At 40.5% G+C, this 48,234-nt stretch carries 48 protein-coding genes; 4 read left to right on the forward strand and 44 right to left on the reverse strand.

Features of this window, described 5'->3' with window-relative positions; genetic code table 11:
* From HUK49_RS06955 to HUK49_RS07085, 27 genes are all read right to left on the reverse strand, one after another.
* On the reverse strand, positions 1 to 367 hold a 367-nt coding region (locus tag HUK49_RS06955; RefSeq protein WP_191913168.1), incomplete at its 3' end, for a fibronectin type III domain-containing protein.
* Between the two features lie 6 nt (positions 368 to 373).
* Complete coding sequence (locus HUK49_RS06960; protein WP_191913169.1) at positions 374 to 883, reverse strand: Ig-like domain-containing protein; 510 nt, start codon at positions 881 to 883, stop codon at positions 374 to 376.
* 3 nt (positions 884 to 886) lie between these two features.
* Positions 887 to 2,371 (reverse strand): DUF2479 domain-containing protein, encoded by a 1,485-nt coding sequence (locus HUK49_RS06965; protein WP_206705642.1) that lies wholly within the window; start codon positions 2,369 to 2,371, stop codon positions 887 to 889.
* A gap of 17 nt (positions 2,372 to 2,388) precedes the next feature.
* The gene (locus tag HUK49_RS06970) at positions 2,389 to 2,652 is read right to left on the reverse strand and encodes a hypothetical protein (protein ID WP_191913170.1); all 264 of its coding nucleotides are present in this window, start codon (positions 2,650 to 2,652) and stop codon (positions 2,389 to 2,391) included.
* A 4-nt stretch (positions 2,653 to 2,656) separates the two neighbouring features.
* The gene (locus HUK49_RS06975; protein ID WP_191913171.1) at positions 2,657 to 2,959 is read right to left on the reverse strand and encodes a hypothetical protein; all 303 of its coding nucleotides are present in this window, start codon (positions 2,957 to 2,959) and stop codon (positions 2,657 to 2,659) included.
* A gap of 10 nt (positions 2,960 to 2,969) precedes the next feature.
* Positions 2,970 to 3,749 carry a phage tail protein gene (locus HUK49_RS06980; RefSeq protein WP_191913172.1) on the reverse strand — a complete coding sequence of 260 codons (780 nt, stop codon included), beginning with the start codon at positions 3,747 to 3,749 and terminating at the stop codon, positions 2,970 to 2,972.
* Positions 3,724 to 5,100 (reverse strand): phage tail protein, encoded by a 1,377-nt coding sequence (locus HUK49_RS06985; RefSeq protein WP_191913173.1) that lies wholly within the window; start codon positions 5,098 to 5,100, stop codon positions 3,724 to 3,726. The genes HUK49_RS06980 and HUK49_RS06985 overlap by 26 nt, the downstream gene beginning before the upstream one ends.
* Positions 5,097 to 6,062, reverse strand: a complete 966-nt coding sequence (locus HUK49_RS06990) for a phage tail domain-containing protein (RefSeq protein ID WP_191913174.1) — start codon at positions 6,060 to 6,062, stop codon at positions 5,097 to 5,099. Before HUK49_RS06990 ends, HUK49_RS06985 begins: the two co-directional genes overlap by 4 nt.
* Complete coding sequence (locus HUK49_RS06995) at positions 6,063 to 8,720, reverse strand: hypothetical protein (RefSeq protein ID WP_191913175.1); 2,658 nt, start codon at positions 8,718 to 8,720, stop codon at positions 6,063 to 6,065.
* 126 nt (positions 8,721 to 8,846) lie between these two features.
* A complete protein-coding gene (locus tag HUK49_RS07000) occupies positions 8,847 to 10,496 on the reverse strand; it encodes a tape measure protein (protein ID WP_191913176.1) in 1,650 nt (549 codons plus the stop codon).
* On the reverse strand, positions 10,496 to 10,717 hold the full coding sequence (locus tag HUK49_RS07005) for a hypothetical protein (RefSeq protein WP_206705643.1): 222 nt from the start codon (positions 10,715 to 10,717) through the stop codon (positions 10,496 to 10,498). The genes HUK49_RS07000 and HUK49_RS07005 overlap by 1 nt, the downstream gene beginning before the upstream one ends.
* Before the next feature lie 125 nt (positions 10,718 to 10,842).
* Positions 10,843 to 11,379, reverse strand: coding sequence for a tail assembly chaperone (locus HUK49_RS07010; RefSeq protein WP_191913178.1), 537 nt, complete (start codon positions 11,377 to 11,379; stop codon positions 10,843 to 10,845).
* Positions 11,380 to 11,398: 19 nt separating this feature from the next.
* A complete protein-coding gene (locus tag HUK49_RS07015; RefSeq protein WP_191913179.1) occupies positions 11,399 to 11,998 on the reverse strand; it encodes a hypothetical protein in 600 nt (199 codons plus the stop codon).
* 12 nt (positions 11,999 to 12,010) lie between these two features.
* Positions 12,011 to 12,400, reverse strand: a complete 390-nt coding sequence (locus HUK49_RS07020) for a hypothetical protein (RefSeq protein ID WP_191913180.1) — start codon at positions 12,398 to 12,400, stop codon at positions 12,011 to 12,013.
* 29 nt (positions 12,401 to 12,429) lie between these two features.
* Positions 12,430 to 12,960, reverse strand: coding sequence for an HK97-gp10 family putative phage morphogenesis protein (locus tag HUK49_RS07025; protein ID WP_191913181.1), 531 nt, complete (start codon positions 12,958 to 12,960; stop codon positions 12,430 to 12,432).
* Between the two features lie 4 nt (positions 12,961 to 12,964).
* Complete coding sequence (locus tag HUK49_RS07030) at positions 12,965 to 13,315, reverse strand: hypothetical protein (RefSeq protein ID WP_191913182.1); 351 nt, start codon at positions 13,313 to 13,315, stop codon at positions 12,965 to 12,967.
* Complete coding sequence (locus HUK49_RS07035; protein WP_191913183.1) at positions 13,308 to 13,667, reverse strand: phage head-tail connector protein; 360 nt, start codon at positions 13,665 to 13,667, stop codon at positions 13,308 to 13,310. Before HUK49_RS07035 ends, HUK49_RS07030 begins: the two co-directional genes overlap by 8 nt.
* Positions 13,668 to 13,811: 144 nt before the next feature.
* Positions 13,812 to 14,855, reverse strand: coding sequence for a replication protein (locus HUK49_RS07040; protein ID WP_191913184.1), 1,044 nt, complete (start codon positions 14,853 to 14,855; stop codon positions 13,812 to 13,814).
* Between the two features lie 42 nt (positions 14,856 to 14,897).
* Positions 14,898 to 15,518, reverse strand: a complete 621-nt coding sequence (locus HUK49_RS07045) for a DUF4355 domain-containing protein (RefSeq protein WP_191913185.1) — start codon at positions 15,516 to 15,518, stop codon at positions 14,898 to 14,900.
* A 130-nt stretch (positions 15,519 to 15,648) separates the two neighbouring features.
* Entirely contained in the window at positions 15,649 to 16,128 is a 480-nt protein-coding gene (locus HUK49_RS11270; protein WP_191913186.1) for a minor capsid protein, read from the reverse strand.
* A gap of 132 nt (positions 16,129 to 16,260) precedes the next feature.
* On the reverse strand, positions 16,261 to 17,505 hold the full coding sequence (locus HUK49_RS07055; RefSeq protein ID WP_191913187.1) for a tyrosine-type recombinase/integrase: 1,245 nt from the start codon (positions 17,503 to 17,505) through the stop codon (positions 16,261 to 16,263).
* A complete protein-coding gene (locus HUK49_RS07060; RefSeq protein WP_315409344.1) occupies positions 17,498 to 17,731 on the reverse strand; it encodes a DUF3173 family protein in 234 nt (77 codons plus the stop codon). The genes HUK49_RS07055 and HUK49_RS07060 overlap by 8 nt, the downstream gene beginning before the upstream one ends.
* Complete coding sequence (locus HUK49_RS07065) at positions 17,628 to 18,536, reverse strand: rolling circle replication-associated protein (protein ID WP_191913188.1); 909 nt, start codon at positions 18,534 to 18,536, stop codon at positions 17,628 to 17,630. The genes HUK49_RS07060 and HUK49_RS07065 overlap by 104 nt, the downstream gene beginning before the upstream one ends.
* Before the next feature lie 76 nt (positions 18,537 to 18,612).
* Entirely contained in the window at positions 18,613 to 20,061 is a 1,449-nt protein-coding gene (locus HUK49_RS07070; protein WP_191913189.1) for a hypothetical protein, read from the reverse strand.
* Entirely contained in the window at positions 20,061 to 20,459 is a 399-nt protein-coding gene (locus tag HUK49_RS07075; protein WP_191913190.1) for a hypothetical protein, read from the reverse strand. The genes HUK49_RS07070 and HUK49_RS07075 overlap by 1 nt, the downstream gene beginning before the upstream one ends.
* A 487-nt stretch (positions 20,460 to 20,946) precedes the next feature.
* Positions 20,947 to 24,063: a type I restriction endonuclease subunit R gene (locus HUK49_RS07080; protein ID WP_191913191.1), complete on the reverse strand. Its 3,117-nt coding sequence runs from the start codon at positions 24,061 to 24,063 to the stop codon at positions 20,947 to 20,949.
* Positions 24,064 to 24,115: 52 nt separating this feature from the next.
* Positions 24,116 to 24,733: a restriction endonuclease subunit S gene (locus tag HUK49_RS07085; RefSeq protein WP_191913209.1), complete on the reverse strand. Its 618-nt coding sequence runs from the start codon at positions 24,731 to 24,733 to the stop codon at positions 24,116 to 24,118.
* 45 nt (positions 24,734 to 24,778) lie between these two features.
* Here HUK49_RS07085 and HUK49_RS07090 point away from each other — a divergent pair, with 45 nt between their 5' ends.
* The 4 genes from HUK49_RS07090 (at position 24,779) to HUK49_RS07105 (ending at position 27,682) form a co-directional block, all read left to right on the forward strand.
* Entirely contained in the window at positions 24,779 to 25,198 is a 420-nt protein-coding gene (locus HUK49_RS07090) for a hypothetical protein (RefSeq protein WP_191913192.1), read from the forward strand.
* 84 nt (positions 25,199 to 25,282) lie between these two features.
* Positions 25,283 to 25,975 (forward strand): type II toxin-antitoxin system PemK/MazF family toxin, encoded by a 693-nt coding sequence (locus HUK49_RS07095; RefSeq protein ID WP_191913193.1) that lies wholly within the window; start codon positions 25,283 to 25,285, stop codon positions 25,973 to 25,975.
* A gap of 256 nt (positions 25,976 to 26,231) precedes the next feature.
* On the forward strand, positions 26,232 to 26,549 hold the full coding sequence (locus HUK49_RS07100; RefSeq protein ID WP_191913194.1) for a hypothetical protein: 318 nt from the start codon (positions 26,232 to 26,234) through the stop codon (positions 26,547 to 26,549).
* A gap of 2 nt (positions 26,550 to 26,551) precedes the next feature.
* Complete coding sequence (locus tag HUK49_RS07105) at positions 26,552 to 27,682, forward strand: tyrosine-type recombinase/integrase (RefSeq protein ID WP_191913195.1); 1,131 nt, start codon at positions 26,552 to 26,554, stop codon at positions 27,680 to 27,682.
* Between the two features lie 117 nt (positions 27,683 to 27,799).
* Here the strand turns inward: HUK49_RS07105 and rplS are convergent, their stop codons facing one another.
* The 17 genes from rplS to HUK49_RS07190 all read right to left on the reverse strand — a co-directional run bounded on the left by rplS (position 27,800) and on the right by HUK49_RS07190 (position 47,986).
* Positions 27,800 to 28,159, reverse strand: coding sequence for a 50S ribosomal protein L19 (rplS, locus tag HUK49_RS07110; protein WP_056974551.1), 360 nt, complete (start codon positions 28,157 to 28,159; stop codon positions 27,800 to 27,802).
* A 114-nt stretch (positions 28,160 to 28,273) separates the two neighbouring features.
* Positions 28,274 to 29,710 (reverse strand): APC family permease, encoded by a 1,437-nt coding sequence (locus HUK49_RS07115; protein WP_191913196.1) that lies wholly within the window; start codon positions 29,708 to 29,710, stop codon positions 28,274 to 28,276.
* 12 nt (positions 29,711 to 29,722) lie between these two features.
* Positions 29,723 to 30,481 carry a tRNA (guanosine(37)-N1)-methyltransferase TrmD gene (trmD, locus tag HUK49_RS07120; RefSeq protein WP_191913197.1) on the reverse strand — a complete coding sequence of 253 codons (759 nt, stop codon included), beginning with the start codon at positions 30,479 to 30,481 and terminating at the stop codon, positions 29,723 to 29,725.
* On the reverse strand, positions 30,481 to 30,990 hold the full coding sequence (gene rimM, locus HUK49_RS07125) for a ribosome maturation factor RimM (RefSeq protein ID WP_102169444.1): 510 nt from the start codon (positions 30,988 to 30,990) through the stop codon (positions 30,481 to 30,483). Before rimM ends, trmD begins: the two co-directional genes overlap by 1 nt.
* Before the next feature lie 56 nt (positions 30,991 to 31,046).
* On the reverse strand, positions 31,047 to 31,307 hold the full coding sequence (locus tag HUK49_RS07130) for a KH domain-containing protein (RefSeq protein ID WP_191913198.1): 261 nt from the start codon (positions 31,305 to 31,307) through the stop codon (positions 31,047 to 31,049).
* 12 nt (positions 31,308 to 31,319) lie between these two features.
* Positions 31,320 to 31,595 (reverse strand): 30S ribosomal protein S16, encoded by a 276-nt coding sequence (rpsP, locus tag HUK49_RS07135; protein ID WP_003717360.1) that lies wholly within the window; start codon positions 31,593 to 31,595, stop codon positions 31,320 to 31,322.
* A gap of 83 nt (positions 31,596 to 31,678) precedes the next feature.
* Positions 31,679 to 34,549 carry a mucin-binding protein gene (locus HUK49_RS07140; RefSeq protein WP_191913199.1) on the reverse strand — a complete coding sequence of 957 codons (2,871 nt, stop codon included), beginning with the start codon at positions 34,547 to 34,549 and terminating at the stop codon, positions 31,679 to 31,681.
* Between the two features lie 325 nt (positions 34,550 to 34,874).
* The gene (gene ffh / locus HUK49_RS07145) at positions 34,875 to 36,329 is read right to left on the reverse strand and encodes a signal recognition particle protein (protein WP_191913200.1); all 1,455 of its coding nucleotides are present in this window, start codon (positions 36,327 to 36,329) and stop codon (positions 34,875 to 34,877) included.
* 3 nt (positions 36,330 to 36,332) lie between these two features.
* On the reverse strand, positions 36,333 to 36,674 hold the full coding sequence (locus tag HUK49_RS07150) for a putative DNA-binding protein (RefSeq protein WP_102169439.1): 342 nt from the start codon (positions 36,672 to 36,674) through the stop codon (positions 36,333 to 36,335).
* A 14-nt stretch (positions 36,675 to 36,688) separates the two neighbouring features.
* Entirely contained in the window at positions 36,689 to 38,086 is a 1,398-nt protein-coding gene (ftsY, locus tag HUK49_RS07155; protein WP_191913201.1) for a signal recognition particle-docking protein FtsY, read from the reverse strand.
* A gap of 16 nt (positions 38,087 to 38,102) precedes the next feature.
* Positions 38,103 to 41,666, reverse strand: coding sequence for a chromosome segregation protein SMC (gene smc / locus HUK49_RS07160; RefSeq protein WP_191913202.1), 3,564 nt, complete (start codon positions 41,664 to 41,666; stop codon positions 38,103 to 38,105).
* Between the two features lie 5 nt (positions 41,667 to 41,671).
* Positions 41,672 to 42,394 (reverse strand): ribonuclease III, encoded by a 723-nt coding sequence (gene rnc, locus HUK49_RS07165; RefSeq protein WP_191913203.1) that lies wholly within the window; start codon positions 42,392 to 42,394, stop codon positions 41,672 to 41,674.
* A gap of 60 nt (positions 42,395 to 42,454) precedes the next feature.
* Positions 42,455 to 42,709, reverse strand: coding sequence for an acyl carrier protein (acpP, locus tag HUK49_RS07170; protein WP_003717350.1), 255 nt, complete (start codon positions 42,707 to 42,709; stop codon positions 42,455 to 42,457).
* A 58-nt stretch (positions 42,710 to 42,767) separates the two neighbouring features.
* The gene (gene plsX / locus HUK49_RS07175; protein WP_191913204.1) at positions 42,768 to 43,775 is read right to left on the reverse strand and encodes a phosphate acyltransferase PlsX; all 1,008 of its coding nucleotides are present in this window, start codon (positions 43,773 to 43,775) and stop codon (positions 42,768 to 42,770) included.
* 13 nt (positions 43,776 to 43,788) lie between these two features.
* Positions 43,789 to 45,813 carry an ATP-dependent DNA helicase RecG gene (gene recG, locus HUK49_RS07180; protein WP_191913205.1) on the reverse strand — a complete coding sequence of 675 codons (2,025 nt, stop codon included), beginning with the start codon at positions 45,811 to 45,813 and terminating at the stop codon, positions 43,789 to 43,791.
* 78 nt (positions 45,814 to 45,891) lie between these two features.
* Positions 45,892 to 47,598: a DAK2 domain-containing protein gene (locus HUK49_RS07185; RefSeq protein WP_191913206.1), complete on the reverse strand. Its 1,707-nt coding sequence runs from the start codon at positions 47,596 to 47,598 to the stop codon at positions 45,892 to 45,894.
* A 25-nt stretch (positions 47,599 to 47,623) separates the two neighbouring features.
* Positions 47,624 to 47,986 carry an Asp23/Gls24 family envelope stress response protein gene (locus HUK49_RS07190; RefSeq protein ID WP_191913207.1) on the reverse strand — a complete coding sequence of 121 codons (363 nt, stop codon included), beginning with the start codon at positions 47,984 to 47,986 and terminating at the stop codon, positions 47,624 to 47,626.
* Positions 47,987 to 48,234: the final 248 nt, after the last annotated feature.

The following is a 48,234-nucleotide window of genomic DNA, read 5'->3' on the forward strand; positions in this document are numbered from 1 at the left end:
TCAAGTTAAAGCTGTTGGTAATTTCAATCGTGCTCATCCCGTTAGCTGAACTAATCACTTTTGCTGGGATAATTTGTCGATTGCCACCACCGAACATGCCCTTGGGTTCCGTCCCAATCGGGACTAACCCTAATGCATATTCAAGGTAGACTAACGACACCGTTGCCCCAGCGGTTAAGCTAACTGGCACTTTAACTTGAATCCCCCGAGTTTTAACTGTCAAGCTCGTCCTTGGACTTTCACGGAAGCCATTAAAGGACGCTACTGACAAGTTATAAGCAGTATTGGGAGTTAATCCCGTTACTTGGTACTGCTTATTGTTCACCGTGCCAATTAATTGATCACCGTTTCTGATTCGATACTGCATTCATCATCAGTCCCAACTTAAATCAAGCGAGTTTGGTGTTACGTTAGTTGCCGCTAAGTTGGTCACGTTAACCAGTGCTTCGTAAACCGTTAAGCTAATCACGTTAGAAACCTTTTCACCAATCTTTGCGGTAATGGTTGCCGTACCCGGAGCAATCGCTTTGACATTCCCCGCACCATCAACCGTTGCCACTTGCGTGTTTGATGAGGTCAATACTGCTGCACCGTCAGTTTCATTAGCTGGGGTAATTGTAACGGTAACCTTAGCGGTTCCACCAACTTCAAGTGCTGTCTTATCAATTGCCAAGGTAATACTTTGAATCGGAATAGCACTTGTCTTGACCGTGATCACGTTCGACTTAGCACTTTCTCGCAAGCCATTGTAAGAACTAACAGCGAAGCGATAAGTTGCGTTAGCCGTTAAACCAGTAACGGTATATTCTTTCTTGTTCTCAACTTCGGCAACCTTTTTCAGTTCACCGTCCGTTCCAACGCCTTGATAAATATAGAATTTCATTAACTAATCCCTCCATAGTAACCGTTGCGTGTGTTCATCAATGTAGACCGCCCGGAGGTCGGTTGGACTCGTTGGCTTTGAGAAGTAACCTGTATTCGGTGATAAGTAAGAATTACCTTCCCCATCACCTGCTTGGGCTTTAGCGTCATCAATCGGCATTTCCAAGTCAACCTTGATCGTCCGGTTACCGTCAATCAAATACCAAGCGCCAAACTTATAGTGCGGTACGGCATCAAGATAGAAGTTCCGGGGAATCTTAACCTTAATCGTGTTTGCATCCGGGTATTCCGCAATGCAATTAATCAGCTTGGTATTTATCTGACCGAAGCCATGACTTGTCTTTCCTAAGCCATCCCGTTCAGTCCCGATAGCGTCCTCGTAGTACAGCACTGCTGGACGTAGTGGGTGTTTGCATTGATTATGCTTAATCTCAATCGTGTAGCCATAGAGGAAATCTTCTAGGCTGTCCGCACTTAGCAATGATGAGTTTCGTTCCGCAACTAAGCCCATGTCGGTATTAATGCTAATAACATTCTCTTCGTCTGGCGTTTCATCTTTGTGCTTAACCCGGATATTCCAGTAAGCTCCGTGACCATCGTCGTAGTTATCCCAACCATGCGTAATTGCAAGGTCACCGTCCATTAATGCCGTGTACTTCTGCATTGCATTAACGGTAGCAAAGTGGAATGGTCGGTCATGGAATTGGGCTTGTTTGAGGATTTCTTGAATCTGCTTCGCCATTGTTAGCAGTGAAGAATACTTCACCATCAATCCCTCTTTAGGATCATCAACAGCTGCTAGGGCATCTTGCAAGGATTGCTTATATTTAGCTAACCATTCAAGAAATTGTTGCTTAGTATCATCGCCAAGCTTATCTAACTCCTTTGAAATGGTAGTTCGTTTAGCTTGCAAATCTGCCAGGATCTTTTCAAATTCTTGTTCTCGTTCAACACCTTCTTGACGGAGCTTCTCTTTAGCGTTGGTCAATGCAATATCCAAATCACTAATGTAGAAGTCACAAGCTCGTCCCATTTGTGCAACGCCGCCCAGAACCCGGAACCAAATATTAACTCCCGTTAGATGTGTATGACCACCATCATCAGAATCATCAAGTAAACCAATAAAGCCCTTGAAAATTCCTTCTTTAGGAAACATTTGCTCGGGAAAACGGTATAATGCTTGCCCGTTTGCCTGACAATCTTTTGGATCACCTGTTGATGAAACCGTTCCAGCGTCAGGTGCCATTTGCTGGTTCTTTTGATCATCAAATGAATAGTGACCAACGTTTCCTTGGATAAAAGGCTTCATACCAGAAACATCTAATAGTTGCCCTTGATAATACCAAACAATTTGCAGACCAAAGTTATTATCACCGACCCGCCCTTTAAAGTAAGGCGTTAGGTCAAACACTTCGGTCCCTTCTTTAGCAATATCAATCGCTATTCGGTAATGGTGGCCACTATTGTTATGAGTTACCTTAACTGGCAAAATTAATCCCTCCTTTTCTAACTAATTTCAGATGAAGTATCCGTATCACTAATATCAATAATGCTGGTCTCTCCATCATTATTAGTAACAGAAATTCCAGCATCATTAATTAATTCAGTTTGGATATCATCTTTATTCAAGTCATTATATTGTTCTTGCAATTTGCTGATCTGTTTATCTAAATCGTTGATAGCTTTTTCTATGGCCTTAAAGTTATCAATTAAATCATTATAGAAGTCTCGATTTAGTAATAAGGGAAAATCATCCGTGTGTAATTTCATTCATCTATCCCTCCTTACTTGTCTTTTTCTCCGTATTATCACTAATTTCAGTTTTGATTTTCGGTAGAAATTCATTTTTGAACTTATCTTCAATCAACTTTTCAATCATTGGTTCAAGAAACTTCCACAGCCGATCTGCATCTTCTTGTCGGAACTTTCGTCCTTTTATCGTGTTCGTAACGAAAAAGGTCTTACCGTTATCAGGAGAGTAACCATAACCTATTTGTCCGGTTTCACTATCAATTCCTTTATCCATTGCAATGAGAAGTACATTACCGGTTGGTTCCTCGCTAGTAGTATCTGACATTAGCTCCCTCCTAACTATTCACAAAATTATCAATTGCTGTGACTTGTGATGGACTAAGCTCAATTGGTCGATTATCCTGTCCTTTCGATAATTCAGACTGCTTTTGTGATTCAACATTCTTAAAGTGATCTTCTAGTTTTGCTCCAATTAACCCGTAGGTATTGTTGCGGTCAAGACTACTATTAATTTGATGAATGTCGTGATACAAAGCGTAAATGGCATTTTTTAACGCTAACCCGGTATTATTCCAAGTTAGCGTTACGTCACCATCTGTTTGAAATGGATTATAGCTAATCCCCATTAAAGTCATCTCTTGATCAATGTTTGCTTCCGGAGCAATCACTCTGCAGGTATTACCTAGATGAAGGTCACCAGCACCAATTTCATTATTTTCAATTGTTGTTGGCGGTGCAGTCGTCACGGTGTTTTTCACATATTGCTTGAGTGTATCCATGTCATAGACCGAATCAGCAAGTACTTGTGGCCCTCTGTGAAGACCAAACATCTTAATGCTCTCTTCATCGTGAAAGTGATAATGCAGTGCATAGTAAGTTTCAGTAGTCGTTGTTGTACTATCTCCGTCACTACCATTAGTTGCATTACCACTGCTAAACCCAGGAACACGAACGGCAAAACTTGGTGGCCAACTAGCAATCGTTCGGTAAACCGTACCATCTCGTTCGTTATCAGCCCCAACCCGGTAGGTCGAATCCATCGCAATTGAAACATGACAACTAGCACCACGAGAACCCCAGAATAACAGGTCACCCGTTTGATAAGGGGGGGCCAACTATTGTTCCTTTACTTTCCAAACCAACGGTATTAGTACGTGGCGTATTGATACCGAAATGATTTAAGACATAGCAAACAAAACCTGAGCAGTCCCAGCCAGAGGTAGTTGAACCACCCCAGACATACGGAACCTTGCCAACAAAAGAACGACAAAAGCTAACAATATTATTAACTCCTGCCGTTGATGATGCCTGTTGTGCTTGAATTGGTGATTTAGAAACCGGTGCTCCATGCGGTGACCAACCATGACGACCAGTAATTTGCGAACGCCAATTGGGGACATTAAACAGTGCGATAATCTGGTCTAAGCCATGCCAAATATTGGTGTATGGTGGGCGACAATAGTAATTAAAGGTTCCTTGCTTAAATTGCAGTAGCCCCATTGCTATCCCGTCAGATAAACCATCATCACCGCCTTTTGCATTTTCACGACCACTAGATTCCAGATTAATCTGTGCCAACACCAAACTGATATCAGATTGAGAAAGATGTTCGCCAACTAAACTAGCAGCATTTTGAATTACCGGAGTCCAGTCACCATTAACCGGTTCATTAACTCCATTACCACTACCTGCAGTAGTGATGTCTTTTTCCATCTTTCCACCGTAGACATCAAAGTCATTATAGAAATCATTACCGTCCGACTGAATATCAACGCTTGTTACGTTATGTAAATACCGTAACTGTACGTCAGTAGGCAGTTTTAACGATTCAAGATCATAAATCTTTAATACATAGTTGTGCGGAACGTAATAGGCACCGAAAGAAGTTAGGTTGTTTCCTAACCATTCATACAATGATCCAGAGCAATCAATCGCCTGTTTAGGAAAATTACCATGTAGTTCATAACTGATACCCTGATCATTATCCTTGAAGAATTTATCTAGCAATTCCTGAAGACTATGGGTCTCTTGTTCATCCGTCTTCTTTACAACCGTTCCTGTTTGTTGAGAATCATCCGAATCACTACTATCCGAAGAAGAATCACCACTAACTTCAGGGCTATCTTCAGTCGGCTGTTTAGGATCTAGCCGGACGTTCTTCATCAGGTCAATTAAGATTGCATGAGCGGTAATCTGCTTAGTTGCAAGGCCGTTCTCATCAAAGCCGTTCTCCAATTGATTGATGTAGTACTCTCTACCGTCATACCAGATACCTCGTCCCATCTTTAACATGTTATAAGCGTCCTTATACTGTTGCGTATAGGTCGCTGTAAAAGAAATCTCATACGCTGAATTTAGCTGTAAATTGATTTTGAACGAATTATACATATCGTTAAAATCTAGGCGTTCTTCAGTATCACCGTTTTTATTATTCAGGTTATTAGTAATTTCTACTGATCTACTCATGATAACCACCAGAATGGAAAGTCAAATGTGATTTTACCTGAGAAATTATCAATCTGAAATTCATTACTGCCTGGCTGCAATGTTAGAGCACCATCATCGCATTGCATCTGATCGGACTTTCCATTAAGTAAAAGGCGAACACCATCAACAACAAATTGACCATTAAAGGATGAATTATCCTCCGTTTTATCCCCGTCCTTGCTAGTATTAACCGTTCCTGTTCTTGAAATTGAATCACCGGTGGTCTTGTTAGTAATCTTCAGCTTTCCTGAAGAAGAACCATCAAGTGTCAGCTTAAATGGATGTCCTCGTCGCTCCGGGTCAATAATCGTGTCAGATAAGTTATTAACCTTAAATGAATTAGTAGTGAAGGTATATTTCAATTCATCAACCGTTGTCTTATTACCAAAGCCGTTTGTGTCCTCATAATCTAGTGATGTTCCAATACTTCGGCTTAAACCAAGCAAATCAGTAAAAGTTATTTCACATGTCCAAGCCTTAGCACCATGGAAAGTTGGTGCTGCTAATTTTGCCCGAACGTAATACATTCGTTGTGCCCAATTGGCAAAACAAATCCAGTATGCATTTCGGGAAACTAAAAAGCGCTGCAGTGCATCATAAGCAAGCATTGCATCGCTCTCATTAATTCCATCAAAATACATTTCCATCTTCATTTCACGGGTACTATACGACGTTGACAATAGCCTTGAACCATCTTGCAGGCCAACCTTTTTAAGATTATCCGTGTAATTAGCCGGCTGAACGTCAGGGGCACGATAACAGTAAACACCTTCAAGCTCAGGAACATCAAAACAACTTTCCCAAGTTTTACCATCAGCCGAAATTGAATATTCAATTGGTTGGTAATAATAATATTTTCTTGCACCTACCCCATTCTCAGTAGGAAGCAAAAAAGGGTACATACTTGGCACATCATTTTTAGTTGAGAAAACTTGAACCATCTATCTTCCTCCTTTTATCATTCCAATTAGTTTAGCGTTGTACTTATTAGTAGCTTTAGCAGCATCATCAACAAAAGCAACAGGCTGTAAGTTAATTCCATCAATTCGTTCAATTACCTGCTTTACTAATCCCACAAGTGGGTTAGTTGAATCACTGTTCTGTGATACCGGGTAATTTGTTGGTTGATATTGAGCAGTCGTTATTTTAGGCATAGTAAATCGAATGTTAGGGTTTCGATGTACAACGTCTCTAGCTGCTTCTTGAATCAACTTCATGGCATTTGGTTTATTAGGGTTGATAACATATTCGTCACCATCTTCACCAACCAAGCCAAACTGAGCCTGCATGATGTGACCACCATTAGCCCAGCCGTGACCGTTACCAATGTTGCCCCAGCCACCTTCACCACCGTGATTAAGGGCATTAATGGCAGCTAAGATTTGGTCAAAACCCTTATTGATATCGTGATACTTGCCAACCGCCCACGTATTAAACGTTGACGGGATGAATTGCAGTAACCCTTGTGACGGGTGCCCTGCTTTAGCGTTGCTATCCCAATGGTTAGTAATTACCTCTCGACCGCCTGATTCAGTCTGAATCTGACGAAGTAATTTAGAAATTTGCCAACCAGCAATGTGGAAATGAAGCAAACGTGCAGCAGACTTAATTACAGGAGTCCAGTCACCATTGATTGGTTCCTTAATAATTCCCAACAAGTCCTTTAAGACGTTAGCAATTCCACGAGAGAAACCAATAGCGGTCGCCTTACCAAAGGTTGGCACAATTGGAGTGCTTGAACTCCAATTAGTAACCTTCAAGACTAAATCACGTGAAGCCTTTACCGGATTGTTGATAAATGCTTCAGCTAACTTGTCTTGTTCATCTTCAGATAGTGTCCCGCTGTCATAGTGAGGAATTGAGTTGGCACGTAAAATAGGGTCAGAATGTTCAGCATCAATAACTTGGGAACCGGGTTCCAGATTAACTAGACGATTTAGTCCAGCGAACACTTGCCAACCACTAGAAGGTTGCCAAACAAGTTCTTGCTTATGTGGGCCAAGTCCATCGTTAATCATTGCAAGACCACCTGGGTGACCCGAGTAACCACTCATTGAGGTACCTTGTGCATAGTGAATTGAGCTTAGCTTCTTATCACCACCAAAGTCACCAATAACGTTATTGATTGCTGAGATACCACTATTTAGCCGGCTAACAATGCCTGACATTGCACGTCGAGCTATTCCGGGTAGTTTATCAAAGCCACTTCGCATTGAACTAACAACGTCACTAACCCAACTTCGCCAACCGCTTAAAAACTTGCTAGTAAAGCTGGATTCTCGACTTTCAATTGAGGATAATCGACTTGAAACAGTGCTATTAACCTTAGATAACCCCCGAGATGGGTAAGTATCCATATGTTTCCAAGCATTCTTCCAATCCCGATCAAAAAGACGACCGAAAGAGCGCAGTTCTTTTTCGATCGTCTTTGTCATTGATGAGAACTTACCAACGAAACTATGCTTACCACTCATGGACTTATCAGCAATGGTCATCTGTTGAGCCAGTTCTTTGCCAAACTGATACTTCTTAACCGTCTTATATAGATTAACAACACTATTATCTAGGCGGTCAAGCGGATTGTTTTTCCCCTTGAAGTCCTTGAGTGCCTTATCCATTGTTTTGAATGAATCGGCAGAGGTTTTAACGGGCTTAGCTAAATCTTTCCAATATTTAGCACTTCGATTAACAGAAGTGTTCATCTTATCCAGAGTTTTAGTAAGATTTGCTTTCTTGAGTTCGCTAGATAGCTTCTTAATATATTGAGCAATCTTATTGTTTTTTAGATTTTTCTCAAGTTTAGGTAAATCTTTATTGAGCTTGGCAAATGCATCATTCTTCCCCATTTCCTTGTTAAAGGAATTGAGTGATTTGAATGCAGCACCGATCTTCTTAATTGGATTTGCTAACTTATCCCATGATTTTATCGACTTATTGAGCCGACTATTCATGCCATTAAGTTGTTTAGTTGGGTCATTCTTTTTGATAGCTGCCTTTAGTTTCTTCAATGAACCTGTATAAGCAGTAATTGCTTTGTTCATTTCTTTAACGTTAGCAATATCTTGTTTAGAGTAATTATTCCCACCTAGAGAATCAACGACTTGTTGAGATGGTTGCTTTGAACTGCTAGAAGAGCGTTTACTCGATGGAGTAGGTTCACCGTTCCACCAATTTTTGAACTTATCCCATTCCTTGCCAGCCCAGCTAATCATTCCAGACCAAGCTTTTTGGAACTTACCAACAAGTGTTGAGAAACTGATCTTACCTTGAATTAATTCTCCAAGAGTGTAACCCAGTTTATAAGCGCCTTTCAAGATTCCAGCAATTCCTTTTAATAGATATCCACCAAAAGCCTGACCAGCCATTGAGCCAAGTGCTGCACCACCAGGGCCACCGAGGAAAAAGCCGATACCTGCACTGATTAATCCACCAGCGCCTTCACCAATTTTTTTAAGGCGATCGCCTTTGAATGATGGCGTTAGACCTCGTGCTAAATCAACAGCACTTAATCCAATATTTATACCGGCTCCTAGCTTACCAGCAATTCCTTTACCAAGCGACTGTAAGCCGGAAAAACTTCCAGTTAGGCGTGCGAGCAATCCCTTACTTACGGCTTCACCTGCATGTTTACCAGCACTCCCGCCTAATACAGGTAACGTTCTTGTAAACCTTGTCCATGCACCTTTGAACCCTCGTTCATCAAGGTAAGGTGCTATTTGTACGCCTTACTTTTCGACATTGCCATAACGAGCTAGTCGAGTTGTAACAGTTGCATCTACTACTTTTCTTGCTCGACCACTGTTTAGATAACCAATATCGCCTAGCAGGCTACCAGTTGGAGATTGAACTTTACTCAACGTGACAATTTTTAGCATATTGATGTAAAGCTCATTCATTGCCTTCGCAGCACCCATAATTTTAGATGTTACAAAGTAAGTAGCCCATACACGACCGATAATCTGTAAAGCGGTTTGATGTTTGGCAATCTCAGCAAAAGCATCAGCAATTCCTTTCATCCCAGAACTGTGAACGCCCGGAATTAGATGTAAGAAATCAGATAGTGCATAGATGAACCCGGTGCCGACACTCTTCGCAATACTACCAATTGAAGCAAATATTTTAATAATACTTGCACCATTACGAGCTAACCATTCAGAGAACTGGGTTACAACATTAGTAAGACCGTTGACCATGTTGTCGAGTGCCTTACTGATCGAACCACCACCGAATGCATCGGCAAAAGCCTTCATAACGGCGGCAACACCAACATTAGCAGCGTTACCTAACTTATTAAATTCCTCTTTTGTTCTATCATCAGCAACCCACTTAGAAACCTGCTTCATAATTGGGTTAACAGCCTTATTCAATGGTTCAACCATTGCACCGAGGAGGCCCTTACCCTCAGCCTTAATTTGCCGAAGCATACCAGGCAAGGTACCCATTAAGTGGTCAGAAGCTTTTTTATAATTGTCGCCAAGTTCGTTCATTACTGCTTCAGCATCTTTAGCAGAGATTTTACCAGCCGATATTTGCTTCCGCAGTTCATTCATCGTTAGTGATGAGCTGTGCTGAACCTTTTGTTCGTATTTGAGTAAAGCTTCACCAAACATTGGAAAAGCATCCGTAATTTGGTTCAACTCACCCAAGTGTAACGTTGAAGCTGACAACATGTGGGTAAAGTCCATCCCCACTTGGGTTAGACGGTCACCAGATAAGCCAATAGCGTCACCCATCGTTAGGAATGACTTAGTTAGCTTTTCCGTTTCTGGTTGATTATCAAAGACGTGGTAGAACTGTTGGGCTAATTCATCGGTAACATCAACTGACTGACCCAAAGTATTAGAAAGATTGATAATTGACTTAGTCATCTTGTCGGCTTTACCGGCAGAACCAGTTAAAGTCGTCCAGGTGGCATTCATCTTGTCTAATTCGGCATTATATTCAAACCCGGCTTTAACAGCACCAAGAATTCCGTCTTTAACTCTACCCAGGGCATTGCTAAATCCATTAGCAACGCTTTGTCCAATAGCGGTACCAGCAATTATGTCACGTAACCGATGGGCACTTTTTCCCGTTTTACGCATATCAGATTGAATTGAGTTAAAAGTAGTTGAAGCTCGTTCTTTTAATCGGCTAAAAGAGCTTAAAATACCCTCGGTACCACTGACACCCAAGCGTGTTTCATGGCGCGTTGGTAATCGCCTAGTCTTTTCATCAATCTCATTGAGCTTATTAGACGCTTGGTCTTGAACACTAACATGAATATCCTTGCCTTGATCATGCTTCAGTTTCATGTATTCAGCTTGAATTGCCTGAAGCTGAGTAATCGCATTGCCAATGACGTTGATATCAATGTTGTTTCCGTATACGGCCATTATTTACCTCCTTTCTGCTTTGATTTCCTCATTTCAAGAATTTTAGCCATGATGTCAGCTTGCTTAACTTCCTCATCATTAGCATCTAGCTCGTTCTTATGTTCTTTATCAATACGGGATAATTCCTGTTCAATTGATTCCTGAATGGCAGAACTGATTTGAGAAATACTGTTTTGGTCAAGGGTTACCCATTGAGCCATTAGCGGGGTTTGCTGAAGCATATTAGCTAGTTTCACTCGCTGATTTAGTTACTGACGCTCATAGCCTTCTATCATTGCGTCAAGGAGGTAAGGATTTAGTTGTTCGAAATCACTAATTGAAGTGATTCCTGCTTGTTGCCGAGCGATTACAAGGTATTCCCGGTATCCTTTAGCATTTTGTCGAATTCGTCGAGCAACGGCTTGGATTGGTCTTTGAGTAATTTGTACCGTTGGACCAGATTGTCGTAACGCTCCTTTTCTTCCTTTGGAGCGTTCTTTGCCGGCTTCTTGAGTTCCTTGAAGAACTTGTCGTAGCCTTTGATCTGACGTTCGATGGAGTTGATCCACTGCTTCATCGAACCCTTAAAAAAACCATTAGCGGTTAATTCAGCCATCAAATCTTGCGCTAACTTGTCGATACCTTCGCTACCCATAAGTTCGGAAGCAGCGTCAAATACTTCAGAATATGTTGGCTTGTCCTTGTCTAAGTAAGCTAAGCCACCATTCAAAATATTCACTAATGTACGTGGATTCTTTTGCACTAGTCCAGTAAATAAAGCATCGAAGATTTCACTATCTTCTTGCTTCTTGCCATCGCCATTAACGATCTTTTCTTCCCAAAGAGAAAGACTTGCAAAGTTAAACTTTACTTGTCGTTCCTTATCGCCAAACTTTAATTGCATATTCTTTTCCTCCAGTTAATTACTTACCTTGATTAACAGTGGTGTCTGTTGAAACGCTCCCCGGAACTTGGGTTGCAGTACCGTCACCAACTTCAGTAGGCTTAAGCATTCCGTACAATGCATTACCAAGATCAAAGGCATCATCTTCAAGTTGATCTTCAGTAATCACGCCATCTTGGGCGATTCCTTGCACTTCAAAAACAACAGATAATTGGAATACAGAGTTAAGAGTTTCAGTGTTTGGCAAGGTTGAGATAATGCATTGCGCATATTCAACAGGTGCTTGACGGCTTGGCTTAGTACCACTTACTTGGTTGAAGTCAACCCGGTACAAGTGAATCGTGACTTGGTCCTTCCAAGCGTGCTTTAAGGCATCCCATAAGCCGTCACCTGTTTGGAAGTAAGCCAACACAGTCCGTTGTTGGTTAGCAGAACCCGCCATCTTAACATCGAACATCTTAGTTTGGAGTGTTTGAAGTTGACGGTTGTTAATACCAGAGGTTTGACCTTGTAATCCAATCATGCGAGCCTTGTTTGCCTTTGGTTCATCATCTAGCTTCATGAAATAGATGTACTTATTAGCAGCATCCATTTTTACAGTCTTATTTTTAACTGGCATTATTTATTCCTCCTAATTTTCAGTAATAAAAAAGTCGGCTCGAACAACTCCGTGAATTAACTTCGTTGAAGTTGTCGTGTCGACTTGTGGTTGCGGTGATATCAAACTGTCTGTCTGATATTCACACGGATATTGAGTTAATTTGAGATGAGGTAACAGGATTTCTAACTTATCTAGCGTGTCCATCAGTGATCCCATCTCATCAGCATTCCAATAAAGGTCAATCTGCTGGGTATAGACACCAGTGGTCATTAGCTTGTAGCGAGATTGTTCAACACGCCAGGGAATCTGCACAATGATCTGTGGATATTTCAATTGAAAGGTATTCGGATCATTAGCTTCATCCCCAGTTAAAATAGTTGTCGCATAAGGGCTTACTAGCTTAATGACGCTCTGTAACATGTCCGTACGTGGTAATAGTAGATCGTCGATTAGAAGCCAACTCCTTTCATTAGTTCTGCTACTTCTTTGCTAATAACTGATTGCATCTCCTTATTAGATTGATACATAAATGGCTCAGGTGTTGGGTGCTTCCGTGTTCCGTACTCAACGAACCCGCCATATTCAGTACCTTTCTTAGTTGTTGCGTCTGGATATACTTGCATTCGACCGTCAGTGAGCCTGTGAGCCTTAATTGACCGCATTAAATTACCAGTCGGAACATAGCCACTTCGGCCATGCCCTACCATTCCACGTTCAATTGTTTGTGCTTTTCTTACGTTTTGACGACCGAGTTCAGTAAGCATTGATTCAGAGCCAGACTTAATTAATCCAATCTGACGAATAATCCGTTCAGCTTCGTCATTCATCCCTAAGGACTTCAATTCAGAAGCAACTTGCATCATCGGCTTGGAGTAGTGATCTGTCACTTGGTATTCGACTACAGGTCGAATGTTGTCATCGGTTAGGTTACCGGCATTATTCATGTCAATTAACTTACCAACAATATCTTTCATTGACATATCATCACCCCACCTTTGATTTAGTATTGAAAATAAAAAAAACCACACTGTTCATATGGCTTCGTGGCATTCTTACATCATAAAGAATGCCCTTTTCAGTTTTAAGATCATATTCATCAACGAATGCAATCTTATCTGGTAGCGGTGGACTACCATTAACAATCACAGTTTTTGCGTCTTGATATAAGCTATCTCCACCGAATAACAAGCTCTGTTTTTGTAAACCCAAGTCATTTACTCGACAGAAAAGGGCTTTCTTCAAGACAACATAATGCGAATGTTTATCGAACGGGTTACCACCACTGCCAGGAGTAGCTGATTTCTTCAACAAGTAAACATCTCTAACTCTAGTCAAGACTCATCACCCAGCCTTTACGACCAGACTGTGCCTTGTTATCACGATAGGCGTTCAGCTGGCTCATGTAAGGTGCTAAGTCGTCCTCACTCCACTGGTCAGTTAGCCCCTCTTCACCCGCTTGGGTCTTACCTTCGTTGCCACGCTTGGCAAATTTAGCGAGTGCCATCTCCGTAATGATCCCAGTAAGCGCATCTGGCAGATTGCTATAATCCTCACCGGTATAGAGAGCTACCGACTTGCAAGCTAGTTTGATGTATAGCTCAACCATCGGTAAGTGGTCATTATCATCAATTCCTAGTGCTGTCGTAACATCATCTAAAATTTCTGATTGAATACTAGGCGTTGCCACTAGTATCACCACCATTTGCTAGATTAAGTAAATCAGCTTTCTTCATGTTTGAAGTATAGTCAATCCCTTGGTTATCAAGATGTTGTTTAATCTCAGTTACAGTATTGTCAGACGTAACGCCCGCTCCATTATTGTCGAGCGGTGTTATTTTCCCTGGTTGTCTTGTCCTACTTGAGGTGTAGCTGGCTTTGCAGTAGGAACAACTGGTGCGAATTCCTTGTCTAACTTAGCCTTGTAAGCCACAACTTGAATGTGACGTGGGTCAACGATTGAAGCCCAAGTGTCACCCTTGGCAAGTTCGGTCATAGTGACAGTTTGACCAGCAGGTGCGAAGGTTTTAGATACAGAAGTACCAAGTACGTGAGTAGTAACTACCCGACGGTTGATAACGTTTGTCCGTCCACCTTCATTACGCGCTTCACGTTCGATTTCAACTGCGTTTTGTGGGTTAGCAACTGAATAGCCAACAGCACCGTTAGCAAAGACGTATGAAGTTACAGAACCATCATCGTTAATCAGGTTAGGGTCATTGTCTTGTACAATTTGCATTCCGTTGTAAACAGAAATTGGGGTTACAGCGTTAGCAGGTTGCACAGTTTCAATCAATTGTTGAGCCTTCATTTCAGCGTAAGTTGAAGAGTGAACCACAATCTTGTTGAGGGTGTTATCTTGGAGGTCACCAAGCTTAGCAATAGCAGCAAGGAAACCACGAGCGCTAAATACTCCAGAATCTTCATACTTCTTAGCAGTAGCAATATCAGAGTTAGCGAAGACACCCTTTAGTGTTGCGAACAATAACTTTTGGTCTTGGTTGTTCCAATATGCACTAAACCGGTTTGAGATGGTTGATTGTGCTGGTGCGCCAGATACTTGTTGCGAAATATCGGTGTAGCCAAATGCTTGAGCTTGACGGAACTTGAAAGCCCGTTGTTCACCGGTAGTAAGACCGTTAACAGCGATGTCTTGAGTATCAGTCCAAGTTTGAGCGTCTGGTCCTTCCATGATGTCGTTGATGTATGGCATATGGATAAAGTTACCGGGTGCTAGTAATTGACTGCCAAGTGATGGGTCATTAGTTAAGATTCCAGAATTAACTAATCGGTTAGTCTTCATTGATTGATTTAGTACATAGTTAGCGAACACTTCAGGAATGATTGCGTCCGCCAAATGAAAGCGTGTATCAGCCATTTAATATTCTTCCTTTCTAATTTTGACAAAAATAAAAACCAACTAGCGACTTGCTAATTGGTTATAGAGAGCTGGATTTTCTTTGTAGAGTTTCGTCTGTTCGTCCAATGAAAGATCCGATAATTTTTTGGTGCTATCAATATTGGCTTGTGACCCAATCTGTGGTTGCTTGGTACCAGCTAATCGACTATCAACCCCAGCTTGAACCGCCTTATTATATTCATCAGCGAATGACTTCATATTGTTTTCAGTCTCTTCGTTAGTCTTACCAATCAAGCGACCAACCATGCTAGATGGCACATTGTATTTATCAGCAATCGAATGACCAAATGAAATCCGGTCTCGTTGCTCAATTTGAGCGCTTAGTTGAGCGTTCTTTTTTTGAAGCTTCTTAATATCATCGGCCGCTTTTTCCTCGGCACTCATTTTAGCCCGCCGTTCTCGTTCAGCTAACTGTTCGTTAACCTTATCTTCAACGGCTTGACCCATTTTTTGCTCATAATCAGCCATCTTTTGCTTATTCTCTTTCTTGATTCCACTAATGATTCGATCAATATAAGCTTGTTGTTCATCAGTAAATTCCGTCTTTTGTTCGTTTGTTTTTTCCTTGTCCTTTGGTTCCGGTTCGTTATCAACAACAGTCTTTTTAATTTCTTCTGACATTTGAAAATCCTCCCGTTTTACGCCCGTCGGCTTATTCCGTTTAACCCCCGTCGGGTTCACCGTCCGGCTTGACCACCTGCCTGCACGTTTGAGGGTATAAAAAAAGCGACCATTCTAATTTGAATGATTCCTAAAAGTCCATTGATTCAATATCTTCTTTTGTTGCTTCAACAATATCGCATTGGCAGTTAGGGTGGAACGGTGCACAGTTAACACCCGGCTGCATATCGCTAACCTTAAATGTCTTACCGTCCATTCGTTCGCAGAACTTGCATGTATGACTACCCAGCACCGAGACGTTAGTAAAATACTTAACTTTGCGACGCTTAAAGTCATCCTTTAATGCGTTGGCAAAGGTGTAAGCCGATTCAGTCCTTAATAGCCTTTCAGCGTTGTACACAGCACCCCGACTAGATGAATTACTGCCAGTGAACATATCAGCAAGCTCTCGGCTATATTCCTGTGGTTTGATGTGGCTAACGTTAATCTTATCAACTAACTGGTTAACCTTATTCATCATTGCCACCGTATTACGATTAATCGCTTCATCAGTGTCAATACCAGAGCCAAATTTTTGAACCATCTTCGATACAGACTTTTGAGCAAGCACTCTGTGATACTTGCCTGGTATTCTTCGAGCTAGTTCATATTCATGCTCAATTAAATTAGATCTTCCCTTCTCCCTTGTATACCAAGGGGTTAGAGTGACAATGAATGTCGGTAGTAAAATTGTAGTAGACATTTATGGCTTAAAAAATTGATTACCATTAAAGTTGACCAACGAATGATCAGGATGTTCTATCTGCCCCATTGCACCATTCAACTGGTCAGCAACCGTGCGATTGCGTCCACGCCATAGCTGGGCATAATACTTTAAAGTCGTGGTTGGTTTAGCGTGACCTAAACGTTGTGATACCGCTAAAATGTCTACATTATATTGATTGATCAATAAACTAGCATGGGAAGCACGGAGTTCCTTGGCTTTAATGCGATGAACGTCGGCCAAGTCAGCATAGCGGTTTATGATCTTGTTAACAGTAGATCGATGCATCGGTTGGTCCGTCGGGGATAGTACATAATGATCATCCCCAGTCTGAGGTAGATTTTCATTTTGAACATCTCTCCACCAGCGCAACAGGTCAACAAGATCTTGCGGAATATCAATTGTCCTCATACCACTAACAGTCTTAGTGTATGGCTTACGCTTCTTATTTGGATCCTTAGTATTTGTCAACGTATGGCTAACTGTAATATAACCCTGGTCTAGGTTCATATCCGACCACCATAAGGCCAAAGCTTCTGAAACTCGCATACCTGTAAAGTAGTAAAGATTAAGCATTACGTAATCCAAGGCACCTTCCACGTCACCTAGATAGCATTTAGAAACCACCCTTTTGAACTCTTCCAAAGTCCAATAATTAATCACATGTGGTCCTTTGGAAATTGCTCCCGTGGCACGTTTGAGCCGTGCTGGGTTCTTTGGTAGGTAGTCAAGATCAACCGCACTATCCAAAATTTGTCTAAAATATCCGTAAACCAATGATGCAAAAGATTGAGAATAATCAGTTTCATCATCCAATAACCAGTTGCGAAACTTCAAACAATCACCAGGCATGATCTGCGATAACTTTTTATCACCTATGTGTTTAAGTATTGTATCAAAAACTGGTTGCCGTGCAATCCAAGTGCTCTCCTCAACCTCGGTCTTATACGTAGGCTTAAAAATATTATTTACAAAGTCACGAAAAGTAGAACCACTCGGCATTACGTTTTCGCCTTTGTGGAACTCGTGCTTAATTCTTTCAGCCTCTAGATAAGCTTCTCGAGCCGTTCTAAAGCGATTACCAAGCTGATCTTGCTGGCTCTTCTTAGTAATTTTCTTGCCTGTAAGCGGATCTCTCCCCAAATACACCGAATAATAAAAATAGGCTTTACGCCCATTTTTAGCTGGTTGCCAGTATACAGATTGATATTTAGTTTTAGACATCATCATCACCCTCATCTAAGGGGAAGCCTAAGATGACATCCTCAATAATACCACGTGGAGCCACCTCTAGCCTAGGATTTGCCCAAAACGTCTTCCCGCGTTTGACCATGACCTGACGTGCTTCATGTAAAATCTTCTTCGCTTGATTTGGTCGAAACCCCATAGCTTCTAGTTCTTTTTTGGTCACTGTTGCTTTTGACATCGTTAGGCACCTCCTTTCTATCATAAAATTCTGTTTGCGTTATTACTTCTGTACCAGCCTTAGTGACAAATGAACGCTCGTAGTAAGCTCGTTTATCATTTTCGTTCAATTTGAATTTTCTCAGTATCTCCTCTTTAGTACCCGTGATCTTAGTTGGATTAATAATACCGCGGGACCGGCGATAGATTCTTACTCCTTTAGGATATAAATATAATCTGGCTCCCTTTTTGGTAGTTGATCCTATTTTTAAATTGGAAACGTATGCTATCACATAGGAAGCGACATTGTCGGCTTGAGAGAGACGCTTTGTTGATGTGAATCCTCTCCCCCAAAGTTCTAATGTTAGGTCATTAGGAATGACTAATCTAGCCCCATCTGCGCTCTTGATCAGAGCATGAAGATGCCAGCGACCAGATGATTGTGGTTCTAATACAGCGATATATTCGACACGCATTATTCGCTGCCGTAGTCTTTGCATAAAAATTTTAAAATCCCTGTAAACCACTGCAGTATCCCCTTCGTTATGTGCATTAATATCAGTTGCATAGGTAAGTGTCACCCAAAGTTGATCGTTTCCACCATGAAAATTAGTATCAATCAAGCGCCTTAGTTTTTTCATTGTTCTCTTCACACTTGATAAATTATCAACACGGCTTGAAGCATTAGTATCCATCTCTTTTATCTTCAACGTCTTAAGATCCAAATACTTATGATCACTCAGGACAACTATTGATTTTTGAAAACTAGCATTATTGGCTGAGAATTCGACCGTCGATCCATTGACATAAGCTGTCACTTTTTGGTTAGATTGAATTTTATCTTCCTTCATACTTCTAATGTGTTCCGATAATCAAGTTAAGGCGGCTGCTAACCGCAACCGCCCTGTCGTCGCTCCTTGAACGCCCCTAAGCGTTCCCCCGCGACACAGCATGCATCAGCTTCCAGTCCGATTGAGTTTCACCAGCAATCCGCTTTAAGTTTGACAAATACACAGATTCAAATTTTCGCATGTCCGGAGCCATGAACCTTCTCGGATTAACATTCATACCCGCCAAAGTGAATAGACCTGTCCCAGGCTTGAATGTAGTTAACGGAGCCTCAACACCTTGTCCAAACAGCATTGTGCGCGTTTCTAGAGTTGACGGGCCTAGAATAATATTAACTTGAGCCTGATTTCTCAACTTTGTTGCAAAAGTTTTAGCGTCTAATTGCTGCCCGATAGAAATCAGAATTAAGCCAGCACTTCTGCCCTTCATTAGAATTTGAGAAAGCAGACTAATGACGTACTTATTTTCTTTCGAGGCAAGTGAATTGATGAAGGCACTCAATTCATCGAACACATAGAGAACAGCGGGTAGCCCCAAGTCTGTAAAGTCTTGACTTATTGCAGACGTTGACCATTCTTTAATCTTCATATTCCGATCATCCATCAACCTTACCATCCGTTCAAGTGAACAAATAATTTCTTCTTTGTCAAAAAAGACTCGCCCGTCTGGTAATGCCTGATCTAAATTAGATGATTTCTTTGGGTCTGCGTAAAAAACCTGAATTGAGCTCTTAACGGCTGCAAAAATAATGTAGTTTGCAAGATATGTCTTGCCATATCCTGTTTCTGCTGCAAGGTTCATGTGTGGCTCCTTAGCTAATTGCCATACCCATCCCGGCATCAGTTGAAGGCTATTTTCGTTAATAACAGGTACATCATCTGCCTTGTTAATAACAAGACGATTTTGTGCTTGTGTATCAAAAAGAAAATAAGTAACTTGAGTCTGCTCATCGTTAATTTCAAAATCATCCGCCACAATAGATCTATTCCATTTATCGACTAAAGCAGCACTGATATCATTTCCCAATTGCACAATGTCGTCCGTTGCTCCTGGTAATAGGTCAATTGTTGCCGTCCCATCCATCATAACTTTATCTTGAAAATGAGCTTGTACATAAACTTCAGGAACGATAATTGACTTTTGACTCAAATTTGGGTTTCCAATCATTTGGTCAATAACTATGCCTTGAATAGCGTGCTGCAATCGCAAAGACTTTACAGTATCATCAAACTTTTGCTTCTTGTTGATCCTAATAACTTTCACAAGCCAACTTCGAATTGTAAAGAAATAAATTGTCAAAAGGCAAAGGGTTACACCAAATGCAATATTAGCAAACCAACCAACAATTGACGCACCAATTTGATAAATACCAAATGGATCGTAGTTATAGGTCAACCATAACTCTGCAAGCTGTAATACCATTGTTGAAGTACCTAAAACTAGGGATAATTGTCCTAGGCCGCGACGAGTGGACATCACTGTCAAAAGATCAGGTTGTCGCTTTGTTACCCATACCTTTCGAGGCATTATTGATGCCCTCCTTTTCGGTTGTCAGGTAGAAATAAGTTTTCAACCGATAATGAAAGATTGATGTTAGCAAAAGTGCTATCTTGTGCAGAAGTTGCATAAACAGCATGAACTTGTGGCTTGACGAGCTTGATCCCAACAATCATCCCTTTGATCGTTGGGACTTGACTGCTATGTACCGTAAGTTGCAGAACTTCACCAACGTTTGCACCTTCAACCTTTTCTCCATTTGACCGCGTATAATTTGAGTGATCAGCAGTAACAACAACCGTGGCACGGTATCCTTGCACTTCACCGTTATCGTCTGCAATCGGTCGTGTTTTCAAAAGCGCGAAATCTAATTCTTCAAAGGCCTGTTCAATGCCCTTGTTCACGATTGATACTAAATTTAAAGCCATATTATTTCTCCTTTTTTGCAATATGCTAAGTGATATGTTTTGCTTGGTTGTTAGTTAGTGTGGCGGGTAGGTAAGGTGATCTATCTTTAATTTAGTCATATATGTCCTATTATTTTATTTATAAATATTGCAACAAAGAAGACCAATTCCGAAATATGAATTGATCTTTTACCTTATATTCTTTAATTTTTTCGTTATATTCGACTTACCAAGCATAATAAACCGAATTGAGGCACAATACACCTATAACAAATATATCTTATCCACACACCAACCTTTTAGTATGCTACTGGTGGTTAATAGCAATCGGTCGACCTCCGTTGCACAAAATAAACTCACTTATTACTAACATCAGGAAGCTGTCTGTTTTGGTAATAAGCTTATCAACATAAAAACGAAAAATTACCAATCAAAAACCTATGTTGACTCAGCTCTTAATCTACCCGAAAATATATTAACAAATTATGGAGCAAAGTCAATACCTTTTTTATTTATCATTTGAAGCCATCAATTCGGCTTGCTCAACAACCGTGTCTACAGCTTTAGGTGCAATATCAGGCGGATAACCATACTTTCTAAGAAGATGCTTTACAGCTACTCGCATTTTGGCCTGAATACTACGACGCTTTTCCCAATCAACTCCGGCTTCTTCCTTAACCAGTTTGACCAATTCTTGCGCTATTAAGTGTAGCTTCTTTTCACCTAACACCTCAATTGCTTTTTGATGATCGGCTAACGCATCATAGAAGGCAACTTCTTCCTGACTAAGGCCAAGGTCTTTTCCTTTTTCCTGCTCAGCATTGATTTTCTTAGCCATTTCAATCAACTTACGAATAACTATCTCACTAGTAATTCCTCGCTTGTTATAGTCATCAATCGCCTTTTGTAGCATATCCTCAAACTTTTCAGAGGAAACCTTATTGGTCTTTACCATTGCCTTAATCTTACCCTTAAGGAGCTTCTCCAATAAAGTAATTGCTATATTTTGTTCAGGCATATTGTTTACCTTCTGCAAAAATTCATCGGAAATTAAATCAATACTTTGCCTTTCAATTCCTAGTTCATTATAAATATCAACATTGGGTTCCGAAACAATTGATTGATCTAGCAATTGTTGCATTTGGTATTTGACATCATTGTGCCCATCAGTACCTGTGGGGGTAGCAGGTTGCTTTAGTTTAATAATAAATACTTTAACTGTTCTAAAGAATGCAATCTCTTTGCCATACGCTTGAGCTTCTGATTGAGTAGAAGTCAGTGCATAAGCCTTTTGTAATTCAGTAACAACATCTAAAAACTTCTTTTGAGTTTCCTCATCTTCATTAAGAATCTCATTAGCAACTTTACGAGTAATCTTAAGTCTAGTAGCTCCATCCTCAGAATTGAAGTCTGAATAATCAACACCATATAGAAAATCATTTTTGATGATGTCATATTTCTCTTTTAGAAGTGCTAGAGCCTTATTCATATTAATCCCAACTTGTCCTTGGTCCTCAGTTGAGTAAATATTTAAGGCATCACGAAGATTTTCAGCAATCCCAATATAATCCACAATTAAGGCACTATCTTTATCCCTAAATACACGATTAACCCGCGCAATTGCCTGAATTAAGTTGTGTCCCTTCATTGGCTTATCAATATACATCGTATTCATCGCAGGAACGTCGAAACCAGTCAACCACATATCAACAACGATTACAATTTGTAGTTCATCTTGATTATCTTTCATCCGCTGTTGCAGAATACGGCGATCCGCCTTACTAGTTTGAAACTTAGCCATCTCTGGTCCATCAGCTGCCGAAGATGTCATAACCACTTTAATCTTTCCCTTTTTAAGATCATCACTATGCCACTCTGGACGAAGTTTAATAATCTCATTATATAGTCGCACTGCATTACGGCGGGACATTTCAACAATCATTGCTTTACCAAATGTCTCTTTTTGCCTAGCTTCAAAATGTTCAATAAAATGCTTAGCAATGCTCTCTAAACGTGGTTTGGCCCCTGCCAGAGCTTCTAATCGTGAAAATTCGCGGTTACGTCTAGCATTCTCTTCAAGATTCGGATCATCATCTAGATTAGCTTGATGTAATAGCTCTTCATATTTTGCTTTAGCGTCATCCCTTAGTTTAAGAGGAAAAACATGACTCTCATAATAGATCTTCACTGTTGCATGGTCATTAACCGCTTGGGTAATGTCATAAACGTCAATATAGTTACCAAACACAGCAATAGTTGACTTATCAGCGGTTGAAATTGGGGTTCCGGTAAATCCGATGAAAGATGCATTCGGTAAAGCATCACGCAAATATTTTGCAAATCCATACCGTAAACCATTATTAGTAAACTTTGCTTTTAATCCATACTGTGTTCTGTGAGCTTCATCCGCAATCACGATAACATCACTACGATCAGTAAGTACTGGCATTTCGGTCTCGCCATTTTCAAAGTTTGGTGAAAACTTTTGAATCGTTGAAAAGACAATTCCGCCAGATTGCTTATCCATGAATTGACGTAACTCTTCACGAGACTCAGCATGTTCCGGACTTTGACGCAAAAACTCATGAGCAGCAGCAAACGTATCAAATAGCTGGTCATCCAAATCGTTTCGATCATTGATCACTAACATCGTTGGATTATTCAATTTACGAGCAACAATGCTAGCAAAGAATACCATTGATAGGCTTTTCCCTGATCCGGTTGTATGCCAAACAACACCAATCCTTTTATCATTCGGATCAGCAATTGTCTTTTTAGCCGCCTGAACAGCCTTATTCACCATGTAGTATTGGTGATAAGCAGCAAGAATTTTAACCGTACTATCACCATCAGTTTCAAAAATAATGAAGTTTTCGATCAAGTTCAGTAAATCTTGCGGCTTAAGCATGTATTTAATCATTGTCACAAGTTCTAAATCATCCGTCTGAACATTCTTAGGTGCTCGCCAGCGCATAAAGCGATCATAGCCTGCCGTTAACGATCCGGCACGGGCATTAATCCCATCAGAGATAATCAGAATTTCATTGTACTTAAGGTAGCCAGGTATCTCAGCCTTATATGTTTGTAATTGTTGGTAAGCATTTTGAATACTAACATTGGGATTACTAGCATCCTTAAATTCAAAAGTGACAACTGGCAGTCCATTTATAAATAGTGTTGTATCTGGTCTGCGCTCATGACTTTCCTTAAAGGTAAATTGATTGGTTGCAATGAATTCATTATTTTCAACATGATTAAAATCGATTGGGTATAAGGTTTCAGTTCTATTTTCACCCTTAACCGATGTTTTAACTCGAATTCCTTCAATTAACAGCTTATGGAAATAATGATTATTGATCATCATATCTGGATTATCGGCTAATCTAATCAATTGGCGATAAGCTTCTCCGTAGATATTGTCAGAATAACCAGGATTAAGCCGTCGCAAGGCACTCTTAATCTTTTCCGGTAAGACGGCAACCGTGTGATCGCCACTTCTCATCGCATCGATTTTCGCATTAGGAGTAGTTGGACTTGGACTCTTAAAAACGTTATAACCAACCTCTCCTAATGTATCTAATGCTAAATTCTCAACATCCGATTCTACTAAATATCCTTTAGACATGATGAATCACCCCTTTCTATAGTTTAATTAAGATAAATGATAATTTAGTAGTTTAAAAATATTTAGTGAGTAATTCTTGTTTCACACTTCGTAATTTGTTTTGCTCTTCTTGTATTTCTCTTAGTGAATTAAATATTGGTATAGCTAACTTTAAATACTGATTCATGAGAGATTTATTAGGAACTAACACTGGCATTTTTTTAATTATTTTTGAATTAATGGCTTTAGCAATTGACGATGTGCTTCCTAATGTTCCATATGGGAACAATTTAAGATAAGTATATAGAAATTCCCACGGTAAAGAAGAATTTTGAAATTGAGCAATAGCTTCGTTTGTTGTTAATTCATGGTTTGAAATTTTCACTCTTCCAATAGTCAACTTAAAACTAAGAATTACAGTGTTTTTGGGAACAACGTTTATATTAAATCTATCAACTGCTTTCAACGTTATATTTTCATTACTAGAGCTAATGAATGCAGTATTATCTTTCATGTCCTTTATGGATACCCATGTTAAATCTTTTGAACTGATTGAAAACCACTCAGATTGTTTTCTAGGTGGAGTTTTACCAATTTTAATATCAGCAATGCTATCAGCAGGTTGATAATCATTAGATGTATCAAAAATTTTCTTGAAACAAGTACTGTTTAATTCAAGTAAATTAATAATTTATCAAGTCGCTTAAAGACCCCTGCTGGTCGAATTGCTCTTGTATTGATTAATCCGGAAAATCATAAGAAGTTCTTATTAGTCTCTATTGGTGGTAAAGCAAAAGTAGATTCTATTTCCTCCGGAACTGTTAATAGCAATACCAGTAATGCCTCTAATATGAAATCATCAGCAGCTTCAACTAACGCAAGCAACGACGACAGTGACGGTGATGACTTCGAACTTGGCGTCATCCTGGGCTGGCTGTTGGCTTATGACGATGAGTATGGCGATGATAGTGAAGACACCAACGATGACTATGATTACAGTAATAGTGATTCAAATAATTATTCTAATGACGATAATTATAACGACAGTAGCGACTACGATGATTATGGAAACTCAGGTAATTCACAGGATGATAATGCCTCCTCTACTTCACCAACAAGTCCAAATGTAGATGAAGAAGATAGTTTTGCATATTAACCCTCCCCTCCGGAGAAAGGACGTGAAAATGATGGATAAAAACAGCAGAATTGATAAAGTATCAGATAATCGAGGTGAAAAATTGTGTTAAATGATTATAAAAAGCAACTATTAAGCACTGCTAACGGTCGGTTCCATAAAATTAGTGAACCTAATGAAGGAAAGTTTACACGTCTTCCTAAATGGTTAGATGATGTTTCCTATCGATATGAAAAAGAATTCGATAATGAATTTCCTAAAAGATATTACCACTATAAACGTGGAACCATAATTAGAGTAAATTTTGGGGTAAACATGGGAAGTGAATTTTGCTTCCCACATTTTGCAATAGTATTAGATAAAAAGGATAATGCAAAGAAAAAAACATTAACAGTATTGCCTCTAACATCGAAACAAAAGAAGGGCAGATTCTCATTAGGAAAAGAAATCTTCAACCAGACTACTTATTTGATTAATCAGGAAGGACTACGTAAAGCTAAACGGATTCATAATCTTAACGAACAACTAAAAGAATATCCTAAGAATAGTCCTGAATATAATGATATTGTAAAAGCAATTGATAATTTGGAACTAGACGCGCAAGAACTACTTGCAGTGGCAAAAGTCTATTCTAATTATAATAAGAATTCTTTTGTACGTTTATCTGATATTACAACAATAAGCAAGTTTCGTATTAAACGAATTAATAAATTTGATCCGTCAGGTCAAATACAATTATCTAGTAAACAAATGGCTGATATTAGTGATAAATTGATGGAACTATACATTTCAAAATAATTGACTGGTAGCGTAGTTTATGTAATAATACAGTTACTGGGAGTTAGGCTCCACTTATTACTTATATTACGCGGGATTTAGTCCCCTGCCCTACTAGTTGTTTACTAGTAGGGCTTTTATTTTTATGTTAGATATATCTAACGTGGAAATAGAAGCAATATGGAGGATAAAAGCAAAAATGACCGCCCCACCGGTATTAGTGGAGCGGTTTAAAAAGAAAGCAAAAAGAACATATGTACGAAAGGAAGACTTTTTCATGAATAAAGAAGAATTACTAGAATACATCGATAACAACTCAACGGCTATCGTCAACTTCAAGGATAAGGTTAGAGCAGGTCAACAAGTCAAAAATAAAAAGCGCCAACCGGCAAAGTGCTGGAATGACGCTCAAGTTGAAAGACAGGTAGATAAGTTTACTAACGAATTTATCAGTAACATCCATGACAAGCTCTCCAAGGCCCTCAAAGCTAATAACCATACTCCAAAAGAAAAGTGGATTAGGTTTATCGAAGAAAATGAACTACTAGATGATTTAGAAGAATCCGTTAGCATGATTGATTTTGAGGAGGAATAATTATGTGGAAGCAACAACGAGATAAAAAGTACCGCTTCTTTGAGCAGTACAAAGACCCACTCACAAATAAACAGAAAACCGTAAGTGTAACCATGAATGACGATAAGAAGAAGACCGCTAAACAGGCTCAAATAATTCTTAACAATAAAATCAACAAAATAATAAGCCAAGTTAAGCGAACTACTTTGATTCATAATGTTACCTTTGAATCTTTACTCACCGAATATCTTGATGATGAGAAGAAGCGAGTCCGTCGTTCAACTTACTATAACCATATGACTATGAAACGAACCCTTCTAAGCATACTCCCTCCAGATTCGTTAGTTGAAAATATAACATCCTTGGTTATCTCACAGAAATTAGAAGAGCTTATGTATGGTGACAGAAAATTATCTAGCGGTTATGTATCAAAATTCAAGTATTTCTTACACTCTATATTTGATTATGCTGTCGAACACTCTTATATCAAATCTAATCCCGTAAATGATGTCAAAATAAATTACAAGTCACCTATCATCGGTCAGCAAATACAAAATAAATTTCTGGAAGAAAGTGAAATGAAGGCCCTGCTCGATTACACATATAAGCGTAACAAAAATTATGCTCAACTATTCGAATGGCTTTACCTAACAGGTTCAAGGATTGGCGAAGCAACTGCTCTTAATTTCGATGATGTCTATAAAAAAGATGAACGTTGGTTCGTAAATATTGACGGTACCCTCGAATATAACCATATTAAAATATCTCAACAAAAGAAAAGTGAACATACAAAAACAGCCTCATCTACAAGAACCGTTATTCTTCCAGAAAAGGCCGTTAAAATATACTTTGATCGTAAACATAATCATAATAGCAGAGATTTTATCTTTTGCACGCAAAATGGAACACCAATTCAAACCTCAGCTGTAAACTCCTTTTTACGTACAGCAAAAAAGAACCTTAAAATCGACAAGCCACTAAGTAGTCATATTTTCCGTCACACTCATATTTCAAAATTAGCAGAACTCGGTGTTCCTCTATATGTAATTCAGAAAAGAGTTGGTCATAGTAACGGAAACATTACTCGACAGATTTATCTTCACGTAACGCAAAATGTTATTAATGAGGAGGCAGCTAAACTTGATAATTTGTAGAAAAACCTACCAAAAACCTACCATTGGCTTTTTGATTATTATTTTTTTGACCTATTTCTTACCCCAAATTAAATTTAAAAACAAAAAGAACCCTTGCTACACAAGGGTTCTCTCTTACTACTTGTCGCGACGCTTTTCAGCGATACGAGTAGCCTTACCAGTACGTTCACGTAAGTAGTATAACTTAGCACGACGTACACGACCATGACGAAGAACGTCAATCTTAGCAACACGTGGTGAGTGAACTGGGAAAGTCCGTTCAACACCAACACCGTTACTGATCTTACGAACAGTATAGGTAGCACTGATACCAGCACCATGGCGCTTAATAACGATCCCTTCAAACATCTGAACACGTTCACGTGAACCTTCAACGATGAGGGCGTGAACACGAACAGTATCACCGGCACGGAAATCTGGAATATCATCCCGTAATTGACTTGCAGTAATCTTTTCGATTAACTTGTTTTGACGCATAAAAAATTCTTTCCTTTCACCGACATTCATGTCCGATGTGGGCAGCGGAATACCGTTTCTTACGGCTAAACAGCCATCTATTACTATACTAGCTTTTCATTTTTCTTTCAAGGGTTATTTTGATTGATGTTCCTGATTAATGATTGAATGATGGATACCGTAAACAAAGTAAATGATTAAACCAATAAGGAACCAGATAACCATCATGATCTTAGCATCGGCATTTAATCCCCAGAAAATCACTGCAGAAAATAAAGCAGAGATTGCCGGTAATACTGGATAACCTGGCATTTTAAATTGCGCTGCTGGAAGATCCTTTCCCTCACGAGGACGGAGAGCATAAATCCCTAGTGAAACAAAAATAAATGCCACAAGGGTTCCCGCGGACACTAGCGTTGCCAAAAAAGTGAACGGGAAAACAGAGCCCAGGATCATTGCCAGAAATGTAATCATCCATAATGCACGATTAGGCACATGCTTACGATCGATATGACCTAAGCTTTGGGGAAGAAGACCATCCCGACCAAAGGCATAGATCAGCCGTGATGAGGCTAATAAAATCGCAATTAAGGCCGAAAAAATTCCAACAATGGCAACGATCGATAACAAGTTAGCAGTAAGGTAATGTCCTGATTGCCGGAGTGCCCAAGCAGCTGGTTCTGCATTATTAGCGTAGCGACTGTACTTAAACATCCCCACAAGGACAAGAGACACCGCAATGAAGAAGCCAGTACCTAAAACCAGCGTCCCAATTAATCCCCGTGGCATTGTTTTCTGAGGGTTAATCGTTTCTGCCGTATTAGCTGCAATTGCATCAAAACCAACATAAGCAATAAAAATTTGGGCTGTTCCAGCAAGGATCCCCTGCCAGCCACCAAATGTTGTTCCAGCAACATGAGGCGGAATAAATGGCGAATAGTTTTGCGGATGAATAGCCGTCATCCCAACAACAATAAACATTAAAATAACCAAGAGCTTCACACTGACAATAATATTTTCAATCCGGCTCACCTGATGAACCCCACGAGAAATTAAAATCCCCACGGCTAAAATAGCAATTGCAGCTAAAATATCAACATATGAACCTCGTTGTGGATTAAAGCCCCCGGTTAATGCCACTGGCAACTTAATGTCAAAACTAGCGAGAAACCCCTGCATATAGGCTGACCAGCCTGACGCAACGAAAGCAACTGAAATAAAATACTCAGCCAAAAGCGCCCAGCCAGCAATCCACCCGAAGAACTCGCCAAAAAGAACATTAATCCATGAAAAGGCTGAACCAGCAAACGGCAATACTGATGAAGTCTCTGCATACGCTAGTGCTGATAAGCCGGCACCAATTGCTGCAACAATAAATGCTAATGGGACTGCTGGACCCGTATGTTCAGCAGCCACGATTCCTGGCAAAGTAAAGATTGCTGTCCCAACAACCATTCCGGTCCCTAGACCAACTAGATCAATTGTCCGCAAACTGGGTGTTAGTTTGGCATCCTTACTGCGGTACAAAGCTGGATCCTGCTTCCACAGTAATCGTTGAATAAACTTTTTCATTTGAACCCCTTTCTAGTCCGGCACATCTGGATCTTGATCGAGTTTCAAATCTTCAAGCATCAGTTGTTGCTCACGAGTCAGTTTGGCTGTCTTTAACAAATCTGGTCGCCGTTCAAGCGTTCGTCGTAACGCCTCACGTTGACGCCATTCTTTTATTTTCTGGTGATTCCCACTGGTTAAAACTTCAGGAACCTTCATTCCCCGAAAGTCTGCAGGCCGGGTATATTGTGGATATTCTAGCAAGCCATTACTAAAGGAATCGCCCATTGGTGAAGACATATTCCCTAGGACACCCGGGACAAAGCGGACAGTAGCATCAATCATCACCATTGCGGCTAATTCACCACCAGTAAGAACATAATCACCTAATGATGCTTCATCAGTCACAAGGTTTCTAATTCGTTCATCATATCCCTCGTAGTGACCGCAGATAAAGGTAAGATGCTCTTCCTGAGATAATTCCTGAGCATAGTCCTGATCAAACTTTCGCCCCGCAGGATCCATCAGAATTACCCTTCCTTTGGGATAACGCTCCTTTGTCTCCTCATCAATTGCTGCCATTGCATCAAAAATTGGTTGCGCTTGGAGAAGCATTCCCGCACCACCACCAAATGGCGTATCATCAACCCGGTTGTGCTTATTATCAGTATAATCACGAAAATCCGTTACCTTGATATCAAGGTAACCATTATCCTGTGCCTTACCAACAATTGATTCACCAAGAGTTGCCTGAAACATATCAGGAAATAGGCTTAAAATATCAATTCGCATTATTCAAGTCCCTCCAATAGTTCCACCTCAACTATGCCGTTATCCAGATCAACCTTTTTTACCACATCATCAATCTTGGGTAATAATAAATCGGCTTGATGTGGTCGTTGAACAACCCAAACATCATTGGCGCCAGGAGAAAGGATTTCCTTAATCTTTCCTAATTCACGACCATCGATCGTCTTAACGGTCAAGCCAATAATTTGGTGGTAATAATAACTACCTTCTTCGAGCGGTTGTTGATCCTCTTCACTAACTCTCAACTCATGATTGCGGAAGTTTTCAACATCATTAATATTGTCGTACCCAACAAACTTAACAAGAATTGAGCCTTTGTGTGGACGTGACGATTCAATTGTTAACTCTAACGGTTCTCCCTGTTGTTGATCTAAATAGAGTTTAGCCCCCTTGGCAAACCGCTCATCAATAAAGTCGGTAGTGGGGATTACCCGAACTTCACCACGGATCCCGTGAGTATTGACTATTTTTCCAACATTATAAAATTTCATTCAAATTCTCCTAAAATTGACAAAAACTCCCACAGATTAGTGTGGGAGTTTTTATTTTAGTGACGGTGGTCATTTATTAGTAACCGGACCTTTTTTGAATTGGAGCGTCGTGGACGTGCTCCTTCAACGACTGTACGCAGTGCTGAAGCAATATGTCCCTGCCGCCCAATTAAGCGACCAACATCTTTGGGATGAACATCAACAACATACCGTTGAAAACGATCATCTTCAGACTTGGTAATTGTTAGAGCATCCGGATGTTCCAACAATGGAGTTACTAAACTACGAACCAGCCCTTCAATATTTGTCTCAGCCATGACTAAACATCACTACTTCTTAGCATACTTTGATTCGTGGAACTTCTTCATAACTCCAGCCTTTTGAAGCATGTTACGAACAGTGTCAGAAGGTTGAGCACCCTTTTGTAACCAATCCATAATGGCATCTTCGTCAAACTTGATTTCCTTAGGAGTGGTCAATGGGTTGTAAGTACCTAAAGAAGTAATGAAACGACCATCACGTGGTGCACGTGAGTCAGCTACAACAATACGGTAGAATGGACGCTTCTTTGAACCCATACGCTTTAAACGAATTTTAACGGACATTCTTTGCACCTCCCTATAAATTTCTTAACAGGTAATAATATACCAGTCTTCCAAAAGAATGTAAAGTATTTTTTCTTGACAGCTTAAATATTTTTCTTTTTCTTCATTCCAAGGCCAAAACTAGTCAATAAACTGACAATCCCAAGAGCCATTACTCCCTTGACCTGTCCTGATCCGGTTTGTGGTAGTTGCCGACTTTCATTTTGCACTAGCTGTGACTCGGCTTGAGGCTCAACTAACCCTTCAGACTTAGAAGAAGGATTACTTGTTCCTGGTTGTGGCGCTGACTTTGGTGTCAGTTGAGGCTGAGGTTCTGGTGCCGGATTTGGATTTGGAGTTGACGTTGACTGCGGAGTTGAAGTCGGTTGTGGTTTAGGTTCTGGTTGCGGTGCCGGTGTTGGCGTAGACGTTGGTTGCGGCTCTGGAGTTGGTTTAGGAGCTGGAGCTGGTGTTGGCTGTGGTTCTGGAGTTGGAATTGAGTTTTTAGTATAAATAACTGTTTTTACAATGTTGTTATTTTCTGAGGTTACCTTAATCTTATTAATTACCTTCAGATCAGGAATATAGCCCTTGATTTCAGGTGATTCTACCTCAGCGAAGATTCCTTCTGCAGGCGTCCAGTCATCCCAAGTAGTGCCTTCAGCTGTTTGAGAGCCATTTCGCGTAAAGATGACTTGTTGTGTTTTATCATCTGCCGCTTTAGTTCCATCTCGATAAACATAGTGAATTGCTTCAGTGATTGTTTTACTATCTTTTACTGGAATTGGTTCTGGCGTCGGCTCTGGATCAGGTTTCGGTTTCGGATCAGGCTGCGGATTTACTGGAGTTGGCTCACTATTTTTAACATACACAACATATTCAATAAAATCATTATGCGGGTACGTGAAGTGACCTTCATCACCAATCTTAGTAATCTTTCCGCCACTGTAAATTATCTTCTTACCATCTGACTTTTGGCCCCGATAAGTTGAATAACCCTTTACTCCAGGAATGTCGATATCGCTAAAGTACCTATCCGCCTTAAAGGATCCGCTTGCTCCAGTATCACTAGTAAAGGTAACCTGCCGAACTCTATCAGCAATAGGCTTCCCCTTATCGTCCATCATTTGATTACCATCTGCATCAACATAATGGATTGTTTGGTTAACGAAACCATAAAATGTGGAATTAACATCTGCCTGATTTACTGGCTTAGAATCGGTTTCCATATCAATCCAGTAGCCACAATCAGTATCATAGTTTCCATTTTGGCTTGTTACAGTTACATGCCAAGGATGGGTATTCATGTAATTACGAACATCCCGATCCCGAATTGAGTAACCATAGAGCCAATTATGAAGATCCTGATTGAAATAAGTAGCTTGATCATGATCTTCCTTTGAATTATTAATTCCCTTTTCAGGTAATAACGCTCCTTTTCTGGTAGGCATCCAGGTAATTAAAGTAATGGGAGACAGTTCAATCCCATCCGCAGCCGAAGTAACTTTGAAGCCTTTATAGTCGCCAGCCACTGTTACGTGGTATGTTATTTTATTCTCGTCATTTTTTACAACCGTTACATTAACTTTTGGTTTCGGATAAACAAACTGATCAGACAGGTAGTAATTACCGTTAGCAATCAATTTATCCACTAAGTTTGAAGATACTTTGGAATCCAGCGGGACAACTAGATTTTGTAGTGCTTCCTGTAAATCACTAGCACTAACAAAATTAGTCGTTACATCATCATTAGAAGCTGGTTTTGTAACCGTGATCGTAAAGTTTTGACCTAAATTAGTTAAAGAAATTCCAACACCCTGGGCTTGATTATTAGTAACTTGCAGTGTTTCTTTACCGTCAATTGTCCGCCATAAGTGTGCTGAAGTATTACCCGTATGATCAATTACTTGAGGCTTGGAAGTTACTGGAACAGAGCTTTCCCCTTTCTTCTTTGCAATTACATTAATACTAATTCCACTGGTAAATGTTTGATTGCCAATTTGAAGATCGTTTTGGGGAGAGTAACTTGTCTCACCATTATCACTATAAAGGGTAATTGTCTCACTTGGCTTTAAAGCCTGCTTATCACCATTACTACTGGTATTGTACCAAGCCATTCTGGCCTTAATATCAACCACACCGCTGTTTCCAGAATGGTTCTTCAAGTAATCGCTTAAGACATCATTAAAAATTATCCGATAATAGCCATTACTTCCGGCACTGCTTATATCATCCTTATTCTGATTATTAATTACTGTCCACTTAATTGTCCCAGCTGAAGAAGCTTCAGGAAATGATTGCTTATAGCTCTCGGTATCACCAGCAGGGACAATATAGCCGATTACATGATTTTGATACTTAAGAGCCTTAATATTATCCTTACTATTATTTACGGCACCATAACTAAAGACGTAACTATTTCCATCTTCTGTGGTATACGGCATTCCCAATCGAATATCAATATAATCACCAGCTTTTATTTGCTGCGCATCATCAGCTGATATTGTCATTTTCAGCTCAAGGTTAGTCGTCCCCCGTTGCCCTGTTGCCTTATCCCCAGTAGTTTCGGTAACGTCATGGGTGACAACATTGATCGTCTTACCAACTTGATCATTAATTGAAGTAGTTGGGGTAACTGCTGGTTGAACTGCCTGTTGAGAAGCATTACCCGCAATCGTTGATTTTGCTGGTACCTGATCCTGCTTTTGGGTTGACGAAGCTTCAGTTGGTGCTTGATAATTTTTCAAGGTAACTGAATTAGTCGCGTTATTATCTGAAGCTTTATCAGTTTGACTACTCTCCTGATTAACTTGCCCAGTAGCAGTATCAGCCTGTGCTTTCGTGGTCATCCCCATTAAAATTGACGTTGATAGCAATACAGAAGCAACCCCTACACTTAACTTCCGTAATCCATAATGCGGAATCAACCGTTCCTGCTTTGTCATTAAGTACTTTTTGTTTCCCTTTGAAACCATATTAATCACTCCACTTATCGGCTAGATTTCTCTATATAGCTTATAGTTTCAGAAAAAAGCTGATTGCAGATCCCCAAAACACCGTAATTTTAGCCCTTTAATTTTTCGATAGCAAGGTGACTATTTTTAAATCAATCAATTGATAATTAGAAAAATTGGAATTTGATAATTAATCGACTTAATTAACTTTTCACGATCAAGGTTAATGTCTATTAAAGGGCATATTAGTTTGTAATTTAAATGAATTATTTTCTTTATAATAATTCAAAAATAATAACCGGTTAGTTAATCACTTATCACCCTTAACTAACCGGTTATTGTTTATTTAATGTTTTTTCCGCAATTTCCGTAACTTCTTAATCCGCTTTTGCTTATCCTTTTTCATCTTCCGTGCCATATGGCTCATAGCCATTTGCCCCATTCGGCCACCAGGCATTCCCGGCATTTGTCCACCGAACATATTTTGCATCCCATTAAAATTACCATTGGTAACTTGCTTCATCATCTTCCGCATCTGGTTAAACTGCTTAATCATTCGGTTAACTTCCACGATCGGCCGACCAGCCCCAGCCGCTAACCGCCGACGCCGACTTGGATTCATCAAGTCAGGATTCTCCCGTTCTTCTGGAGTCATGGAATAAATGATAGCCCGAATATGATCCAATTGTTTTGGATCAAGGTTTAAGTTCTTTAATGCAGGATTATTAGCCATTCCAGGCATCATTTTAATGATGTTCTCTAATGGCCCCATCTTGGTTACTTGATCCATCTGTGATAAGAAGTCGTTGAAATCAAAGGTATTTTCACGCATCTTATCCATTGTTGCTTGAGCCTGTTCTTCATCGAAATCCTTCTGGGCCTTTTCAATTAGGGTCATCATGTCCCCCATTCCCAGAATTCGTGAAGCCATCCGGTCAGGGTGGAAGACATCGAGATCTTCCATCTTCTCCCCTTCACCGACGAACTTAATTGGCTTTCCAGTAACAGCACGAATTGACATGGCAGCACCACCACGGGTGTCACCATCAAGCTTGGTCAATACTACACCGGTAATATCAAGTTTATCGTCAAATCCCTGGGCAGTATTAACCGCATTTTGCCCCGTCATTGAGTCAATTACCAGCAAGATTTCATTAGGATTAACAAGCTGCTTAATGTTTGCCAACTCATCCATCAATTGCTCATCAATTTGCAGACGACCAGCAGTATCAATAATTACATAGTCATTATGATTTTGCTTGGCAACTTCCATCCCTTGGCGAACAATTTCGACTGGGTCAACGTCAATTCCCTTTTCAAAAACCGGAACATCAATCTGGTCAGCAACCTGCTTTAACTGGGTAATTGCGGCAGGCCGATAAACATCGGCAGCAATAAACAGTGGTCGCGCCTTGTCTTCATTCTTCAAGCGGAGGGCTAACTTACCAGCAGTTGTCGTTTTACCGGCCCCTTGAAGACCAACCATCATGATAACGGTTGGAATATGAGCGGCTTTATTAAGCGGCACCGCTTCTTCACCCATTAATTCGGTTAACTCTTCATTAACAATTTTAACAATTTGTTGAGCTGGATTTAATCCCTTGAGGACTTCTGCACCAGCAGCCTTTTCCCGAACCTTCTTGACGAAATCTTTTACAACAGCGAAGTTAACATCGGCTTCTAGTAACGCTAACCGAATTTCTCGCATCGTTTCACGGAGGTCAGCTTCGGTAACTTTAGGCTTCCGTCGTAGTTTCTCCATCGCCTTTTGCAGACGATCTGTTAATCCTTCAAATGCCATCTTTTATTCTTCCTCCAAATTTTCCAAACGACCCACGAGTTTATTCAACTGTTGATCATCTGGATAATGTTGTTTAACGTATTGCTGAATTTCATCAGCCTGCTTATTTCGCGCTTGAAACTCAGCGTCTAAATGCAACTTAGCTTCATAAGCTTCTAAGATCTTTTCAGTCCGTTTAATATTATCATAAACTGCCTGACGACTTACGTTGAAGTTTTCAGCGATCTCGCCAAGCGAAAAATCATCAGCATAATAAAGCTCAAGATACTGGTTCTGTTTCTCCGTTAAGAGCGGTTGATAAAACTCAAACAGCGAATTAATCCGCTCGTTTTTTTCAATCTCCATCAGCAACTCCTTAACTAATTAACTTCAACTAAATCCTTAAATAGTCCATAAACAAATTCACTCGCATCGAACTTCTGCAGATCAGTAACCTTTTCACCCAGACCAACATACTTCACTGGAAGATGAAGTTCATTCCGGATAGCTAAGACAATTCCCCCACGGGCAGTCCCGTCAAGCTTAGTCAGGACAATTCCGGTAACATCCGTGCTTTCCTTAAATAATTTTGCCTGGTTCAAAGCATTCTGACCAGTTGTTGCATCCAAGACAAGGAGAACTTCGTGCGGAGCATCAGGAATTTCACGGGTTAAGATCCGCTTCATCTTGGCTAATTCCTTCATCAAATTAACCTTATTCTGTAATCTTCCCGCAGTATCAACGAATAGAATGTCATAATTCTCTCTCTTTGCCTTTTGAACGGCATCAAACACAACTGCAGCCGGATCACCGTTCTCTGGGCCAGTAACAATATCAACGCCATCACGTTTAGCCCAGACATCTAGTTGCTCGGTCGCCCCTGCCCGGAAAGTATCAGCAGCTGCTAAAAGGACTTTTTTACCTTGGCTCTTAAACAATGCTGCCATCTTCCCAATAGTAGTTGTCTTCCCAGCACCATTGACACCAACAAACATGATCACTGTTGGTCCTTCCTTAGCGAAGTTCAGGTCAGGCTTTTCATCTTTTCCTGCTTGATCATATAGCTCAACCATTTTTTCAATAATCACGTTAGAGACTTCTTGTTTACTCTTGGCATTTTCTAGCTTTACCTCTTCACGAAGTTCATCACTAAGTTTCATTGCCATGTCGTAACCAACATCGGACTCAATCAATAGATCTTCCAGATCATCAAAGAAGTCCTCATCGACATGACGGAAATTAGCTAAGAAACGGTTAAGCCGAGCACCAAATCCCGTCCGTGACTTTTCTAGCCCTTGATCATACTTTGCTGCTGTACTTTCCTCATCAACAGTTTCGTCATCACTTACAGCCGTTGATTCTTCGGCTTCTTCCTCAGCATTATCACTCTTAACTTCACTCTCTGGTGCAGGAGCCGACACTTCAGCTACTTGAGAACTACTTTCTGTTGTTGGAGTCTCTTCTTCTGGTTCATCATTTTGACTTGTGACTGTTTCTTCTTCAACAGCACTTGCTGATTCAGCAGTTTGCTCAACAGAAGATACTGGAGTTGTATTATCGGAAACCTCTTCATTTTGAGGTTGCACATCTGCAGTTGCAGAGGAATCTTGATCAACCTCAGTAGCTTCTTCCTGTGCTACGGATTTACTACTAGTACTTTGTGAAGTTGTTGCTACCTCACTATCAACTTCCTGATCCTTGGCCTCTTCCTGTTGAGGATGTTCTTCTTGCTTATCTTCATGCTTCTTATGCCGACGAAAAATATCAAATAATCCCATAATTTACGCCTTCTTCCTAGTTGTTTGAACTTTCTAAGGTATCGATCACATCAACGGAAACCATTCTGGATACTCCTGACTCCTGCATTGTTACCCCATAAAGGACATTGGCATTCATCATTGTTCCCTTACGGTGAGTAATGACAATAAATTGCGGACCATCATTTCCAAAATGACTCAGGTAGTTAGCAAAGCGCTGCACATTGACTTCATCAAGTGCTGCCTCAGGTTCATCGAGAATTGCAAATGGTACTGGACGTACTTTGAGAATTGCAAATAATAGGGTAATTGCGGTTAATGCTTTCTCACCACCTGAAAGAAGACTCATTCGCTGATTCTTCTTCCCGGGTGGCTGGGCCATAATATCAATTCCCGTCGTCAAAATATCATGAGGATCCGTTAAGACTAACCGCGCATGACCACCAGCAAAGATCTGCTGGAACGTCTGGTCAAATGCAGCTGAAACCTTATTAAACGTTTCGCTAAACCTTGTTTTAACTTGCTCGTCCATTTCATCCATTGTTTCATTTAATTGATCACGCGAAGCCAATAAATCTGCTTGCTGGGTTGATAAGAAATCATACCGTTCCTTAACACGCTTATATTCAGCAATCGCCCCAGTATTGACTTCACCAAGATCAGCTAATCCCCGCTTTAATAGTTTCAACTTAATCCTCAGTTGATCATCTGGGAGGTCGCTAATCTTTTCTTTGGCCTCACCAATGGTCATTGAATACTGTGAACTCAAATGATTCAAGTAACTATCCAACTGTGATTCATGACGAATCCGTTGAGCATCCAAATGGTTCAGTTCATTTGTTGCCGCTGCTAATAAATCGCGCAATCGACTATGCCCTTCTTCGGCATTATCAACCTGTTCACTAAGCGAGTTTAACTCCTCTTTAGCCGCAACTAACTGTTGTTTGACAGTTGCCAACCGCTGAATAGCATCCTGCAAAGCCGTTTCGTTTGACTCGTCATCTGCATGATCACTATTAATTTGTAAATTAAGTCGTTGAATTTGTTGTTCAAGGTGATCAGCATTTATTTGCAGTGAGTTTTTCTCCTGTTGCAGGGCATGACGGTTACTCTTAAGCTGTTGCAACCGTTCCTGAGCAACGGCAAGCCACTGCTCCATCTGATGAAGCTGCTGACTTTGCGCTGATTCGTCACTTTGCAACTGCTTAATTTGCTCCTGTAATTCAATAGTCCGTTGCTTATTAACATCAAACTGTTGCTGAGCATCTTTCAGCTGCTGAGTATTTTGCTGTACTTTTTGCTCATAATCAGCGTGTTGATCATCCTGCTGACCCGATTGAAACTTAAGAGCGGATACTTGACGTTCAATTACTTGATGCTGGCTTTGCAACACTTGCTGCTGTCCTGTTGCAGAATGAAGCTTTTCACTTGCTTGGTGTAAATGAGTCTGTAAATCAGTTACCTGCTTATTAATTTCTTTTTGGGTGGTCTGCAATTGAGCAACCTGTTTTTCCAACTGACTTGCCGCAACCTGCTCTTTATTAAGGGCATTTTGCAACTGACTAGCTAACTGCTTTTGGCTAAGCAGACCAATTCGCTGGTGATGATTGGCACCCCCGGTCATTGATCCACTAGCATTAATCAACTGGCCATCAAGCGTTACAACCCTGACATAGTGATGACCGTGTCGAGAAATCTCTGTTGCATGATCAAGATTATCAGCTACAACCGTATTTCCGAGAAGGTGTTGTGCAACCACATCATACTTAGGATCATAATTGATTAATTCAGTTGCCCGACCAACATATCCAGGTAGCGACCGTAATTGGTTAAAAATCGTTGAAGTCTGATAATGCCTTAACGTATCAAGAGGTAGGATAGTTACACGTCCCGCACGATGACGGACCAAATAATTAATGATCTGCTTAGCAGTCGACTGGTGATCAACTACCAGTTGTTGCAACTGACTACCAAGAACTGTCTCAATTGCAGTTGTATATTTTTCAGGAACATCTAATAGCTCGTTCACAGCACCGTCAAGCCCCGAAAACTGTTGCCGTTGCTTCAAAACATTTTGAACACCCTGATAGTATCCAGAGTATTCTTCTTGCATTGAATGATAATTTTTCAGGCGTGATTGAAGCGAATGAACATCCCCAAGTGATTGGTACCAAGAACGTTGAGCTTCTTGATACTGTCTCTGGACGCATTCCTGCTTCTCCTGCTGACTTCTTAACTGGCTTTGAAGTTCGGTAACGTGAGCTTGTTGGGCCGTTGCTTCTTTTTTTGCCGTTGCTTCCTGAGCTTTAATTTCAGCTAATCGTTCTTGAGCAGCCTGAAGTTCAGCATTGCTTTGCTGCTGTGCGTTAATGGTTTGCTCATGATTACTTTTCAGAAAAGCTTGCTGGTTTTGCAGGGTTGTAATTTGTTGCATTAGGTCAACTTGATTTCCCCGCAATTTTTCTAGCTCTTGATTAACGTGCTGAATCCGTTGACCACTAGTCATTTGCTTGGCAGCAGCCAATTCTTCCTGGTGATTAACAATTTTCTTTTTTTGTGACTGAACCTCTTCATTAGCCTGGGTTAATTTTTGGTCAATTTCTATTTGTTGCTGTTTAAGCTCCTGCAGTTGGTTAGTTAGCCTTTCCCGTTCCTGAAGCTGTTGCTCACGCTTGATTGAGGACACAGATTGCTGATTTTGCAATTTACCAATCATTTCGGTAGTCGTCAGAATTTTGGCCTGTAATTGGTCTTTTTGCGTCTGCAAATTACTTTGCTGACGCTTTAACTGGTTTAACCCTGCAGTTGATTTAGCAAGCTGAGTCGTATAATCACTGACCAGCTTCTGATCAGCCGCTAGCTTAGCTTTCAGATTCGTTAATTCCTTACTAGTTTGATCATAAAGACGCACTGTCTGGGTACGGTCGAGAAGATCATATTGTCCCTTTTGCTCTAAATAATCCTCAGCAAGGGCACTTTCATCAGCTAATGGTTCCAGCTGGCTCGTCAACTCAGCAATAATATCGTTAACCCGATTAAGGTTATCCATGGTTGCGCTGAGCCGTTTTTCGGCGGTATCCTTATTCTTCTTGTATTTTGCAACTCCAGCCACCGCTTCAATAATTGAACGACGATCCGCTGGCTTACCGTTAAAAATCGCTTCAATTTGTCCCTGGGAAATAATGGAGAAGGATTCCCGGCCTAATCCAGAATCAATGAAGAGATCGGTAATATCTTTTAAGCGAACCTCTTGACCATTAACCAAGTACTCACTATCACCATTGCGGTATAGTTTCCGGGTAATTGTTAATTCAGTAAAGTCACTAGCAAGGTAATGATCACTATTATCAAATGTAATTGATACAAGTGCTCGGTTAAGCGGCTTCCGGTCACTAGAACCGTTAAAAATAACATCAGCCATTTTATCGCCACGAAGTTGATGAGCAGATTGTTCACCCATTACCCAGCGAATTGCTTCGATGATATTACTTTTTCCACTTCCGTTTGGTCCAACAATTCCTGTCATTCCTGGTTCAAACTTAATTGTCGTCTTCTGAGCAAAGGACTTAAAGCCATCCAATGTTAGAGATAATAACTGCATAGTGCCTACTTACCTTCTTGACGCAACCGATTGAGGGCCTGAGTAGCTGCCTGCATTTCAGCGTGTTTCTTCGACGAGCCGCTTCCTTCACCGATTACCTTACCATCAGCCGAAACGTTTACCTTAAATTCTGGATCGTTTTCCGTTCCTGATTCCTGAAGAAGATGGTATTCAATATCAACATCACCATCGCGCTGTAAAAATTCCTGAAGACTTGTTTTGGCATCAACAGCATGGTCAAACCAACCCAGATCAAGTTTAGGGAAAATTACTCGTTGAACAAACTTTTCAACGGCAGGCCGCCCTTGATCAAGGTAAAGTGCACCGATAAACGATTCAAAAATATCACAGAGTAACCCTGGACGTTGACGAGCACCAGCCATCTCTTCACCGTGACCCAAACGAATATATTGATCGAAATGACACTCTTTTGCGAATTTAGAAAAACTGTCTTCACAAACCATTGCGGCACGTAAACGAGTCAATTTCCCCTGGGGTAATTCTGGAAAGCGCTTATAGATGTATTCGGAAACAATCAATTCCAACACAGCATCGCCAAGAAACTCAATCCGTTCATAAAATTTAAGCCCTTGATGTGGGTGCTCATTTACGTATGAAGCCTGAGTAAATGCTTCCGCAAGCAAATCGGGATTGGTAAAATGAATATCAAATTCCTTGGCCAGGTAGTCTTGTAAATTCTTAATAGTAAAAACTTCCTTTCTTTTCATTAAAGATGTGAAAAAAGCCGCGATAAAGTACAAGCCTTCATCGCGGACCTCAAAGAATTATTAATCAGCGGTATGTTCGGCAATGTAGTCAACTACTTCACCAATCGTACTTAACTTTTCAGCATCTTCATCATCAATTTCTTCACCAAACGTATCCTCAAGCTCAAGGACAAATTCAACAAAGTCAATTGAATCAGCGTCTAAATCTGTTTTTAAATTTAATTCATCGGTAATTTTTGCCCGATCAACATCAAAGTGATCAGCCACGATTTCTGAAACCTTATTAAAGATTTCCTGCTTTTTATCTTCAGCCATTGACTGTTACCTCTCTTTATTAGTTCGCTACTATTTTAGGCGTTTTTTGTCTTCTTGTCTACTCATTGTTTTGGTTAAAAAATTTAACGGTTTCATCAATGACACCAGTTTTTAGCATTGTCCGAATCTGACTAATGGTATTTTTAACGGCTGTCGCGTCTGATGAACCGTGTGTTTTAACTACGGGAGCTTTTAAGCCCAGGAGAACGGCGCCACCATAAGTTGAAGCACTCATCTTCTGCCCAATCTGATGAAAGACTGGTTTCAACATTAGATAGCCTAACTTAGCGCGGATACCACCATTTAGGATTCCATCCTTAATCAATGTCATCATCATTTTGGCGGTTCCTTCAGTTGCTTTCAACGCAGCATTGGCTGTCCAGCCATCACTAACAACGACATCAGCCTTACCAAATAAGAGATCACCAGATTCAACATTACCGATAAAGTTAAGTTCATCTTCTGCATTAAGCAGTTGCCAAACATCCTTATGGAGCTGATCACCCTTATCCTCCTCAGCACCATTATTAAGCAGTGCAATCCGTGGGTTAGCAACCCCAAGAACTTTTTCTGCATAAAATTTACCAAGGTAAGCAAACTGAACAAGATTTTTTTCTTTGCTTTCAGCGTTAGCACCAGTATCAAGGTAAACGAAATTTTGGCGTTTGAATCCAGGCTTAGCAATCGGGAGAATACTGGTTAGTCCTGGGCGATCGATTCCATGAATCCGTCCAACAATAAAGATTCCTGCGGCCAGAACTGCGCCTGTATTACCAGCAGAAAAGAATGCATCCGCATCCCCTTCCTTAACAGCTTTGGCAGCCCGAACAATTGATGAATCTTTCTTCTTGCGAATTGCCCGAACTGGCTCTTCACCCATCGAGATTTCTTCAGTAGTTTCAACGATCTTCAAACGCTCCTGATTGGTAATCACGGCTTTAATTTTATCCGGATTACCATAGAGATCAAAGGTCAAGTCAGGATACAAGTCCCGAGCTTCTTCGACCCCTTCAATAATTGCTTTAGGGGCGTTATCACCGCCCATTGCATCTACAGCAATTTTCATTATATTAACCCTCCTAGTCAAAGTGTGTTTCAAGTTGGTTTCGTTTTAAGTAGAGAACTAGTGGCTGATTATCATCTACCTCATCCCAATGAGGAGTTGCTAATAGGTTAGCGGCATCTTCCTTAGCAATTTGTAAAATCTTCAAATCACCAACCTTAAAATCAGGAAGTCCTGATTGTTTTGCTCCAAGGACATCTCCTGCTCCACGGAGTTCAAGATCTCGTTGGGCAACTTTAAAGCCATCAGTAGTTGCAACCATTGTTTTCATTCGTGCTGTTCCTTCATCTGTTTTTGGATCAGCAATTAATAAACAATAACTTTGCCGTTCACCTCGCCCTACTCTACCACGTAATTGGTGTAATTGAGCAAGACCAAAACGATCAGCATTGTAGATAATCATCACGGTTGCATTAGGGTTATCAACACCGACTTCAACAACCGTTGTTGAAACAAGAACCTGGATTTTACCGTCTTGAAAGTCTTTCATTACGGCATCCTTCTCGTCCCCATTTAGACGACCATGTAAAAGGCCAACCTTATAATCCGGCTGAAAGTAATTAGCCAATCGTTCATAAAGATCAGTTGCATTCTGGACATCCAATGCTTCTGATTCTTCAATTAACGGACTAACAACATAAGCTTGTGCCCCGCTAGCCAATTGCTGACGAAGGAACTTTAACGCGTCATTGCTCTGCTTATCCTTTAACCAACGTGTTTCGATTGGTTTCCGTCCTGCTGGTAACTCATCAATTACTGACACATCCATTTCACCATATGAGGTAATTGCTAATGTCCGTGGAATTGGCGTTGCCGTCATGGCAAGAACGTCTGGATGTTCGCCCTTTTCTCGTAATTGTTGACGTTGGTTAACACCGAACCGATGCTGTTCATCGGTAATTACCAAGCCAAGGTTAGCATACTCTACGTCCGCTTGAATTAATGCATGCGTTCCAATTATTAAATTGATATCGCCCTTTTTTATTGCACTAACTAGTTCACGATGCTGTTTAGCAGTTAGCGAACCAGTAAGCAGCCCAACATGAACATGAGTATCCGCAAAAACTTTAGCTAATTTTTCCGCATGTTGGGTTGCCAAAATTTCAGTAGGCGCCATTAGGGCTGCTTGATAACCTGCGCTGATTGTCGCGTAAATGGCAATTGCAGCAACAATCGTCTTCCCAGAGCCGACATCCCCCTGAAGAAGGCGATTCATCTGAATTGGTTGCCGCAAATCACGACAGATTTCATTGACGACTTTCTTTTGCGCATTGGTAAGTTCAAACGGGAGCCGAGAAATAAATTCTTTTAACTCGTCATTATGGTACAAGATTCGTGTGCCATCTTCTTGACGGTGTGCTCGTCTGATCGCTTGGAGACGCAATTGAAATAAGAAGAACTCCTCATATGCCGCGGTTCGTCGTGCAGCTTTAGCAACCATTTGACTTTCTGGGAAGTGGAGATCCTTAATCATTTCTCGCCGATCTAACAATCGATATTTTTGGCGAAGAAAAGTGGGGAGTAATGTTGGGATAACCCGCTGATAATCTTCATACGCTTGACGGATTAACGATCTCAAGGTACTTTGCCGAAGATGCTTATTTGTCGGATAGATAGCACCAAATTCATTCTCTGGGGTTCCCGTTGTCGTTAATAGTTTAGTCCCGGTTACTTGTTGACGACTAGCATCCCACTTTCCCATTACGGTTACCTGGCGATCTAGCTCCACTTGCTTTTTTAAGTATGGTTGATTAAAGAACGTGGCCATGACCACTTGCTTACCAACCTGCAACCGAAAGCTCAGCCGATTTCGACGGTATCCAAACCGGCTAAATAAGGGTTCTGAAACAATCTTTCCCTTAATAGTTACCCGTTGCTTATCCTTAACCGCACTTAAATCGTTCGGTGTAAAATCATCATACCTTGTCGGGTAGTATGTCAGCAAATCTTCAATCGTATCGATATTCAAAGTTGCTAAATCAGCCACCCGTTTAGGACCAACTCCTTTTAACACCGAAACTGGATCCTGAAGACTTTTCATCATACTCCCTCCCCACTGTAAAAAGAGTTGGATGGACATCAGTTGACTGGTGTTCTGCATCCAACTCCTTAATTTAAATTATTCAACAGAAATCAAATATGGATATACCGGTTGGCCACCTTCATAGATTTCGGTTTCCAATTCATCATCCATTTCTTCAACAGCAGCCTTAATTTCTTCAGCTGTCTTTTTATCGCCGTCTTGTCCATACAGAATTGTGACAATTTCACTGTCTTCATCAAGCATCTTTTTAACCATCTTGATAGCAGCTTCCTTGAGGTCTGGATCGGTATCAACAATCTTTCCGTCAACAATTCCCATAAAGTCATCTTTCTTAATCGTTTGACCATCAATTTCTGTATCCCGAATTGCATTAGTAACTTCACCGCTCTTAACTGCAGAAAGATTAGCTTCCATATTCGTTTGATTATCTTCTAACGATGCTTCTGGATTATATTCAAGAAGTGCAGTCATTGCTTGAGGAATCGTCTTACTATGAACCACGGTAGCTGGAATATCTGTAATGTCAGCGGCCTGTTCTGCTGCCATAAAGATATTGCCGTTATTTGGCAAAACAATTGCTTGCTTGGCACCACTATTATTAATTGCATCTGCAATATCTTGAATGCTTGGGTTCATCGTTTGTCCACCCTTAATAATATGGGTTACGCCAAGACTCTTTAACAGTTTAGCAATTCCATCACCAGACGTAACCGCAATTACAGCAGTTTCTGGCTTAGGCTTAGCTGCTTCACGGGCTTTGTCAATTGGTGTTTCTGAGCGTTCCGCTTCTTCTTCGTCGTGTTCCATAATCTCTTCTTGTTGCCATACCATGTTATGGATTTCAATAGTTTGAAGATCACCGAATTGCTGACCCCATGATAAAACTTCGCCAGGATGTTCAGTATGAACATGGACCCGAACAACAGAATCATCGTTTAAGACAAGAAGACTGTCACCCATTTTGGCAAGGTAATTGTAGAAGGTGTCATAATCGAACTTTTGCTTAACCTGTTTTCCCTTACCAATTCGCACAAGCATTTGCGTACAATAAGTATATTGAATATCTTCTGGATTTAATTTTCCCTGGACGCTTTGGTGATCCATTGCTTTAACCATTTCATCAACTTCAGCGTTGTCAGGCTTGTAGCTATCGTCCTTATCAACCTTACCACTCAAGGCTTCATCAAAAGCCTGAAGGACAAAAACAAGCCCTTGACCACCAGAGTCAACAACCCCGACCTGCTTAAGAACAGGCAATAATTCAGGGGTTTTCTTAAGAGCAACTGTTGATGCCTCATAAATTGTATGCATAATTTCGACGATATCGTCGGTCTGCTTGGCCTTTTCTAATCCTGCTTGTGCTGATTCACGGACAACAGTTAAAATTGTTCCTTCAGTTGGCTTCATAACAGCCTTATATGCAACCTTAGCACCATTGGCATAAGCTTCAGCAAAATCATGGGCGTCAAGAACTGCTTTCCCTTCTGCTCCCTTAGCAAAACCGCGGAAGATTTGTGAAAGAATCACTCCGGAGTTTCCACGGGCACCCATTAAAAGTCCCTTAGCTAAGGCCCCAGCCAAATCGCCAACCTTAGTACTATTTGCGTTGCGTTCGTACTTGGCACCACTAGCCATTGAAGATGTCATGTTTGTCCCCGTATCACCGTCAGGAACAGGGAAAACATTCAGTGAATTGATAAATTCAGCGTTTTTGCTCAGCTTACTAGCAGCAGCTTGAACCATTTTGCCAAATTCAAGATTCGTAATTTCAGTTACAGCCAATTATCTTTCCTCCTAGTAACGCAAATTAATCATCAAGTGAGCGAACACCTTGAACACAAACATTAACCGAGTTTGCTGTAATGCCAAGCATCGATTCAAGGTTGTACTTTACCTTTGATTGAACACTCTTTGAAACTTCCGAGATCTTAGTACCATAACCGACGATGATGTTCACATCAATGGCAACACCGTTATTTTGCTGACGAACAACAACCCCGCGACTAAAGTTTTCACGACGCAGGATTTGGTTAACACCATCGCGAAGTGGATTCCGTGATGCCATTCCAACCACACCATAGTTATCAGTAGCAGCGCCACCAACAACTGCTGAAATTACGTCATTGTTGATATCGATCATTCCAGATTGTGTTTTAATTTTAACCGCCATCATATGGCCTCCTTATATTGGTCAATCAATGCTCTATCATATAAAACGAGTATTGTTTAGCAATCATACTGTTAAAAACTCATACTAATAATACCATAGCAGACGAAATGAAAAAAGTCGTCTACTAGGTACTGTGCCCTGTCAAGTTTACACATTAAATAATAAAAATTAGTTGGCCTTGCCAAAGCGGTATTCCGCTGCGGTAAGGTCATTTCTCTTCGCTGAGATAAATTTTTCAGTGAAATAGG

The organism is Limosilactobacillus portuensis (assembly GCF_014838735.1).
In the GTDB taxonomy this organism is placed as follows: Bacteria; Bacillota; Bacilli; order Lactobacillales; family Lactobacillaceae; genus Limosilactobacillus; species Limosilactobacillus portuensis.

Excerpts from the sequence above, each read along its gene's own strand:
- HUK49_RS07100 (WP_191913194.1), top strand. The coding sequence starts at position 26,232 with ATGAATAAAGAAGAATTACTAGAATACATCGATAACAACTCAACGGCT.
- HUK49_RS07060 (WP_315409344.1), bottom strand. The coding sequence starts at position 17,731 with ATGATAGAAAGGAGGTGCCTAACGATGTCAAAAGCAACAGTGACCAAA.
- acpP (WP_003717350.1), bottom strand. The coding sequence starts at position 42,709 with ATGGCTGAAGATAAAAAGCAGGAAATCTTTAATAAGGTTTCAGAAATC.
- HUK49_RS07075 (WP_191913190.1), bottom strand. The coding sequence starts at position 20,459 with ATGGCTTTAAATTTAGTATCAATCGTGAACAAGGGCATTGAACAGGCC.
- plsX (WP_191913204.1), bottom strand. The coding sequence starts at position 43,775 with ATGAAAATTGCTGTAGATGCAATGGGCGGTGATAACGCCCCTAAAGCA.
- HUK49_RS07010 (WP_191913178.1), bottom strand. The coding sequence starts at position 11,379 with ATGCAATTAAAGTTTGGCGATAAGGAACGACAAGTAAAGTTTAACTTT.
- rplS (WP_056974551.1), bottom strand. The coding sequence starts at position 28,159 with ATGCGTCAAAACAAGTTAATCGAAAAGATTACTGCAAGTCAATTACGG.
- HUK49_RS07140 (WP_191913199.1), bottom strand. The coding sequence starts at position 34,549 with ATGGTTTCAAAGGGAAACAAAAAGTACTTAATGACAAAGCAGGAACGG.
- HUK49_RS07045 (WP_191913185.1), bottom strand. The coding sequence starts at position 15,518 with ATGTCAGAAGAAATTAAAAAGACTGTTGTTGATAACGAACCGGAACCA.
- HUK49_RS06985 (WP_191913173.1), bottom strand. The coding sequence starts at position 5,100 with ATGAGTAGATCAGTAGAAATTACTAATAACCTGAATAATAAAAACGGT.
- smc (WP_191913202.1), bottom strand. The coding sequence starts at position 41,666 with ATGCAGTTATTATCTCTAACATTGGATGGCTTTAAGTCCTTTGCTCAG.
- HUK49_RS06990 (WP_191913174.1), bottom strand. The coding sequence starts at position 6,062 with ATGGTTCAAGTTTTCTCAACTAAAAATGATGTGCCAAGTATGTACCCT.
- HUK49_RS07115 (WP_191913196.1), bottom strand. The coding sequence starts at position 29,710 with ATGAAAAAGTTTATTCAACGATTACTGTGGAAGCAGGATCCAGCTTTG.
- HUK49_RS07070 (WP_191913189.1), bottom strand. The coding sequence starts at position 20,061 with ATGCCTCGAAAGGTATGGGTAACAAAGCGACAACCTGATCTTTTGACA.
- ffh (WP_191913200.1), bottom strand. The coding sequence starts at position 36,329 with ATGGCATTTGAAGGATTAACAGATCGTCTGCAAAAGGCGATGGAGAAA.
- HUK49_RS07015 (WP_191913179.1), bottom strand. The coding sequence starts at position 11,998 with ATGCCAGTTAAAAATAAGACTGTAAAAATGGATGCTGCTAATAAGTAC.
- HUK49_RS06975 (WP_191913171.1), bottom strand. The coding sequence starts at position 2,959 with ATGTCAGATACTACTAGCGAGGAACCAACCGGTAATGTACTTCTCATT.
- HUK49_RS07040 (WP_191913184.1), bottom strand. The coding sequence starts at position 14,855 with ATGGCTGATACACGCTTTCATTTGGCGGACGCAATCATTCCTGAAGTG.
- ftsY (WP_191913201.1), bottom strand. The coding sequence starts at position 38,086 with ATGGGATTATTTGATATTTTTCGTCGGCATAAGAAGCATGAAGATAAG.
- rpsP (WP_003717360.1), bottom strand. The coding sequence starts at position 31,595 with ATGTCCGTTAAAATTCGTTTAAAGCGTATGGGTTCAAAGAAGCGTCCA.
- HUK49_RS07150 (WP_102169439.1), bottom strand. The coding sequence starts at position 36,674 with ATGGAGATTGAAAAAAACGAGCGGATTAATTCGCTGTTTGAGTTTTAT.
- HUK49_RS07105 (WP_191913195.1), top strand. The coding sequence starts at position 26,552 with ATGTGGAAGCAACAACGAGATAAAAAGTACCGCTTCTTTGAGCAGTAC.
- trmD (WP_191913197.1), bottom strand. The coding sequence starts at position 30,481 with ATGCGAATTGATATTTTAAGCCTATTTCCTGATATGTTTCAGGCAACT.
- HUK49_RS07000 (WP_191913176.1), bottom strand. The coding sequence starts at position 10,496 with ATGGCCGTATACGGAAACAACATTGATATCAACGTCATTGGCAATGCG.
- rimM (WP_102169444.1), bottom strand. The coding sequence starts at position 30,990 with ATGAAATTTTATAATGTTGGAAAAATAGTCAATACTCACGGGATCCGT.
- rnc (WP_191913203.1), bottom strand. The coding sequence starts at position 42,394 with ATGAAAAGAAAGGAAGTTTTTACTATTAAGAATTTACAAGACTACCTG.
- HUK49_RS06960 (WP_191913169.1), bottom strand. The coding sequence starts at position 883 with ATGAAATTCTATATTTATCAAGGCGTTGGAACGGACGGTGAACTGAAA.
- HUK49_RS06970 (WP_191913170.1), bottom strand. The coding sequence starts at position 2,652 with ATGAAATTACACACGGATGATTTTCCCTTATTACTAAATCGAGACTTC.
- HUK49_RS07080 (WP_191913191.1), bottom strand. The coding sequence starts at position 24,063 with ATGTCTAAAGGATATTTAGTAGAATCGGATGTTGAGAATTTAGCATTA.
- recG (WP_191913205.1), bottom strand. The coding sequence starts at position 45,813 with ATGAAAAGTCTTCAGGATCCAGTTTCGGTGTTAAAAGGAGTTGGTCCT.
- HUK49_RS07005 (WP_206705643.1), bottom strand. The coding sequence starts at position 10,717 with ATGCTTCAGCAAACCCCGCTAATGGCTCAATGGGTAACCCTTGACCAA.
- HUK49_RS07190 (WP_191913207.1), bottom strand. The coding sequence starts at position 47,986 with ATGGCGGTTAAAATTAAAACACAATCTGGAATGATCGATATCAACAAT.
- HUK49_RS07025 (WP_191913181.1), bottom strand. The coding sequence starts at position 12,960 with ATGTCAATGAAAGATATTGTTGGTAAGTTAATTGACATGAATAATGCC.
- HUK49_RS07055 (WP_191913187.1), bottom strand. The coding sequence starts at position 17,505 with ATGTCTAAAACTAAATATCAATCTGTATACTGGCAACCAGCTAAAAAT.
- HUK49_RS07065 (WP_191913188.1), bottom strand. The coding sequence starts at position 18,536 with ATGAAGGAAGATAAAATTCAATCTAACCAAAAAGTGACAGCTTATGTC.
- HUK49_RS07020 (WP_191913180.1), bottom strand. The coding sequence starts at position 12,400 with ATGTTACAGAGCGTCATTAAGCTAGTAAGCCCTTATGCGACAACTATT.
- HUK49_RS07130 (WP_191913198.1), bottom strand. The coding sequence starts at position 31,307 with ATGGCTGAGACAAATATTGAAGGGCTGGTTCGTAGTTTAGTAACTCCA.